At 36.8% G+C, this 57,671-nt stretch carries 39 protein-coding genes (2 of these 39 cut by a window edge); 23 read left to right on the top strand and 16 right to left on the bottom strand.

Features of this window, described 5'->3' with window-relative positions; all coding sequences use genetic code 11:
- From JL102_RS18850 to JL102_RS18830, 5 genes are all read left to right on the top strand, one after another.
- A protein-coding gene (locus tag JL102_RS18850; RefSeq protein ID WP_202246012.1) for a response regulator transcription factor crosses the window boundary here: on the top strand, positions 1–67 show its final stretch. The gene continues 617 nt to the left of window position 1, outside the view; the window shows 67 of its 684 coding nt (coding positions 618–684); its start codon lies beyond the left edge, outside the window; the stop codon is at positions 65–67.
- On the top strand, positions 64–1,407 hold the full coding sequence (locus tag JL102_RS18845; RefSeq protein ID WP_202246011.1) for a sensor histidine kinase: 1,344 nt from the start codon (positions 64–66) through the stop codon (positions 1,405–1,407). The genes JL102_RS18850 and JL102_RS18845 overlap by 4 nt, the downstream gene beginning before the upstream one ends.
- Before the next feature lie 85 nt (positions 1,408–1,492).
- Positions 1,493–2,818, top strand: coding sequence for a TolC family protein (locus tag JL102_RS18840; RefSeq protein WP_202246010.1), 1,326 nt, complete (start codon positions 1,493–1,495; stop codon positions 2,816–2,818).
- Positions 2,819–2,831: 13 nt separating this feature from the next.
- Positions 2,832–3,935, top strand: coding sequence for an efflux RND transporter periplasmic adaptor subunit (locus JL102_RS18835; protein WP_202246009.1), 1,104 nt, complete (start codon positions 2,832–2,834; stop codon positions 3,933–3,935).
- A 40-nt stretch (positions 3,936–3,975) separates the two neighbouring features.
- The gene (locus JL102_RS18830) at positions 3,976–7,083 is read left to right on the top strand and encodes an efflux RND transporter permease subunit (RefSeq protein ID WP_202246008.1); all 3,108 of its coding nucleotides are present in this window, start codon (positions 3,976–3,978) and stop codon (positions 7,081–7,083) included.
- Positions 7,084–7,151: 68 nt separating this feature from the next.
- Here the strand turns inward: JL102_RS18830 and JL102_RS18825 are convergent, their stop codons facing one another.
- From JL102_RS18825 to JL102_RS18815, 3 genes are all read right to left on the bottom strand, one after another.
- Entirely contained in the window at positions 7,152–8,315 is a 1,164-nt protein-coding gene (locus JL102_RS18825; protein ID WP_202246007.1) for a glycoside hydrolase family 88 protein, read from the bottom strand.
- Between the two features lie 18 nt (positions 8,316–8,333).
- Positions 8,334–9,650, bottom strand: coding sequence for a BNR repeat-containing protein (locus tag JL102_RS18820; RefSeq protein ID WP_202246006.1), 1,317 nt, complete (start codon positions 9,648–9,650; stop codon positions 8,334–8,336).
- 74 nt (positions 9,651–9,724) lie between these two features.
- Complete coding sequence (locus tag JL102_RS18815) at positions 9,725–11,950, bottom strand: PAS domain S-box protein (protein ID WP_202246005.1); 2,226 nt, start codon at positions 11,948–11,950, stop codon at positions 9,725–9,727.
- 388 nt (positions 11,951–12,338) lie between these two features.
- Between JL102_RS18815 and pgi the strand changes: the two genes are divergently transcribed.
- Positions 12,339–13,985, top strand: coding sequence for a glucose-6-phosphate isomerase (gene pgi / locus JL102_RS18810; protein WP_202246004.1), 1,647 nt, complete (start codon positions 12,339–12,341; stop codon positions 13,983–13,985).
- A 58-nt stretch (positions 13,986–14,043) separates the two neighbouring features.
- Here the strand turns inward: pgi and JL102_RS18805 are convergent, their stop codons facing one another.
- A complete protein-coding gene (locus tag JL102_RS18805; RefSeq protein ID WP_202246003.1) occupies positions 14,044–14,325 on the bottom strand; it encodes a hypothetical protein in 282 nt (93 codons plus the stop codon).
- Between the two features lie 481 nt (positions 14,326–14,806).
- Here JL102_RS18805 and serA point away from each other — a divergent pair, with 481 nt between their 5' ends.
- Positions 14,807–16,702: a phosphoglycerate dehydrogenase gene (gene serA, locus JL102_RS18800; RefSeq protein WP_202246002.1), complete on the top strand. Its 1,896-nt coding sequence runs from the start codon at positions 14,807–14,809 to the stop codon at positions 16,700–16,702.
- 56 nt (positions 16,703–16,758) lie between these two features.
- On the opposite strand, the gene JL102_RS18795 is transcribed toward serA, so the two are convergent.
- From JL102_RS18795 to JL102_RS18785, 3 genes are all read right to left on the bottom strand, one after another.
- Complete coding sequence (locus JL102_RS18795) at positions 16,759–17,487, bottom strand: TlpA family protein disulfide reductase (protein ID WP_202246001.1); 729 nt, start codon at positions 17,485–17,487, stop codon at positions 16,759–16,761.
- A 154-nt stretch (positions 17,488–17,641) separates the two neighbouring features.
- Positions 17,642–18,415 carry a tRNA pseudouridine synthase A gene (locus JL102_RS18790; protein ID WP_202246000.1) on the bottom strand — a complete coding sequence of 258 codons (774 nt, stop codon included), beginning with the start codon at positions 18,413–18,415 and terminating at the stop codon, positions 17,642–17,644.
- Positions 18,416–18,448: 33 nt separating this feature from the next.
- A complete protein-coding gene (locus tag JL102_RS18785; protein ID WP_202245999.1) occupies positions 18,449–19,987 on the bottom strand; it encodes an SDR family NAD(P)-dependent oxidoreductase in 1,539 nt (512 codons plus the stop codon).
- 188 nt (positions 19,988–20,175) lie between these two features.
- Between JL102_RS18785 and JL102_RS18780 the strand changes: the two genes are divergently transcribed.
- The 11 genes from JL102_RS18780 to JL102_RS18730 all read left to right on the top strand — a co-directional run bounded on the left by JL102_RS18780 (position 20,176) and on the right by JL102_RS18730 (position 43,891).
- Complete coding sequence (locus JL102_RS18780; protein WP_202245998.1) at positions 20,176–20,694, top strand: GNAT family N-acetyltransferase; 519 nt, start codon at positions 20,176–20,178, stop codon at positions 20,692–20,694.
- A gap of 430 nt (positions 20,695–21,124) precedes the next feature.
- Complete coding sequence (locus tag JL102_RS18775; protein WP_202245997.1) at positions 21,125–21,745, top strand: deoxynucleoside kinase; 621 nt, start codon at positions 21,125–21,127, stop codon at positions 21,743–21,745.
- Positions 21,746–22,170: 425 nt separating this feature from the next.
- Positions 22,171–22,551, top strand: a complete 381-nt coding sequence (locus tag JL102_RS18770) for a response regulator (RefSeq protein ID WP_202245996.1) — start codon at positions 22,171–22,173, stop codon at positions 22,549–22,551.
- A gap of 3 nt (positions 22,552–22,554) precedes the next feature.
- Positions 22,555–23,685, top strand: a complete 1,131-nt coding sequence (locus tag JL102_RS18765; protein ID WP_202245995.1) for a sugar transferase — start codon at positions 22,555–22,557, stop codon at positions 23,683–23,685.
- A gap of 26 nt (positions 23,686–23,711) precedes the next feature.
- Positions 23,712–24,887, top strand: coding sequence for a glycosyltransferase (locus JL102_RS18760; protein WP_202245994.1), 1,176 nt, complete (start codon positions 23,712–23,714; stop codon positions 24,885–24,887).
- 5 nt (positions 24,888–24,892) lie between these two features.
- Positions 24,893–25,774 carry a glycosyltransferase family 2 protein gene (locus JL102_RS18755; protein WP_202245993.1) on the top strand — a complete coding sequence of 294 codons (882 nt, stop codon included), beginning with the start codon at positions 24,893–24,895 and terminating at the stop codon, positions 25,772–25,774.
- A gap of 300 nt (positions 25,775–26,074) precedes the next feature.
- Positions 26,075–30,964 (top strand): PKD domain-containing protein, encoded by a 4,890-nt coding sequence (locus JL102_RS18750; RefSeq protein WP_202245992.1) that lies wholly within the window; start codon positions 26,075–26,077, stop codon positions 30,962–30,964.
- Positions 30,961–31,596 carry a gliding motility-associated C-terminal domain-containing protein gene (locus JL102_RS18745; RefSeq protein WP_317191651.1) on the top strand — a complete coding sequence of 212 codons (636 nt, stop codon included), beginning with the start codon at positions 30,961–30,963 and terminating at the stop codon, positions 31,594–31,596. Before JL102_RS18750 ends, JL102_RS18745 begins: the two co-directional genes overlap by 4 nt.
- 10 nt (positions 31,597–31,606) lie before the next feature.
- Positions 31,607–33,109, top strand: coding sequence for a PorP/SprF family type IX secretion system membrane protein (locus JL102_RS18740; protein ID WP_262896881.1), 1,503 nt, complete (start codon positions 31,607–31,609; stop codon positions 33,107–33,109).
- Positions 33,110–33,135: 26 nt separating this feature from the next.
- Positions 33,136–34,242 carry an acyltransferase family protein gene (locus JL102_RS18735; RefSeq protein ID WP_202245989.1) on the top strand — a complete coding sequence of 369 codons (1,107 nt, stop codon included), beginning with the start codon at positions 33,136–33,138 and terminating at the stop codon, positions 34,240–34,242.
- Positions 34,243–34,432: 190 nt separating this feature from the next.
- Entirely contained in the window at positions 34,433–43,891 is a 9,459-nt protein-coding gene (locus JL102_RS18730; RefSeq protein WP_202245988.1) for a fibronectin type III domain-containing protein, read from the top strand.
- A gap of 111 nt (positions 43,892–44,002) precedes the next feature.
- Here the strand turns inward: JL102_RS18730 and JL102_RS18725 are convergent, their stop codons facing one another.
- The 3 genes from JL102_RS18725 to JL102_RS18715 are packed head-to-tail and all read right to left on the bottom strand — an operon-like array spanning position 44,003 to position 46,203.
- Positions 44,003–44,593 carry an HAD-IB family hydrolase gene (locus tag JL102_RS18725; protein ID WP_202245987.1) on the bottom strand — a complete coding sequence of 197 codons (591 nt, stop codon included), beginning with the start codon at positions 44,591–44,593 and terminating at the stop codon, positions 44,003–44,005.
- Positions 44,590–45,321, bottom strand: coding sequence for an SDR family oxidoreductase (locus JL102_RS18720; protein ID WP_202245986.1), 732 nt, complete (start codon positions 45,319–45,321; stop codon positions 44,590–44,592). Before JL102_RS18720 ends, JL102_RS18725 begins: the two co-directional genes overlap by 4 nt.
- Before the next feature lie 9 nt (positions 45,322–45,330).
- On the bottom strand, positions 45,331–46,203 hold the full coding sequence (locus JL102_RS18715) for a decaprenyl-phosphate phosphoribosyltransferase (protein WP_237390669.1): 873 nt from the start codon (positions 46,201–46,203) through the stop codon (positions 45,331–45,333).
- Between the two features lie 400 nt (positions 46,204–46,603).
- Between JL102_RS18715 and JL102_RS18710 the strand changes: the two genes are divergently transcribed.
- The 4 genes from JL102_RS18710 (at position 46,604) to JL102_RS18695 (ending at position 50,962) form a co-directional block, all read left to right on the top strand.
- Positions 46,604–47,887, top strand: a complete 1,284-nt coding sequence (locus tag JL102_RS18710) for a hypothetical protein (protein ID WP_202245985.1) — start codon at positions 46,604–46,606, stop codon at positions 47,885–47,887.
- A 67-nt stretch (positions 47,888–47,954) separates the two neighbouring features.
- Positions 47,955–48,848: an NHL repeat-containing protein gene (locus tag JL102_RS18705; RefSeq protein WP_202245984.1), complete on the top strand. Its 894-nt coding sequence runs from the start codon at positions 47,955–47,957 to the stop codon at positions 48,846–48,848.
- Positions 48,849–48,850: 2 nt separating this feature from the next.
- Positions 48,851–49,417, top strand: coding sequence for a hypothetical protein (locus JL102_RS18700; protein ID WP_202245983.1), 567 nt, complete (start codon positions 48,851–48,853; stop codon positions 49,415–49,417).
- Positions 49,418–49,474: 57 nt separating this feature from the next.
- Positions 49,475–50,962 (top strand): right-handed parallel beta-helix repeat-containing protein, encoded by a 1,488-nt coding sequence (locus JL102_RS18695; protein ID WP_202245982.1) that lies wholly within the window; start codon positions 49,475–49,477, stop codon positions 50,960–50,962.
- Between the two features lie 28 nt (positions 50,963–50,990).
- On the opposite strand, the gene JL102_RS18690 is transcribed toward JL102_RS18695, so the two are convergent.
- The 3 genes from JL102_RS18690 to JL102_RS18680 are packed head-to-tail and all read right to left on the bottom strand — an operon-like array spanning position 50,991 to position 53,591.
- Positions 50,991–51,758, bottom strand: a complete 768-nt coding sequence (locus JL102_RS18690) for a glycosyltransferase (protein WP_202245981.1) — start codon at positions 51,756–51,758, stop codon at positions 50,991–50,993.
- Entirely contained in the window at positions 51,755–52,645 is an 891-nt protein-coding gene (locus tag JL102_RS18685) for a glycosyltransferase family 2 protein (protein WP_202245980.1), read from the bottom strand. Before JL102_RS18685 ends, JL102_RS18690 begins: the two co-directional genes overlap by 4 nt.
- Before the next feature lie 13 nt (positions 52,646–52,658).
- A complete protein-coding gene (locus JL102_RS18680) occupies positions 52,659–53,591 on the bottom strand; it encodes a glycosyltransferase family 2 protein (RefSeq protein WP_202245979.1) in 933 nt (310 codons plus the stop codon).
- Between the two features lie 178 nt (positions 53,592–53,769).
- Between JL102_RS18680 and JL102_RS18675 the strand changes: the two genes are divergently transcribed.
- Complete coding sequence (locus tag JL102_RS18675) at positions 53,770–54,651, top strand: polysaccharide pyruvyl transferase family protein (RefSeq protein WP_202245978.1); 882 nt, start codon at positions 53,770–53,772, stop codon at positions 54,649–54,651.
- Here the strand turns inward: JL102_RS18675 and JL102_RS18670 are convergent.
- The 3 genes in view from JL102_RS18670 to JL102_RS18660 are tightly spaced (at most 32 nt apart) and all read right to left on the bottom strand, a layout consistent with a single transcriptional unit that may run on beyond the window.
- A complete protein-coding gene (locus JL102_RS18670) occupies positions 54,635–55,846 on the bottom strand; it encodes a glycosyltransferase (protein ID WP_202245977.1) in 1,212 nt (403 codons plus the stop codon). The genes JL102_RS18675 and JL102_RS18670 overlap by 17 nt on opposite strands.
- Before the next feature lie 7 nt (positions 55,847–55,853).
- Positions 55,854–57,200, bottom strand: coding sequence for a flippase (locus JL102_RS18665; RefSeq protein WP_202245976.1), 1,347 nt, complete (start codon positions 57,198–57,200; stop codon positions 55,854–55,856).
- 32 nt (positions 57,201–57,232) lie between these two features.
- A protein-coding gene (locus JL102_RS18660) for a TolC family protein (protein WP_202245975.1) crosses the window boundary here: on the bottom strand, positions 57,233–57,671 show its 3' portion. Its footprint extends 257 nt past the window's final position; the window shows 439 of its 696 coding nt (coding positions 258–696); its start codon lies off the right edge, out of view; its stop codon occupies positions 57,233–57,235.

Raw genomic sequence — 57,671 nt, 5'->3', positions numbered from 1 at the left:
TCCTAATGAAAAAAAGCTCATAAAAACCATTAAAGGAAGAGGATACATGATTACTGATAGCGAATGAAAATTCAACATAAAATCATATTAATCACCTGTGCTATCTTTGGTTTCGTATTCGCATTTACCTCTATCACTACATACAAATCATTTATAAGATCATCAGAAAGCATCTTTTACAAAGATCTCTCAAGAACGGCACGTATCGCCGGCATGTTTTACTTAGAAAAAGATGAACTCAACAGGGTAAATTTCCGACCCATTCAGAACGCTTTTTATCAACTTAATCCTGAGCGAAAAATAAGCATTTATGATCAAAGCAAAACCACTGCTTTTAATACTGAAACTCAATTAGAAATTAACCCTGAGGTGCTGGAAATCATTAAAAAGAAGGCCTCTCATCAATTTTCTATTGGTGGAACTTACTATTATGGTCTGTTTTATAAAGATAATCAGGGCGACTTTGTGGTGATAGTAAGTGCGCAAAATGATTTAATAGAACAGCAAAAAAACTCTCTTCTAACCATATTGATTTCTGTCTTTTTTGCAGGCATGCTCATTATCACGGTGCTCACCTGGCAAATGGCTAAATACGCTTACAAGCCTGTCAGAAACATCATTCACCAGGTAAATACCCTAAATCTTAATTCTAAAGAACTACTACTTTCTTACTCAAAGACGAACGATGAACTGGAAAAACTCTTTGCGGCATTTAATAATTTGTTGAAAGAGATAAAAAATAGCTACTCACAGCAGAAAAACTTTGTAGATCATGCTTCTCATGAACTTAAAACACCATTAGCTTCCATTATCAACACACTAGAAGTGACTTTGCAAAGACCCAGAACTAATGATGAATACAAAGAAAATGCTGAAAATGCCTTGCATTCTGCACTAAGGTTAGAGCGCATTCTTAAAAACTTGCTTTTACTCTCTGGTATACAAAGAAATTTAAAAGATAAACATGAGGTAAGAGTAGATGAAACTATCTGGGAAATCATAGAAGATTTGTTTGCTAAATATCAGGATCGCTTTCAGGTGGAAATCAATATTTTACCTGACAAAATGCAGATCCTTTCTATTAAAGCCAATGAAACGCTACTTTATATGGCTTTATTTAATCTTATAGAAAATGCCGCTAAATTCTCTAACGATCAGGTTTTTATAAAACTATACGAGATCAACAACAAGCTAAAAATAGATATCAAAGACCAAGGTATCGGTATATCTCCTGAAGAGATAAAATTTCTTAAGCAGCCTTTTTACAGAGGTAAAAACACCGAAAAGATTGATGGCAACGGCTTGGGCTTCAGTATCGCTTACCACATATTGGAAGCTCATGAAATTTTCATAGAAATAAACAGCACTATTAAAAAAGGTACTACTATGACCTTATCCTTTTCTTAGAAAAACTCACCTGATTTTAATCTATTTTTAATGTAGCTTAAAATTTACCTTAATGTCTATCTGCTTCATTTGCACCAATTAAAAAATGAAAGCAGTGAAAAACATTATAATTACTTCTATTATCCTATTTACATCAGCCTTGTGCTATGCTCAGGAGAAAGAACTAACACTGAGCCAAGATGAAGCTGAGGCTCTTCTTTTGAAGAATAACTTGGGTCTGCTAGCAGAGCAACTCAATATAGATATAGCTGAAGCTGAAGTTATACAAACCAAAGTATGGCCCAACCCTACATTAACAATAGATGAAGTTAACCTTTGGAGCACGAGCTATCAAAAAAAAACGGGGGAAACTCTTCCATCACTATTCGGCAGCGAATCCTTTGGTAGGCAACGACAGATCAGTGCCCAGATAGTACAGCTGGTTCAACTAGCCGGAAAAAGAAAAAAGAGGATTGCCATAGAGCAGGTAAACAAAGAAATAGCTGATGCTTATCTTGAAGACTTTCTCCTGTCTCTCCGTACAGAATTCCGAGAAACTATTTTTGAATTTCAGTATAGCAAAGTTTATATAGACTTACTAGAACGACAGGTTTCATCCCTGGCTATGCTCATTAATTCTTATAAACAGCAATATGAAGAAGGAAATATAAATAAGGCTGATTTAATAAGGCTGAAGGCAACCCATATGGCTATGAAGGATGAGCTTATTGAAATTAACAAAAAGCTCAATCACCAGGAAGGCCAACTCATAGTAATGCTCAATCTGGATGATAGTACTGCATTATCTTTTACTGAGATTTTTGATGAATCTTTTAACTACGGTGTTAACCCTGAAGAGATAGAGGTTACCCGACTACAAGAGCTGGCACTAGAACATCAGCCATCTTTACTAATAGCTAGCCACCAGGTTAACAAAGCCAACAAACAGTATGCTTACGAAAAAGCGCTAAGAACACCAGACTTAACCCTTTCTGTAGGATATGACCGTGGAGGAAATATTATGCAGGACTTTGTAGGTGTAGGCTTTGCCCTAGATTTACCCATTTTTGATCGTAACAAAGGAGGCATTAAAAGAGCACAAGCCGAAATTGATCAGGCACAACTCATACAGCAAGAAGCGACTTTAAAAGTAAAAAGTGAGGTAAGGCAGAAGCTCAAAAACTTACAACAAATTGCCAGCTTCTTTGAAACCATTAACGCTTCTTATGTAAGTGACCTGGATAAATCTATGGCTGCTTACAACCAGTTTTTTAAAGATCAGACAGTAAATATGCTCAGTTATCTTGACTTTATGGAGGCTTACATAGATAACATGCACATCATATTCGAAAACCAAATGCAATATTTAACGGCTCTTGAAGAACTCAACTACATCACAGGCCTTAATCTACAGCATCGTCAAAAAAATTAAATCAAAAAGGATCATGAAGAGTCAATCAAAAAGGATTATATCATATTTTTTAATAGGTATTTGTATTGCACTAGCCTCTTGCACAGACACTACGCCAGACACCGCAGTAATAGAAGAGAAACCTTGCCTCACGGCCGAGGAAATACATCAACTAGTTCCGATTTCTTTAAAATCCGTTAACTACCAAATCACCTTAAACGGAAAGATAGATTACAACCCCAACAATGTACTACAATATGTAAGCCTTGTAGATGGAGTAATCACCAACACCTATGTTTCTCTAGGTGATAAAGTAAAAAAAGGACAAGTTTTGGCTACTATTAAAAGTACTGAGCTTAATGCTATGCAGGCTGAGCTGAAGCAACTACAAGCGCAGCTCAAAGTGGCTCAACGCGAATTACAGTCTACCGAAAGCTTTCACAAAAACGGCATATCCTCTGAAAAAGATCTGATCATGTCGCAAAGTGAGGTATCTCAAATAGAGTCTCAGATAGATAATTTAAGGACTAATCTAGAGCTATTTAGCCCAAAACCTCAAGCCGGTGTTTTCGAGATCAAAGCACCTGTTAATGGCTATATTGTAGCTAACCATATGGCATCAGGGCTGCAAATCAACGCCGGCTCAGAGCCACTTTTTACGGTATCAAACTTAGACGAAGTTTGGATTAATGCTAACGTGTATGCTAAAGACATCCCTCATGTAGAGGAAGGTATGCAAGTTACCATCACTGGTAATGCCTTTTCTGAAACCTCATTTACAGGAAAAATAAATAACATCTCTCAAGTTATAGATCCAGAAGAAAATGTAGTGAAAGCTAGAATCATCCTAAAAAATGAAGGTATGAAGCTTAAACCAGGATTAAACGTAAACATAGCAGCTCATAGAGAGCTGAATGAGAAAGCCCTTTGGTTGCCCAAAAACGCCGTAATATTTAATAATGACAGCTACCATGTGATAGTAGCCAAGGAAGGCAATCAATGTCAACTGGAAGTAAGAGGTATTACCATAAGCCACCAAGATACCAACGGGTACTTTATAGATGGAGGTTTGGAAGCTGGTGAAACAATTGTAGATCATGATGCCCTCTTATGGTATAACGCCTACGCATCTAAATAACAGATCATAATCATTAATCTGATTCCTTAAAAAAAATATTATGAAAAATTTCACCAATGGAATCGTATCCTTTGCGTTGCGCCATTCTATTATCGTATTTTTCCTCACTATACTATTAGCTATAGCCGGTATAATAAGCTACATCCACACTCCTATAGAAGCATTTCCTGATGTAACTAATACCAGAGCAAGGATTATTACCCAGTGGCCTGGCCGTAGTGCAGAGGAAATAGAGAAGTTCATTACTTTACCAATTATGAAGTCAATGAACACTATTCCTAAAAAGTCTAGTGTCCGATCTATTTCATTGTTTGGCCTATCTGTGGTTACCGTTATTTTTGATGATGAAGTAGACGATTTTTATGCTCAGCAATATGCCTCTAACCGCTTACAGGGTGTAGATATGCCTGAAGGTGCTGATGCGGAAATAGATCCGCCATATGGTGCCACCGGGGAGATTTTTAGATATATAATAGAAAGTAATCGCCCAATTAAAGAGCTTACAGCTATCCAGGAATGGACGATAGAGCGGGAACTACTAGCTGTAGCTGGCATCTCAGACGTACAAAGTTTTGGTGGTGAAGAAAAGACCTATCAAATACAAGTTGATCCTGTAGCCTTAAAGCAATATGAATTTTCTCCGCTTGATGTTTACGAAGCTATTTCAAAAAGCAACATAAACGTAGGTGGTGATATAATTGAAAAAGGAACACAAGCCTATGTGGTTCGTGGTGTGGGGCTTCTTACTTCTATCAGTGATATAGAGAATACACTTATAAATGTAAGAGGAGAAGTGCCGGTATTAGTTAAAGACATTGCCACTGTAAAGAAAACGGCTAAACCACGACTCGGCCAGGTAAGTCTTGACGATAATGAGGATGTAGTAGAAGGCATAGTGGTAATGCTTAGAGGTGAAAACCCAGCAGCCGTAATAGAAAGACTGAAAGAAAAAATAGATCAGCTCAACAATGAAATTTTACCTTCTGATGTAAAAATTAAACCCTTTATTGACAGAACAGAACTGGTAAATACTACCGTTAAAACGGTGAGTAAAAACCTCATGGAAGGTATCATTTTGGTTTCTGTGATAGTGCTTATTTTTCTATTTAATTGGAGAACCACCATTACCGTGGCATTGGTAATACCATTATCTTTTTTATTCAGCATTACTTTACTAAGAATACAAGGGTTGCCTGCTAACCTTATCTCTATGGGAGCTCTTGATTTTGGGCTTCTTCTAGAAGGTACACTGGTTATTGTAGAAACCGTTTATGTGAGGCTCGAGGAAAAATCCACTCAGTATGGATTAACAAAATTCAACAAGCTGATAAAATCAGGAACTATTAAAAGTAGCATCAGTAAAGTAGCTCCACACATTTTCTTTTCTCAGCTGATATTGATCATTGCCCTCTTCCCTATCTTCTCTTTTCAAAAGGTAGAAGGAAAAATGTTCACTCCACTGGCTTATACACTAGGTTATGCACTGCTTGGCTCTTTAATACTCAGCCTTACTTTTGTGCCTGCCATGTGTAAAGTGATGCTACAGAAGAATGTAAAACCGATCAATAACCCAGTGGTCAATTTCTTCAGAGAGAATATTTATAAACTCTTTAAGTGGACTACCAGACACATGAAGCTTACACTAGCCACATTTGCGGCCATATTCATTGCCTGTATAGTTCACTTTATGAATTATGGTACAGAGTTTATTCCTCAGCTTAATGAAGGGGCCGTATATGTAAGAGCTACTTTGCCTAACAGTGTGAGTTTAAAGGAATCTGTAAAAAAAGGGAAAGAAATTAAGAAAAAGCTTAGGGAGTTTGATGAAGTGAAATTTGTACTGAACCAAACTGGTAGACCTAACGACGGAACTGACCCAACCGGATTTTTCAATAATGAGTTTCATATAGAACTACGGCCGCAGGATGAATGGGCAAGAGATGAAACCAAAGAAGAACTGCTTAGCAGAATGAAAGACAGCCTGCAGGTTTTCCCTGGAATCAATTTTGGGTTTAGCCAACCTATTCAGGATAACGTAGAAGAATTTGTGGCAGGAGTAAAAAGCTCTTTGGTAGTAAAAATATTTGGCGATGACCTATATAAAATGGAAGATCAGGCCAATGAAGTAGCTGAAGTTTTAAAAACGGTTCATGGCATTGCAGACATAAAAGTATACAATAACATTGGCCTCCCTGAACTCAGAATTCAGCTCAATGAAGCGAAAATGGCTCAATATGGAGTGAATACAGAAGATGCTCAAACCGTAGTAGAAATGGCCATTGGAGGAAAAACAGCGTCTTATTTCTATGAAGATGAAAGAAAATTTGACATTCAGATACGTTTTGATGAAATCTACCGTAATGACGAAGTTTCTATAGGGAATATACTCATACCTACCCTAACCGACAAAGAGATACAACTGAAAGAAATAGCAGATATCAGTTTTAAAACAGGCCCTGCATTTATATATAGAGATGGTAGCAGCCGCTACACTGCGGTTGGTTTTAGTATTGAAGGCCGAGATTTGGGTAGTACTATTGCTGAGGCTCAGAAAAAAGTGAATGAGCAACTTCATTTCCCTAAAAACAACCGTTTGGAATGGGCTGGTGAGTTTGAAAGTAAGGAAAGAGCTACTAAGCAGTTAACTCTTATTGTACCTGCGGCTCTTTTACTCATTGTATTCTTACTTTACATGAATTTTGGCAATGTGAAGGATATGCTCATAGCCATATCTACCGTTACCTTCGCTTTTTTAGGCGGTTTTGTATCGCTTTGGCTTACAGGTACCATCTTCGGCATATCTGCAGGTATAGGTTTTATCATCCTCTTTGGAGTATGTACCATTGATGGTATTATACTGGTGGCCGTAATGAAAGAAAACTTACAAGCTAAAATGCCATTAAAAGAGGCTATTTCAGAAGGAGTTTACAGCCGTATCAGACCTGTAGTAATGATAGCACTAATGGGATCTCTTGGACTCCTGCCGGCTGCCTTGTCTAACGGAATGGGTTCTGAAGTACAAAAACCTCTGGCCATTATGATCTGTGGTGGGCTAATCATCTGTATGCTATTATCATTTACAGTTTTGCCACAGCTCTTCTATCTGGCTTATAGAAAAGAAGATAAATACGATAACCTTGCTGGTTGATTCGTTAAAGACTGCCTCACTTAATAGAGGCGGTCTTTTCTTTTTTCTAAGGTATTCTGAAACTTAAACTACCACTCCAAATAGCGTTTCATGGCTTCGAAGAAATAGTAATCAGCGTAAGTAAGCGGCACGTCCACCTCAGTACCCTGATCAAAATGACCAACGCTATGCTTAAGCACAAAACCTCCATTAGTACAAATCTCCGCTTTATATTCTGGAGAAGATAATGTTTCTATTATAGTTTTAGCTGCAGCTTTATACTTATCTGCACTCTCTTGATCAACATATTTAGCTAATTCTAAAAATGCAGAACCCATAACGGCTCCAGCAGAAGCATCTCTCTTGGCGTTGGGTATATTAGGAACATCATAATCCCAATAAGGAATTTTGTCTTCAGGCAAATTAGGATGGTTCAAAATAAAATTGGCGATATGTTCTGCTTGCTTCAGGTATTTCTCGTCATGAGTAAAACGATAAACTACAGTATAACCATATAACCCCCAGCTTTGCCCACGAGCCCAGGCAGAAGAATCAGCATAGCCTTGAGCGGTTCTTTTTTCTTTGACTTCTCCTGTTTGTGAGTCATAATTTAAAACATGATAAGAGCTATAGTCTGGTCTAAAGTGATTTTCCATAGTAGTATTAGCATGCGTTACCGCAATATCATAATAAGTAGAATCTCCTGTTTCTTGAGTAGCCCAAAAAAGCAGTTCCAGATTCATCATATTATCTATAATCACCAAAAAATCTTCTTTTTTGGAATCCCATGACTTTATACAAGCCGTTTTTTCGCTAAACCGAGATGAAAGTGACTTAGCACTATTCAATAATATCTCCTTGTATTCTGGTTTGGGATCTATTGTCTGCATATTACCAAAGCTGCAATACATCATAAAGCCAAGGTCATGAGTAGTAGTGTTATATTGCTCCTTTTTTAGAATTTCCAGGATCCGCTTAGTTTCCATAAGCAAGCTGTCATCCTTGGTCTGCTCATAAAGATATATTAGAGAACCTGGATAAAACCCACTACACCACCAGCCACTGCCACTGGTTTTAAATTCTCCATTTTCAAATGTCTTAGGAAAAACTCCGTCAGGTAGTTTCTTCATCATATACTTATATTGAGAAGCTCCATCTTCAAAGTTCTCACGACTCATTTCGGCTAATTTATCAGGAGTACAAGCGTTAAAAAATAAAAATACAGTAATTAAAAAAGTGAAAGTAGTTTTCATTATTGGTTGAGGTTATGATTATTTCCTATTCTTCAAATCTAGGTAAGGCTTAAAATCGAGTACATAAACCATGGACGGTTCCTGCTCAGAAAGGCCTTCTCCATCTACCTGCTCTACATTTTGAACAAAGAGACTGAGTATTTGATAATCTCTCCAAAGCTCTGAATCATATGTAGGCTCCCAATCGCCCAGACTCTTATTCCATAGATCTATCGAAAACCAGTCTCCTCTCGGAAATTCAGGGTTAATATAAACAGAAGCCTTATTACCATTGGCCTGATCTCTGTATATTAGCATCCCAAAAGGCACTCCATCATAATTACCATACAAAATCTGGGGTCTGGAAATAGGTATTTTCTTGGTTCCTCCACCACCTAAATCAAAGCCTTCTTTTCTTTTTGATACGGCTGAACAATGCCAGCTACCATCAAAATATATCACTTGATATTGTTGTATCTCGGTCTTTCTATCTTTAAAATAAGTAGCCACAATGGGATTTCCTTTTGCATCTACAGTCATCGAAGTCTGATTGATTAAACCGCTATTTTGAGGTATTTTATAAATGATTTCTGCATTTGCTTGGTTAATTGGCAATTGATAAACTTTGCCTTTAGAATCTTCCCAGGTTTTACCTCCATCTCTAGATCTCGCATAGCACATATCATGATTAGTGGCCACATCCCAGGTTTCTCTCCACACCCAAGAAAGATGAATTACTCCTTTATTATCTACGATGGCCTGCCAGTAAGCATTCCTCTCATTTTCACCATCGATAAGATTTCTTTGAAGGCCCTCCCATCTTTTTTGTTTTAAATTGTATCTTTTAAGTACTAAATTACCACTCCCAGATTCTCCATTCCTATATAAGAAAGTTAAATCACCGGAAGGCATTTTATAAAATTCTGGATAAGTAACATAGTCCTCGTCTTGCTCGGTCATGCTCATAGCTGCTCCTAGGTCTAGCGACAAGGGAGCATTACTCACGGCATAATGTAGTTGATTATTATGTTGGTCCCACGCTACATGAAGGTAACCATCGCCATCTACTATGATATTGATAGTGTTGTGAGCATCTTGTGCATTTCCAAAATACTGAGTTTTCCTGAATTCCCACTGCCTGTTGCCAAGCTTACGTTTAGCCAATACCACAGACCGATCCTCATAATAATAAGCGGCAAACTGATATTCTCCGTAAGTCACTAGCGAGTTCTTTCGAAAGATAACGGCATTAACTGAGTTCTTTGACCAGGCCTTAGATATGTTAGAATAACTGGTCTGTGAAAAAGATTGAAATGAAATACAGAAAAAGACAGTGAAAGCCAAATAAGATTTCATTTCATGAATCTAGCAAAAAAAAGAAAAATCACACCCCTTAGGAATGTGATTTTAATTATCATTTTTATAAAATCTTAGTTTACTCCACTACTACTAAGAGCTCTAGAGTCTCTAAGCTGCTGTAGTTGCTCTTTCATTATTCGTTCCTGAGTTTTCTCCAAAGTAATATCGTAAGCTACTTTTAACACTTTTACCGGCACCCCTTCATTATTCAATATTGGGCTATACATTCCTTTGATCCATACTTGTGAGCCTCCACGTCTTATTCTTTTAAATTCTCCATTAAAAGACTCTCCTGCCGCGAGTCTACTCCAAAATGCTTTGTAATCCTCTCCGTCCCTTTCTTTGGCTTCAACTAGCATACTATGGTGTTTTCCTAAAAGCTCGCTTTTTTCATACCCCATAAGGTCAAGAAAGTTTTGGTTAGCACCTTGTATAGTGCCATCCATAGTAAACTCTACCGTAGCCATGGTAGCATTAATAACCCTTAGCTGCTCGGACATTTCATTGGCTATCTTAGCCATATATTTTCCTTGATTCTTTTCTTTGGTTATATCATATGCATATTTCACTACTCTTATCGGTTCTCCATTGGTATTTAAAACCGGGCTGTATATACCTTTTATCCAAATTTCTTTACCTTTTTTACTTATTCTCTTAAACTCTCCTGTAAAAGCTTCTCCCTTTGATAATTTAGACCAGAAGCTTGCATAAGAATCGCTTGTAGAATCTTCATAGCTCACTAGCATTCTATGATGATTGCCCACCAACTCTTCTTTAGTATAACCTACCAAATTAATGAATTTTTCATTCGCATCTCTAATTACTCCTTTTAAGTCAAACTCTACAATACCTAGTGTTGTATTTACTGCTTTTATCTGTTCCGACATTTCTCCTGAAACGCGTTCCATTTCTTCTTGAGTTGCCTTTAGTTCTTCCACATGGTGTCTCAAATCTTCTTCATGAGATTTGAGCATTTCAGATTGCTCTCGACTAGATTGTAGTAATGCACGTGTTGTTTCACTATTTTTAGCAGCAGAGAGAGTTCCGGCTATATTCTCTCCCACCTTCTCTAAAAAGTCTATCTGATAATTTTCAAATTCAGAAAACGACGCTAATTCAATGACTCCATAAATCTCTTCGTTAATTTTTAGCGGAACTATGATTACTTCCGAAGGTACTGCATCCCCTACGCCTGAAGTAATATTCATATAGTCTTGAGGCACATCTTTCAAAAGGATTTTATCGCCCTCTAACCAACACTGCCCTACAAGACCTTCTTTACGGTATATTTTCCTCTTTATATATTTTTTTCTATCATAAGCATAAGATGCCTTCAATTCCATATACTGATCACTCTCTTCTTCTTCAACTACAAAAAGAGCACCTTGATTAGCCTTTAAATACCTTACAAGATTACTTACTATATCATTTGCAACTTCCTCAAGATTATCTCTATTTCTTAGCAACTCAGAAAATTTGGCAAGACCAGAGTTAATCCAATTCCTTTTTTCATCTTCTTGTTTGCCGGCATAAAGCTGATCTTTCATTTTCACTAAAGTGGAGGCAAAAGAATCATCATCGCTCACCTCCAAAGCCGTACTAAAGTCACCAGAAGCTATTGATTCCACGAAATTAGTGAGATTATTAATACGTTCATTTTCGTTTTGAAGCTTTAATTCATTCATCTCTCTTGCAACTTCTATTCGGTTTTGCACCTTATAGGTGAGTACACCCAGCAATGACACCACCAGCAAAATAGCTGCAATACATATTAAAGATAGTAACTTGAGATCTGCAACATCATTTTCTGTTTTCTCCTGTACATGGGCTATCAAACTTTCCAGATCTATCTCTAGCAAATCATAAGTCTCATTAAAAGCAGATTTAACAGTAGTTTTCTTATTACTAACCCTTTTTTCCGCTAATGACTTTAACCTATTAATGGCACTAATACTCTGATTAATAAGCTGATCTACTTTCTTATCTTCCAAACCATGGAATTTACCTAATTCACTATCCTCAGCATTCTTTGCTTGATTCAATAATTTATCTGCCTGTGAAAAACCGGCAAAAACATCTTTTTGAAGATCAACAGCCATAGTACCTGATAAATGCTCTTCTAAATGCAAGTGAGACTTAGTGATTAACCCCTCCACTTCGTCACCGAGCACCGTATAAGGCATATATTCTTCATAAGTGCGTATAATCCTCTGCTGCACAAAAAACACCATAGCTGCCACCAACACTCCGGCGAGTGCTATTGAAGAAGTGACTAATATTGAAGTTCTAATTTTCATAATTTCCTTCGTTAGTAAAAAAATGCCTCTTTTCATGATTAATCTGAAACAGCCAAGCAAAATCCAATTCTATTCAATCGCTTCGGTTACTGTTAAACCATATCAACTTCTTGTTGATGTAATAAACAGAATTTGTTTACATGATTTATAATCATATAATTTTATTATGAATTATCGTGCCATGACCAAAAAGTGCCTAAAATGACATAAGCATCATTTTCTTAGTTGCAGAAATCTTCGGGAAGGAAATTATTCCAATTTATGGATGTGCGTTTTTATTCATAAAAACCACACTTCTGAGCAACTTTCACATTTATAGTTGGTTTATATTTCATTGTTTTGGGCACTTTCATAAATTCGCCCTACTAAAGTTTTAAAATTGATTCTTATGTTTCCAAATATTACACCCACAAGAACAGAAGCCTGGAAGAAACTGGAAAAACATTTTTCAGAGATAAAACAGGTACACATGAAAGACCTTTTTAAAGAAGATGCGGAAAGGTTCAATAAGTTCAACTTGCAATTTGAAGATATCCTGTTCGACTTTTCAAAAAACAGAATTAATCAGGAAACATTTGACCTTTTAATCTCGCTTGCCAAAGAAACAAAGCTACAGGAAGCGATTGACGGCATGTTTTCAGGTGAACTTATCAATAAAACAGAAAAGCGCGCGGTACTACATACAGCCCTACGCAATAGATCTAACACGCCTATAAAAGTAGATGGTGCTGATGTGATGCCTGATGTTAATAAAGTTTTAAAGCAAATAGAAACTTTTTCTAACGCCATTATCAGTGGTGAATGGAAAGGATACTCAGGAAAAAACATCACCACCATTGTTAATATTGGAATTGGAGGTTCTGATTTAGGCCCAGTAATGGTTACAGAAGCCTTAAAACCATATAAAAAAGAGAATATAGACACTTACTTTGTATCTAACGTAGATGCTACTCACATAGCCGAAACTTTAAAAAAGGCAGATCCTGAGACCACACTATTCATGATTGCCTCCAAAACATTTACCACTCAGGAAACTATGACTAATGCTCATAGTGCCAGAGATTGGTTCTTAGAGAAAGCTAAAGATGTGGATCATGTAAAGAAACACTTTGTAGCTATTTCTACTAATGCTGAGGCTGTAGCAGAATTTGGAATAGACACACAGAATATGTTTGAGTTCTGGGATTGGGTTGGCGGAAGATACTCTTTATGGTCTGCAATAGGTTTATCAATAGCTTGCACTATTGGCTATAAAAACTTTGAAGAATTATTGGAAGGTGCCCATGCCATGGATAATCACTTAAAGTCAACACCTTTTGAGGAAAATATACCTGTAATACTGGGTTTACTAGGAATTTGGTATAACAACTTCTTCGGAGCTCAATCTAATGCTTTATTGCCGTATGATCAATACATGCATCGTTTTGCTGCCTATTTCCAGCAAGGAGATATGGAGAGTAACGGTAAGTCTGTAGATAGAAATGGAGAACCTGTAGACTATCAAACAGGTCCAATCATTTGGGGAGAACCTGGTACTAATGGTCAGCATGCATTTTATCAGCTTATCCATCAGGGTACTAAGCTTATTCCTTGCGACTTTCTGGCCCCTGCTATAAGCTATAATCCATTAGGAGATCATCACGATAAGCTCATGGCCAACTTCTTTGCTCAAACAGAGGCTTTGATGAATGGTAAAACTAAAGAAGAAGTACTTGAAGAGCTTGGCAGCCTAAGCGAAGAAGAAAAAGCCTTCTTGCCTGCATTCAAGGAATTTTCTGGAAATAGGCCTACTAACTCATTCTTGTTTAAGCAACTTACTCCTAAAACACTAGGTAGCCTTATTGCCATGTACGAACATAAAATATTCGTTCAGGGAGTAATCTGGAATATCTTCAGTTTTGACCAATGGGGTGTAGAGCTAGGCAAGCAATTGGCTAAGAAAATCTTACCTGAGCTGGAAGCTGAAGGAGAAGTAACTTCTCACGACAGCTCTACTAATGGCTTAATTAATAAGTATAAAGCCTTGAAAAAGTAATAGCTTTTAAATCAAAAAAGGCCGCTTTCTTTAAATCAGAAACGGCCTTTTCATATAACTACGTAAAATATCCCTTAAGCTTCTTTATTTCATTTTCAAGATCATTGATTCGTGAAAGGCATTCTTTCTCCTTTCTATTCATCTCTTCATTAGTGGCTTGCATCTCTTCCAATTTCTGCCTTACCTCCTCTTCCACAGAAGCGAGCTCAGTGGTTTTATTCTGAGTTTCAACCAATAATAAATTGGTTTTGGTAGCTGTAATTAATGATGCTATGGAAGCCGCCAGATTTTCTGCTGCCTGGGTAAAGTCCTTAATTATAACACAAAGTATTTCTACCATTTCATTATTGTAAATAATTGAATAACAATTAGATATTCGCCCTTCATTAAACACAATGGCTTTTCCTTTAAAGAAGTATATCTTTTGGTAGGCATAAAGAAGAAGTGTAACTACAAATAAGTAACCGCAAGAATAACTGCATGGAAAAGCACCATTTTGTGCTTCATCCTGTGTTTGAGAATTTTTAAAATTTTTCCATGTAAAATCGCCTAAATATTTATTCTGTTAAGTACACCACGAGTAAATAATCTTAGTGGTTTAAGTTAAAAATAAGGAAGAATTGGTAAATCGATTGATATTTATTAAGGCCACCGTATAGTGATAACCGATACCCTTAAGAAAGATAGAATAAGTAATCTGGAAATTATTTATGAATTATACATTTGCAAACGATTGATATTGAAACTATAATATTTTTCACCAAAACACTTTCAAAAGGTAAGTATATCCCGTTATTTCGTTCTCGAAATAAAATAAAACCATGCAAAACGGTAATAAATATTTTGTCATAGATTTCGACAGCACTTTTACTCAGGTAGAGGCATTAGATGTATTGGCAGAGATAGCTCTGGACGGAAATCCTGAGAAAGAGGAGCGCGTGCAAAAAATTAAAGATATCACCGATGAAGGTATGAGCGGAAGGCTCACTTTTAGAGAGTCTTTAGAACAAAGGGTAGAGCTTTTAGGAGCCAACAAAAAGCATTTAGCCCCATTAGTGGACGCGCTGAAAAAGCTTGTTTCAAAAAGTTTCAAGCGAAACAGAGAATTTTTAACCTCGGAATCAGAAAATATTTTTATTATCTCTAATGGTTTCCGTGATTTCATAGTTCCTATTGTAACAGAATATGGTGTAAAAGCTGAGAACGTATTTGCTAATTCATTTGTATTTGACGACAAGGGAGATATCATTGGTTTTGATAAAGACAATGTACTTTCTGTTAATAATGGAAAAGTAGAGCAACTTAAACAACTAGATCTGCACGGAGACGTTTATGTGATTGGAGACGGATACACCGACTATGAAATCAAAGCTTCCGGACTGGCTAACAAGTTTTATGCTTTCACTGAAAATGTAGAAAGAGCCAGTGTATTGGAAAAGGCAGATCATATTACTCCTAGTTTAGACGAATTTTTATACTTGAATAAATTGAATACAGCTATATCATACCCCAAAAATAGAATTAATGTACTTCTGTTGGAGAACATCCACCCAGAGGCCATTAGGCTGATGAAGGAAGAAGGCTATAATGTAGAAGTTTACCCTGCCGGCCTGGATGAAGACGAACTTTGCGAAAAAATAAAGAATGTATCCATATTAGGTATACGCTCTAAAACGCAGGTTACAGCCAGAGTACTGGAAAGTGCTAACCGATTGATAGCCGTAGGTGCTTTCTGTATTGGCACTAACCAAATAGACTTGGAGGCATGCCTTAAAAAAGGTGTGGCTGTATTTAATGCTCCCTTTAGCAATACCAGATCTGTAGTGGAGTTAGCCATAGCAGAAATTATTGTTCTGATGAGACAGCTCTTCGATCGCTCTGCTAAAATGCATGAAGGACAATGGGATAAATCCGCTAAAGGTAGTTATGAAATCAGAGGCAAGCAGTTAGGTATTATCGGTTATGGTAATATTGGCGCTCAGTTGTCAGTTTTAGCTGAATCGTTAGGGCTTATTGTTACTTATTATGATGTTACAGAAAAACTGGCTTTGGGTAATGTTCGCAAAGCTGATTCTCTAGAGGAATTACTTAATAATTCTGACATTGTAACTCTACATGTAGACGGTCGCCCTGAAAACAAAAACATGATTGGTGAACAGGAATTTGAATGGATGAAAGATGATGTTATCTTCCTTAACCTGAGCCGTGGTCATGTGGTAGATATTGCTGCTTTGAAGAAAAATATTGAGAGTGGTAAAATAGCAGGAGCAGCTATTGACGTTTTCCCTGAGGAACCTAAAAGCAATGCAGATGAGTTTATTTCAGAATTACGCTCTTTGCCTAACACTATTCTAAGCCCGCATATTGGAGGTAGTACTATAGAAGCGCAAGAAAACATTGCTCAGTTTGTTCCAAGTAAAATCATGGAATACATTAACACAGGAAGCACTTCTAACAGCGTGAACTTCCCTAACCTCCAGCTGCCATCATTAGATAATGCGCATCGCCTAATTCATATTCACCTGAATATGCCCGGCATACTGGCGAAAATCAATAAAGCACTGGCTGATCATGATATCAACATTGTAGGTCAATATCTTAAAACTAATGAAACTATTGGTTATGTAATCACCGACATTGATAAGGAGTATGATCCGCATATAATTGAAGCTTTGAAAGAAATAGAACATACTATTAAGTTTAGAGTACTTTATTAATAGCCTCCAAACTTAAAATAATTATTAAATCCCCTCTTGTTAGGGGATTTTTTGTTTTAAATCAATTCCTCAATCAACTGCTCAAACTCCTCTCCTTTGCCCAACACGGCTGCTTCTATATAGATTAGTTTTCCGTCTTTATTAATAAATATCGTGGTGGGATAATCCATAATGCCTAGTTCATCAATAAAACTGGCTGCATTAGTTACTTGGGTAAATGTAAATGGGTGCTTGGACAGGAATTTCTCAACCTCTTCAGCTTTGCTAAAAGTAATCGCCACAAAATCCATTTGCTGCTTATACTTGTTTTGCAAATTATTGAGAATAGGCATTTCCTTAACACATGGAGCACATTGAGTAAACCAAAAATTAATTAGCATGGGCTTTTCTCCTCCTGCCAACGTAATTTTATCGCCATTAAGCGTTGTAAGCTCCTTATTAGGAAAAGGTGAATCCAAATAATTAAACAAAGCCGCTTTAGACCCGCTGTATAGATACTTATGGCCTTGTTTTACAGTATACTTAAACTCCTGAATAACAGAATCTTCTTTAGTGTTTTTATCATAAAGATGAAAGGTAACAGCACTATTATCAGCATACTTGTCTTGCAGTTCTTTTCTAAAATGCTGGTATTCATTTTTGGTGAGCGTTTTTTCTGCAATGAGATCTTTATAGTAGAGTTGAGTTGTAGAGGGTTGCGCTTCCGAAGCGGCATTGTCTTCCTTTTGGTTATTGCAACCAGTAAATATTATTAGCCCAAATAAAAATACAATATACCTCATCATGATCTTTTCTTTTTATGTGATTTTGAAAAAAACTCAATCACCAAATTTCTCCAAAAATTCAATTCTTAAATAAGCCTATATATGTCACTATATCAATCTTAAGCGCCAATTGTCTCTCCACTTTCGTGAAGTATCATAAAATAAGTTACTCATCTTACTTAAACTCCACGCCCCTCAAAATCAAGCCCGAGGCCGGGGCGATATAGCTAAATGATCCATAATCAGGATCTTCCAGAGATTTTTGTAGGTCCGCCAGAGTAATCTCTCCTTTGCCTAGCAGAAATAAGGCGCCCATCATCAGTCGTACCTGATAACGCATAAAGCCCTCTCCTTTTACTCTAAATATGTAGCTTTTCTCTGGGAAGAAGTTAGCCTTATAAAGATCGTTCTCTACAATTTCAGCTTCATCAATTACTCGATCAAAAACGGTGACTTCTGAAGGTTTATAGGCATAGTTCTTAAAATTATGAGCTCCTTGAAACAGTTTGGCCCCTTGCTTCATCACATCCAGATCTAAATTCTGGATAATGTAGCTCATAAAGGGAGCAGCAAAAGGATGGTTTTTTGCTCCAAAAGAAAAAAGATACAGATATTCTTTTGTTTTGGAATGCTGTATGATGTTGAAATCTTTGTCAGTCTCCTCAATTTTGAGCGCTCTTATATCACTGGGCAAGTTTAAGTTTAACAAGTTGAAAATAGACTCAGTATCAATGGGCTCTCGGGTAAACAGTTCAAAGACTCCTACTTCTGCGGACACCATAGCGTCTGTGCGTGAGGAACCCAAAGTACGATAATTATCATGGCCTAGCACAAAATTAAGGGTCTTTTCCAGCATTCCTTGCACGGTCTTTACCTGTGGCTGCTTTTGCCAACCATGATATCGAAAGCCTAAAAATTGAAAATGAATGAGGTAATAATATTTTTTCATTACCTCAAAGGTAGGCCATCTCTCCTACTCGGTTTACCAATCTATAGGGAAATAGTCTTTTAAAAACTGTCCGCACCAGTGCTTACCAGTGTTTATACCATCAAAAAACGGATCACAAACACGTGCCGCGCCATCTACAATGTCCAGAGGAGGCTGAAAGTCATGCTTGTCCTGCTTTATTTTAGCTAGTTCTACGGGATCTTCATCTGTAACCCAACCGGTATCTACCGCATTCATAAATATACCTTCTTTCCCTAAATCTCCGGCAGCAGTGTGAGTAAGCATATTCAAAGCTGCTTTGGCCATATTGGTGTGCGGATGACGGCTTTCCTTTTTAAAACGGTAAAACTTACCTTCCATAGCAGTTACATTCACCACATACTTCTTCCCTGTATGGTCTCTTTGCATCAGATCAATCAGTCGATTACAAAGTACAAATGGCGCTATAGAATTCACGAGCTGTACTTCAAGCATTTCGTGGGTATGAACTTCGCCAAGTTTTAATCTCCAGCTATTGGTTTTTCTTAAATCAACCTGCTGTAAGTCAGCATCTAGTTTACCTTCTGGAAATACTTCTGCAGCCTCCAGAGAATTATCAAATTTATAAGGCACTTGTGAGAGCTGTGCTGAAGCTCGTATACCAATACCCGGCTCTTGACTATTCCAGGTAACAGGTAGGTGGCCCATTTTATTTTCCTTACCGCTATCTAACAGGTGATGTAACAAGTCTTCATGGTCGTGCAGAAGCATTTGAACCTCTTTCGAATGATCATGAAATCCCAAGCGTTCATTCTCCATCAGGTGAGCATAAAAACCTGCTGGTCTCCTTACAGTTTGCGCAGCATTATTGATTAATATATCTAACCGGTCATACTGCTGCTCTATGTAGCTAGCAAAGAGCTCTACACTAGGAATATGCCTTAAATCTAATCCATGAATTTTTAATCGATGTCCCCAATCAGAAAAATCTGTTTCTTTAGCAAACCTTATGGCAGAGTCTGCAGGAAAACGAGTGGTAGCAATAACCGTGGCACCTGCCCTAAGCATCATTAAAGTAGCCTGATAACCAATCTTTAAACGAGAACCTGTAATTAAGGCCACCTGACCTGTAAGATCAGCCGTTTGAAATCTCTTGGCATAATTTAAATCTCCACATTCCTGACACATAGAGTCATAAAAATGATGAAGTACTGTATATTCCTTCTTACACACGTAGCAGTTTCTAGGCGAACTCATGGTTCTACCTTCTTTTTGCTCATGCCCTTCCAGAAGTTTAGGTGCGGTAAAAACTACCGCTTCTCTTGCACTTCTAATTCCAGTGGTAGACCTTGCTTCTTTATCTTGCTGCCTTACCACCTCCTTCTGAGCTTTTCTTTTTACCCTGTTACGCTTTCTAATCTCATCTCTATCCGGCCTAGATAATTTACCTGCTAGCGTAATTAATTCTACTTTTTTATCTTCAGGTAAAAGCACAAGCTTCTCTCTGTCTGACACTAACAGTTTCAAAGTGTCAATACATTGCTCAATATCAATTTCTTTTATTGTCTTGTCAGACTCAAAATTCGGATCCATAATCATTCAAAATAACGCACGAATATAAGCTTTCCTTTATTGCAAAGGTCCTCTTATTAGTCTAATATTTTCTATTCACAGCTCTAACATTATATGTATCATAAAAAATACCGATGTAACTTTACAAAATCGTAAAAATTCTAATACTTTTATCCCTTGCTATTTAGCAATGATTTCTTAAAAAATGTATGAACGACGTAAAGTTTATTAAGTGTACTTTAAATGAATTGGATCAACTGTTAGACATATCCAAGGCCACTTACTTTGAGGCTTTTTTAGCAGGAGAATCATCAGAAAATGTAAAAGAGTATGTAAAAAATGCTTTTAGTGAAGAACGCCTGTGGAAAGAGCTGAACAACCCTTTTTCTGAATTCTACCTGGCAGAACATGACGGAGAGGTAATAGGCTATCTCAAATTAAATCACAAAGATGCTCAGCAGAGATATAAGGAGAAAAATAGCATAGAGCTACAACGAATATACACCCTAGGTAAAGTACTTGGCAAAGGCTTTGGACAAGTACTACTCAATCAGGCCATAAAAATAGCACGAGAGCAACATAGTCAGTTTCTATGGTTGGGCGTATGGGATCAAAACCCAAGAGCTATTCATTTCTATGAAAAAAATGGATTTGATAAAATGGGAAAAATGGATTTCTTTATGGGGGATGAAAAATATACAGATGTAGTAATGTTGTTAGAGCTTTAAAAAAGTAACTTCTCAACCAACAGCATTATTACAATATTTAAAACCTCTCACTACACAAAAAAATTGCAAATAATAAAATAGAGTTTGTAGTGCTAATGATCATATCGCCCATTCCCGCTTTTGGACATGATCACAATAGCCGGCCCAAGCTAAGGTATGTCAAACCATCATTTCAGATACTACCAGAAAAAGAAATGATAAACCATAAATTATTTAATAGTTAAATATTACCTCAAGAAATAATGAAGGTTTAATTTCACTTTTAACAACACATACATGACTAAAATATAGCTTTGCTGGCAGTAAATCTTATATAAAAGTTTTGTTTAGGTTATTTAAAAAGACCGGCCAGTCCGGTCTTTTTTCTGCTTGCAATTTTTAGTTAGAAAAGGATATAATACTTTTGCACCCCTTTCTAATATAAATTACGATGCACATAGCTATTTGCGGAAATATAGGCTGTGGAAAAACCACACTCGCTAAAATGCTTTCCAAACATTATAACTGGCAAGCAGAATTGGAATCTGTAGACAATAACCCCTATTTATCAGATTTTTATGAAGATATGCCTCGATGGGCCTTTCATCTGCAAATTTATTTCCTCAATAGCCGTTTCAACCAAATCAAGAGAATTCGACGAAGTAATAAAACTACTATTCAGGACAGAACTATATATGAGGACGCTTATATATTTGCGGCCAACCTCTATAAGTCGAACTACCTGAATGACCGCGACTACCAGAACTATCTGGCTCTCTTTGAATCTATGATTGAGCATGTACAAGCTCCTGATTTACTTATTTACCTAAAAGCAGATATCCCCAAACTTGTAAGTCAAATAGAAAAACGAGGCAGGGATTATGAAAATGCCATTCGTCTAGATTATTTAAAAAACCTTAATCAACATTACAAGGAGTGGATAGATAAATATAAGGATGGCAAACTATTAGTTATAGACGTGAACAATATCGATTACGTGGCAAACACTGAAGATTTTGCCCATATTGTAAATAAAATAGATGTTGAACTTCATGGCCTTTTCAGCCAATAGCACATATAATTTCATAAGAAATAGAATGAAACATTACATTATAAAAATACTAAAAAGCTAATTTTAATTTTTTAATTCTATCTAATATAATTTTTATCTAAAAATGGTTACCCTTGTATTACAAAGCGAATGAAAAGGGAGATGCATTCATGTAATGTATTCTAAAAAATTTAACTTATCTTAAGTCCGGTTGGTTAAATTTTTAAGCTTCGTTTTGCTGTGAAAATACTGACTTCTATACCTATATTTGAATTATATAGATAAAATAAGTTCTTATTTAAAGGAAATTAAAATTATTTAAGAAATAAGAAAACAAGTCTGATTTATCTGTGGTTGGTCATAATATCAGTTACTGAAGTGGACAAATAAAATTCAGTACTATTTAAAAAAAACTTACTATGGCCGGTGGAAAACTAGTTGGCTCAATGAAAAAAAAGATACTTATTATTGACGACGATGAGGCAATGAGATGGCTCATCAAGAAAATGCTTGAAAAAGAGTTTGAGGTAGATGCCTTTAGTCATGTTGGCAATGCTTTAAAGCACATGAACATGTATGGCAAACCTGATGTTATCATAACCGATATTCATTTACCTGTAATAGACGGTAAAGATTTTTTAACTAATTTAAAGACTAACGGTTTATATACAGGAATACCTATTATAGTTATCTCTTCAAGACAAGATGTGGTAACTAAGGAGCAGTGTTTAAAAGCTGGTGCTGATGATTATTTGGTAAAACCATTTAATCCAGAGCACTTAATTGAGAGCATTACTAATGTTATGAACAATAAAAAGCAAGCATAAATTATGAGTGAAAATCGAGTAATGGATTTTCAGGCTTCAACTAACAACAACCTAAGCCATGAGATCAATGCCTCTAATAAGGCAAAAATCTTATTTATAGGAGCCTGGGATGACCTTTGTCTTGACTTAAGACTAGAAGGGTATCCGATTGACAACATGGAATCTTCCATGGAGGCATATAACTGGCTAAAGAATAGCACGCCAGATCAGTTGCCTAGTGTTTTGATTGTTAATTCAAATATTGACATTCAGACTCTTGAGCCGTTTGAGCAAATAAAATCAACCGTGCTGAAAGATGTTCCTATGATATTTTTGGCTGAGCGCTTTGATGAAAGCGAAAGAGATCAGGCTATAAAAATCGGAGCAGAAGATTATTATACCGATAACATCAGTGCTAAAGAATTAAGCCACCGTATAGACTTTCTATCAAGACTGAAAGAGCTTTCACAGGAAAGCACTCACGAAGTAGGTAGAGAGCAAATACCTCTCCTTCATAATAATGATACATTTAAGATGTGGTCTATGAAGAGAGCTTTTGACATAGCCATATCTGGTACTGCTTTGCTATTGATTAGCCCCGTTTTGTTAATTATAGCTATAGCTATTAAATTAGATTCAAAAGGGCCTATCTTTTATATATCTAAAAGAGCAGGCAAAGGCTATCAGATTTTCAACTTCTATAAATTTAGAAGTATGAGACAAGATGCTGACCACCTCGTCCAAGAAATGATGCACTTAAATCAGTATGCTGCTGCATCTGATAACGGAGGTGTATTTTTCAAAGTAAAGAATGACCCAAGAATCACTAAATTAGGTGGTTTTCTTAGAAGAACTAGTCTTGATGAGATCCCTCAACTCATCAATGTACTAAAAGGGGATATGTCTTTAGTAGGAAACAGACCTCTCCCTCTATATGAGGCTGAAAAACTTACTCAAGACCAATGGGCCCTAAGATTTCTTGCTCCAGCGGGAATCACCGGATTATGGCAGATTACCAAAAGAGGTAAGGAAGATATGTCTGAAGAAGAAAGAGTTTCTTTAGATATGGAATACGCTAATAAAAATTCTTTCTGGTATGATTTAAAAATCATGCTAAAAACACCTGCTGCTCTGTTACAAAAGGAAAACGTTTAAATTTTTACGAACTAACTTTAAGAACTTTGTATTTAATTTACAACTCTATTGAAGTAGCCTTACTTTTAATATTTGGCTATGCTTCTGTCTATAGTTTCTTTTTTTCAACTGCCGGATTGTTTTACAAAGCCCCCAAGCTAGCCAAAGCGGACAAAAAGAACAGGTTTGCCGTTCTAATCCCTGGTTATAAGGAGGATGGTGTAATAGTACAAGTAGCCCAGGAAGCACTAAAGCAAACCTATGATCATAATTACTATGACATAGTAATTATTGCTGACTCATTTAAAGATGAGACATTAGCTAAATTAAGGCAATTACCAATAAAAGTAATAGAAGTATCCTTCGAAAAAAGTACTAAGGTAAAAGCCCTAAATAAGGCAATGGAATTACTTGGGGATGAATATGATAACGCTATCATTTTAGATGCTGATAACGTTATGTCTGAGAACTTTATTGAAGGTGCAAACTTCCTGCATCAGCAAGGTTATAAGGCCATTCAAGGAAGAAGGGCTGCAAAGAATCAAAATAACACCTTGTCATACTTAGACGGCCTAAGTGAAGAAATAAATAACCATGTATTTTGTAAGGGAAGTACAGCTTTAGGACTCTCCTCTTCTCTTAAAGGCTCAGGCATGTCATTCGACTACCAGCTGGTAAAAACTCATCTGGCGCGCATGAGTTCCATAGGCGGATTTGACAGAGACTTGGAAGTACAATTAATCCTTAATGGTTTTAAAGTAAAATATGCTTCAAATATCTTCGTACTAGATGAAAAAGTGGAGAAACCTGAAGTATTCGAAAACCAAAGAAAACGTTGGATTTCAAGCCAATTTTATTACCTAAAAAGATATTTTGGAAGCGGATTTGCATCAATGTTTTCAGGAAATCTAACTCACTTTAATAGTGCCATATTAAGAAATATTCAGTTACCCAGATTAATTAACCTGGGTTTAACCACTATATTATTCATTGCCGCCCTAGCACTATATATATTAGATTTCCCTGTACACATATATCTATGGATTACAATTTTCACCTTGCTTGCTACAAGCATACTAATGGCGATACCTAGAAGCTATTTTAACAAATCCTTATTAATCTCTATAGTTTCACTTCCTCTTATATTCTGGAAGATGCTATTAATACTTTTTAAATTAAAAGGGGCTAATAAGAAATTTATACATACGCCACACACCTCTTAAACCTAATGACACAGCCTTTAATATCCATTATTGCTTTAAATTATAATCAGCTAAAGGTTACTTGTGAGTTCTTGGAGTCTACCAAGCAACTAAAATACAGTAACTACGAGATTATTGTAGTTGATAACCACTCACTGGAAAACCCTGAAGCATACATAAAGCAACATTACCCCGAAGTGACCGTGGTAAGAAATGAAAAAAATTTAGGCTTCTCTGGAGGAAATAATAGTGGCATAAAAATAGCCAAAGGTGATTATTACTTTGTAGTGAATAATGATACTGAAGTAACTCCTGATTTACTAGATCATCTGCTAGAACCTTTTTTAGCAGATGAATCTATAGGTATTGTTTGTCCAAAAATCATGTATTTTGATAAGCCGGATTTAATACAATATGCGGGATATACTAAAATAAATTCTTTCACTGGCAGAAATAAAGCCATAGGCCAAAAAGAAAAAGATCAGGGCCAACATGATACCCCTGGTTATACTAACTATGCCCATGGAGCCGCTATGTTAGTAAAAAAAGAGGTAGTAGATAAAGTAGGCATGCTCCCAGATGAATTCTTTCTTTATTATGAGGAGCTTGACTGGTCTAATAGAGCTGTAAAAGCAGGTTTCAAAGTTTTTTACAACCCTAAAGGAGTTATATTTCATAAAGAATCTATTTCAGTAGGAAAAGAAAGTCCTTTAAAAGCTTACTACCACAATAGGAATCGTGTACTTTTTATGAAAAGAGCCAATAACATGGCTCAATTCAGCATATTTATGCTATTCTTTGTTTTTGTAGTTACCCCCAAACAGACATTAAAGTACACAGTACACTCTCAATGGGCACACTTAAGAAATTACTATAAAGCACTCTTTTGGAATATAAAAAACCTTTAGAATAATGACTTAATAGGTCTGGTTTTATTTCAAACACCTCCTTCCATATTTCTGCAAGGCACAATTAACCATTATATCGGCTTCAAGCTATTGGTTCATTCAATTATTTTTTTGTATATTTCAAATTATGCATGAATATGAGTAATTGGTTTTCAATTGATTATTAAAATTGACTGAAATTGCAGAGGAACGGTATTCCTGAAAACTAAGGACACAGATGTTTTGACGATACATTGACCCTAAGCACTGATGATATATAGAGACAAGTTGATTTGTCTTATACTTATATGCTTTATCTTCTTGGTATTTAATAGCCATGGCCAGGTACTTACCCCCAGAAGAATGCCTGGAGGCTTGGGCTATCTAGAATACCTCCCTCCCAACTATGACCAAAATAACAACCTCTATCCTCTGATGATTTTTCTCCATGGCCATGGAGAAAGAGGAGATGGTTCTCCTGGTCAGCTGGAAAGAATAAAAAGGAATGGAACCCCTAGCCTCATTAATAATGGAGAAGAGATTTGTTTTGAAGTAAACGGCATCACTGAATGCTTTATTGTTCTTTGCCCACAAACTTCCAGACATGGTTGGCAGGGTTTTGAAACCATACCATTTGTTGACTGGGCTATAGATAACTACAGGGTTGACCCTGATAGAGTATATTTAACTGGCCTAAGTATGGGAGGGCAAGGAGCATGGCAAGTGTCTTATTCAGAAGAAAATCATCCGAACCGATTTGCAGCTATTGCTCCTGCCCCAGGTCGTGGAGGATATCAGGAGACATCCTACTTAGCCGAAATTCACCTACCTGTATGGGGCTTTCATGGTGAAGCAGACAATCAAATGCCACTACATCAAGGCCGCACCCCTATTAATGGAATGATAAGGTTCAATGCCAACCCAGAACCTATATTTACTGTTTATCCCGGAGTGGGACACGCTGGCTGTTGGAATAGAGCATACCGCTCTGATAACGCCCTACATACGCCTAATTTGTATCAATGGCTGCTTTTACAATCTAGAGGAGCCGCTCCTGAAGTTCCGCCATCCATTTCTGTCAATGATACATACAATATTACACTCCCAGAAAATCAAATCGAAATCACCGCAAATGCCTCAGATGCAGATGGTACCATAGAAAGTTATCAATGGGCTATTCTTTCTGCACCTAACTCACCTAGCATCAGTGGTGCCACATCTGCTACCGTAACTATAGACAATTTGATAGAAGGAACGTACAGCTTAGAAATAACTGTGGTAGATAATGATAATCTCACAGCCTCTCGCCAGGTAATAATTAATGTTTTACCTGAACCCACTAACTTACCCCCTACTGCCAACGCAGGCCCCAACCAAGAGATCACTTTACCTCAAAATTCTGTTTCAATTAATGCCAGCGGATCAGATACAGATGGTGAAATCGTCGCATACCGTTGGAGTCAAGAATCGGGACCTAATACAGCCGATATCTCTGATGCTAACGCTGAAGACATAACTCTTCTTAATCTAACTGAAGGGACTTACAGCTTTATGTTAACAGTAACCGATAATGATGGGGCTACTGGTAGAGATGCTTTAACCGTCACCGTTTTTCCTTCCCCATCCAACTCTCCACCTACTGCCAATGCGGGAAGCAATAGTACTATTACTCTACCTACCAATTCGATCACGATTAATGGTAGCGCAGAAGATGAAGACGGCACAATAGTATCCTATACATGGACTCAGAATTCGGGACCTAATTCACCCAGTAATTCAGGTCTGAATCAAAGCAGTTTAGCACTCACAGGCCTCGTAGAGGGGGTATATACTTTCTCATTAACAGTAGAAGATGATGATGGCGACACCGACACGGATCAAATAACTATAACCGTACTACCAATACCCCCCAATTCTCCTCCTAATGCCGATGCAGGTCCTGACCGAGAGATTACCCTACCTACTTCTTCCATCACTATTTCTGGGCTAGGGTCAGATTCTGATGGCAGCATCACCAATTATCTTTGGGAACAAGTTCAAGGGCCTAGCACCTCAAGTATTGATGACAATTCTGCACCAGAGATTAATGTCACTAACCTAGCTGAAGGAGTATATACCTTCTCCCTCACTGTTACTGATGATGATGGAGATGAATCATCTGATGAAATGGTCTTGACAGTTCTACCTATTCCCCCTAATGATCCTCCTACCGCTATAGCTCCTGATGACCTGTCAATAACCCTTCCTGATAATACTGTAGAAATAACTGGTGCCGGTTTGGATACAGATGGAACCATTGTTAGCTACTCATGGCAAAAAGTACAAGGGCCGAGCGCTGTTACTTTTTCAAGCAATAACACCGCTACTACTACTATTAGTGGACTTATTGAAGGCACATATCTAATTTCACTTACAGTAATTGATGACGACGGCGAATCAGACACTGATGAGGTAACCATCACTGTATTTCCTGAAGCCAACAATGCGCCCATAGCTATTATTAATAATGGCAACACCGAAAGCATTACCCTTCCCATAGACAATATTATATTAACGGGTAGTGGAGTTGACTCCGATGGCAGCATTGTAGCTTACCTGTGGGAGCAGATAAGTGGCCCTAGCGACATTGCTATGATGCCTTCTGATCAATCATCTATCAACATAGAAAATTTAGCTGAAGGTATATACGTAATAAGTTTTACTGTCACAGACGATGATAATGCTACAAACAGTACTCAAATTACTATTACAGTAAACCCTGAGCCTATCAATATCCCTCCAACAGCAGATGCCGGCTCAGATATCATTCTTACTTTGCCTGACAACAGCACTACCATTATTGGATCCGCTTCTGACTCTGACGGTACTATTGTTAGTTATCATTGGGATTTTATTAGTGGGCCTCTGGATGCTGGATATGAAGAGGTAAATCAAGAAAATTTGGATCTAGAAGGACTAGTAGAAGGTATATATACTTTTTCACTAACTGTACAAGATGATCAGGGCGCTTTTGCTACAGATGAAGTCAGTGTAATAGTAAACTCACCGAATTTACCTCCGGTAGTTTCAGCAGGGCCAGATAGAACCATAACTCTACCCACGTCCTCTTTAACATTAAATGGCTCAGCCAACGATCCTGATGGACAAATCACTTTTTATTTATGGGAACAGGAAAGCGGACCGAATGTAGCCACCACAACTGATGTCTTAAAGCCTGAAATCACTTTGCATAATTTGGTGGCAGGTATTTATATTTTCTCTTTATATGTGGAAGACAATGAAGAAGCTTCAAATACTGATCACATAAGAATCACAGTAAGGCCAGAACCACCTAATAACCCTCCTATTGCTGATGCAGGAATAGACCGGACTATCACGCTTCCTACATCATCAATTACTCTTACTGGTAACGGTACGGATAGCGATGGAACCATTGTTAATTATCAATGGAGCCAAAAAGCCGGCCCTTCTACAGCAGAGGGAACTAATATTAATCAAGCCATTGCAACTTTTAGTGATTTGCAAGAAGGATTATATGTTTTCAATTTCAAAGTAACGGATGATAAAGGAGATAAGGGAACTGATGATGTGAAAGTAACCGTAAGATCTTATCCCGGCAATCAATTTCCTACGGTCAATTTAGGCAATGAACGAACTATTACACTACCCGTAAATAGTATCAATTTAACTGCTAATGCCACCGACCCTGATGGCACCATACAGTCTTATTCCTGGACTAAGGTTAGTGGTCCTGTTTCTGGTAACATTCTAAACCCTAATCAATCCAATACCACTGTTCAAGATCTTTCTGAAGGTATATATGTATTCAGTTGCCAAGTGACCGATAATGATAATGCAAGTGCCTCTGACAATATAAAAGTTATTGTAAGACCCGTTCCCGCCAACAAACCTCCAATAGCTGATGCTGGAGAAAACAAAGTGATTACATTACCAACCAATGAGGCAGAGCTAATTGGCGAAGGACTTGATGCTGATGGTAGCATTGCGAGTTATACTTGGATTCAAAAAAGTGGCCCTAATGTAGCTACAATAACTGACAACACTAATTCGACTATAGAAATAAGCAATTTAATTGAGGGTATATACATTTTTCGACTTACCATTCAAGATGATGATGGCAGCACTGCCTTTGATGAGGTAAATATTACAGTAGAGCCTCTTCCTGCAAATCAGCCACCTATTGTAAGCGCTGGTGAAAATCAAACCATTTATCAACCCACCTCCGAAACCACTTTTATAGGAAGTGCTTTGGATGAAGACGGAACAATTAACAACTATACTTGGACTCAAATTAGTGGCCCTAATACCGCTGATCTATCTGGTGTGGGGGCAACTACTCTTTCTGCCGATAATCTCATATTAGGCACCTATGTTTTCAGGCTTACGGCCACTGATAACACCGGTTTACAAGGCTTTGACGAGGTAAATGTCCGTGTTAACCCTGAAAATCCAAACCTATCCCCTATTGCTGATGCTGGCGAAGATATCACCTTGAGACTTCCAGACAATAGTGTCGAAATAACCGGTGCCGGCTATGATACTGATGGAATGATTACAGACTATTTATGGACAATGGTTTCCGCTCCATCTACAGCAACTATTATAGGCGCGAATACCACCAACATAAAAATTGAGAATTTAATAGAAGGAACCTATGTCTTAAGACTCACTGTTACTGATGACGAAGGCGACCGGGATTTTGACGAAGTACAAATCACGGTACTGCCCGTACTTCCAAATCGTGGACCAATTGTAGATGCAGGAACCAACCAAAGTTTGGTATTACCAGGAGTAGCCACTTTATCCGCTACCGCATCGGACCCTGATGGAACGATTGTATCTTACGAATGGACACAAAGAACAGGACCTTCATTAGCTACGATCCAATCTCCATTTTTATCAGAGACTATCATAGATCAACTTGAAAACGGCACATATGTTTTTAGGTGCACGGTTACAGATAATGACAGGCATAGTGCTTTCGATGAGGTAACTTTACTGGTTTCAGACAATTATGCCCCTGTAGCATTTGCAGGAAATGATCAGCAAATAGTATTGCCTGAAAACGAAACCTACTTAACTGGAGGAGGCAGTGATAGAGATGGCAAAATCATGTCCAGAAGATGGACTCAGGTATCGGGTCCCTCTAATGTTATGATCAATTCTCCTGAAGATTCAACCATACAATAGGTGTATATACTTTCTCCTATGAAGTAACAGATGATAAAGGCGCGGTAGATTCAGATGAAGTAACTATAAGCGTAGTTAACTCCAATGGTTTTATTCCTCCGGTTGCCTATGCTGGTGAAGATATTACCATTACCTCCCCCACTAGCTCGGTAGTGTTAAACGGCTCAGGTACGGATGAAGACGGCACCATAAGTAGGTATGAGTGGGAGCAAATTTCAGGAGATAATACCACCACCTCAGAACTAAATTTTGCTCAATTGATGGTGGGAGGACTGCATGAGGGCGAATATCAGTTTAAGTTTACCGTAACTGATAATCAGGGGCTTACTGATACTGACACAATAAAAATTACCGTACTACCACTAAGTATAGAAGATGTAAATATACCCAGGCTGTTTAGTCCAAATGGAGATGGTATTAATGACTACTGGGAAATAGTCAACATTCAGGCTTTAGGAGAAGTTGACCTACGAATATATGACTCAAAAGGTAATGAGATTTACCATTCAAAGAACTACACTAACGATTGGGGAGGCACTTCAAACGGAAGGTTATTACCCTCAGGGCCTTATTTCTATGAGATATCGACCAGGTCAGGAAGCAGAAGAGGAGGAGTACGCATAATTTATTAACAAGAAAAAGATGAGGAGCAAAGGTTATCTGTCTATTATATTAACCCTATTTCTGTTTATGCCCCATACAGGGCAAACACAAGAGCTATCTTCTTTCAGGCAAAACTTCTTCAACCCTGCTGTATATAACCCTGCCTTTACAGGTATCAGCGGATACAATCAGTTATTTGTTACTTACAAAAAGCAATGGATGAACATTGAAGGTGCCCCCGAAACAATAGGGCTCAACTTCCAGCTTCCAACGAAAAAAAATTGGTTTTTTGGTGCGGAATTTTACTCTCAGGAGATTGTAGCGGTACGCTCCAGCTCAGCCTTGCTGTCCTTTGGTTATAAACTTAATATGACCACAGAGCAGTCATTGCGATTTGCCATTTCAGGTGGCTTAGGGCAAAACATGCTCAACCTGACCACAGATGAACTCAATACCACTGATCCTGCCATTATTTCAGCTTATGATAACAATTATTACCTAAATGGTAAATTTGGAATTGTCTATAAATATAACAGACTACAAATAGGGTTCTCAATGCCTAAAATTTTTGATTCAGATCAGTTTAACTATTCTGAGTTTAATGAAATAGAAATAAGCGCAATTGACAACAGAATCTATTCTATTAGTTATGACTTCAAGCTTTCTTCTAAATTCTCTTTTAAACCACTAATATTATACAGAGATTATAAATATGAGGAAAATCAACTTGAAGGAGCCGGAATTATATACTATGAACAAAAAATATGGGCAGGAGCTTCTTATCGTAACAGTCTCGGTATAATACTTGGTATGAACTTAAGCGATCTTATAAGCTTTAGCTATGATTATTCGTTCTCCCCTTTTAAAATGAGTAACGCAGATCTATCATCAGGGTCTCATGAGTTACAATTAGCTTTCCGCTTTGGGAAAAATAAGAATCCAAAGAAACCGCTTATCTCAGAAAACACACATAAAGATGAGTCGATACAACAACCTCTTCTAACTACCAACACAAACAGTGAAAATAATGAAGAAAGTCAAACAGAGATACCTTCAGAGCCTAGTAAGAATATAGTCAAAAATACAGTTACAGCTGAGCAAAAAGAATCCCCCACTCCTATAGTAACCATTGATGAAAAGCAGAAGGAAACGCCTGAAATAGAAAATGAAACTGCGGATCTGAGCTCTTCAGAGGAAGAAAAAGCTGAAAATTCAGAAATTGAGGAGGTCATAGATAGAGCAGACATAGAATCTCCTAAATTTGATAACGGTTTTTCTGGCAGAAACTCATACTCACTTTCAATGACAGAAGGATATTATGTGGTCATAGGAGTTTTTAAATATCTTAACAATGCAATGAAAGTGGCGAAAAAAAGTATGGATCACGGACACGTAGCTGACATAGGAATTTACGATAAAAAAAACCTATACTACGTTTTTGTGTTTTATGATAAAAAAGATCAGGAATTGGCAAAAGAGGTACGCTCGGCATTTAGAAAAAAAAGAGGATTTCATGATGCCTGGATATTAAAAATCAAATAAAGCCAATATTTCAATTATTACCTTATATGAGTAAATTTTACATTCCTTCACTCGATGGTTTGAGAGCCATTGCAGTATTACTAGTTATCACCTTCCATTTTAGTAAAGTTAGCTTCATTGATTTCGATTTTGAAATTGGCTGGGTAGGAGTTCAGATTTTCTTTGTACTATCCGGATATTTGATCACCAGAATTTTACTAGAAGAAAAAAGAAAAAATTTTGGTTCCTACATTAAAACATTCTATTGGAAAAGGCTTCTAAGGATCTTCCCTCTTTATTTTGGCTATTTAATAGCTATACTAATGCTCTTCTTGGCTACTGGCCAGCCAGATGACTTACCGCAGAATGCGCCATACCTATTCACTTACACCTATAATTTCTTCATTATCTCACCAGAATGGACTGTAAATAGGTTATTCGTGCACTTATGGTCACTTTCTGTAGAGGAGCAATTTTACCTTATTTGGCCATTTGTAGTATTCTTCTTATCAGAAAGGAATTTCAAAAAAGTTATTGCATGTATGCTCGTTGGCATTCCATTATTAAGGTTAGTTATAGCGATATCTTTCGCTGATATAGCTCCCACAGAGGATCGCCTAGGTAATATTGTATATTGGTTTAGCCTGAGTCACTTCGATGCCTTTGCACTAGGAGGTTTTATAAACTTCTTAGGAAAACAATATTTAGGTGCACACAAAAAACAATGGATTTGGGGTTCTTTAGCCCTTTGCGTAGTTCTAGGTCTTATCAACTTATTCACCGCCTATCCATTAAACACCAATAGTTATTCTAGCTTAGGTTACCTCATCCACGGATTACTTAACTACCAACATGTATGGTCTTACACCATATTGAACATTTTCTTTGCAGCAATAATCTGGCAACTGACTACGTCTCAAAAAAAATCATTACTAACCTCCCGTCCTCTATTGCTAATAGGGAAAGTATCATACGGAATGTATCTTTTTCATTTTCCCGTGATAATGGCTATTGATAAAGGTTTAGGCAAACCCTTTGTAAATGGTATTGTTACTTTGTTATTATGTCTTACAGTAACTTTTATCGTTTCAATAATCAGTTATTATGCGTATGAAAGACAATTCTTAAAATTGAAAAATATAAAGTCTTTTTGAGAACTTTTCATGAAAAAAAATGTTATGTTTCTTAACGTAGCAATATGGAATAAGGTAATTTCGCAAATTACACATAGAAAATAATACAACTTAAATTTAAAAACACAGATGTAATGAATCATGGATAATAACCTGTTATTTATGACATTTTTTATTGCAAAACACAATTGAGTCTAACGCCTCGCCTAATATGATAAAATTTTACTCCTTTATTTTAGTTGCACTATTTTGCTTAGGATATAATAGTAATTCAAGTGCCTTTACTGAAGATTATTGTGAAGAAAATAGTCACTACACTGACACCTCTTTAAGTAGTTATGAAGAGTGCTCAGAAGAGTTAGATGACTACTGCGTTGATGAGGTATTGCCTTATGCAGATGAATTTACACCATATAATTACACTGCTTCTCTATCATGGAATACAGATGCATTTGAATCCTATCAATATGCGCCCGCTGACAATATGCATTTTAGGCTACTCAGGCCTAATGGATATACTGATGATGGATCTAAAAAATATCCTTTGATCTTATTTTTCCATGGATCAGGAGAAAGAGGAACTGATAACGAAAAGCAACTATACTTTGGAGGGCCGAAGTATAAAAGTTCTGTAGATAACAACACCTTTCCTGGGTTCTTATTATATCCTCAGCACAATTCTTCAGGAGCAAACTGGGGCGAGAGTAACGTGTATAGAGCCAAAGTGATTGTTGAAAAGCTAATTTCTGATTATAACGTAGACCCTAACCGCATTTACATACACGGGATTTCTGCTGGAGCACGGGCTGCATGGATGTTTGGAGCGCAATATCCTGAGCTAACCGCAGGAATTTGCGCTTTATCAGGTATAACATCTTACCCTCCAGAAGAGTACAAATTCATTCCTGCTTGGGAGTCTCAAGGAGGAAAAGACAATGATCCTACCCCTTATCATGGTAACAAAACAGTTAGTGATATAAGAAGTGTAGGAGGCAACATAAGATATAGCTATTTTCCTGACAAGGGACATAATAACTGGGGGCTGGTCTATTCAAAATCAGATTTCTTCCCTTGGTTTTTGCAGTTTTCTAAATTATCCATAACAGTACTCTATGGTCAAAACTCATTTTGTAACGAAGGAGAAATTGATGTAAACATTGGTATAACCTCTGGATTTTCAGATTATCAGTGGGCCAAGGATAACACCAGTGATACTCCAATAGCCACCGGTGTGAATGAAATTAATGTAGTGGAACCGGGTCTTTACTACGTGAGATTCAAAAGAAATAGCACTTCTGGGTGGACTGAGTGGTCTGAACCTGTTAATATTAATGGCGATAAAGCCCCTTCCCCTACTCCAACCATCAATAATAACGAGCGAAGCTTACACCTTCCTTCATTAGATGGCAGCCAAAACGTGACCTTATATGGACCGGCAGACAAAGCTTTTTATCAATGGAAAAGAAATGGCGTTAATATTAGCGGAGCTACAAACCAAAACTACACCACTAGTGTTGGTGGTGTTTATTCATTAGTAACTAGAGAACCTAGTCAATCTGGCTTTGAAGCTGATGGAGAAACTCCTACTGAATATAGAGCTGAGCCCACTGCATGTTATAGTAATCCGTCAAACGAACTTCATATAGTTACCTCAAATGGACTTGGATCACCGGCAAGACCATCCAACTTCTTTGCTAATACCATCTCTTCCAGCAGTATAAAAATCAACTGGGATGACAACTCTTCAAATGAAACAGGCTTTGAGCTTTACAGGTCTACCACTTCAGGCAGTAGTTATACGCTCATAGGCATACTGTCTGCAAACAATCAGGCTAACCCTGTTTCTTATACAGATACAAATCTTAAGCCTAACACCACTTACTATTATCAAATGCGTGCTGTTAATAATGAAGGTGCATCAGGCTACACTGCTGAAACTTCGGCTATAACTATTATTGACACCGAGCCGCCTTCTGCTCCTGTTTTATCTGTCACTTCATTTACTGAAAGTAGCGTGGGTTTATCATGGACTCCTTCTACTGATAACAACGGGGTAACTCAATATGAAGTGTATAGAAATGGCTCATTAACGGGTACCACTTCGTCTACTCGATATACTAGCTCCGGCTTGCAGACTAAAACCAATTACACTTTTAAGGTGAGGGCTAAGGATTATGCCGGCAATATATCCCCTTTTAGTAATCAAGTTCAAGCAGCCACTATTAATGATGGTTTAAACTATGACTATTATGAATTCTCGTCCAATATTAATTCAGTAAATGATATCACTGATGATAATTATGTTTCCAGCGGTAATATTGCTAATGTCAGCTTCTCACCGGCAACCAGCAACAACAATTTCGCTCTAATTTTCAATGGATACATTCAAATTCCTGTTGCAGGTAATTACATTTTCTACACCGAATCTGATGACGGCTCTGATTTATTTATTGATGGCAACATCGTAGTTAATAATGATGGTGGCCATGGTTGTAAAGAAGTTAATGGTTCTGTAACCCTGAGTGCAGGAAGTCATGCATTCAAAGTTAGATACTTTCAAAATGGAAGTGGAAAGTGTCTCAATGTAAGATGGTCTGGGCCGGGGTTATCCAAATCTATAATTCCAGATGAAGCATTTGAAGATGACTTTACGTTCCCTACCCCTCCTACCAATCCTTCTTCTCTAACGGCAACAGCTACAGGTTACAACTCTATTGATATTACTTGGGAGGATAACAGTAGCACAGAGTCTGCCTTTGAAATTTATAGATCATTAAGCTCGAATGGCACCTACACGGTAGTGTATACTGCTGAAGCTAATCAAACATCATGGACTGACACTGGATTAGAAGGTAACACTGCCTATTTCTATAAAATAAAGGCCATAAACAGTAACTCAAGTTCTGAGTTTGCAGGCCCGGCAAGTGCTACTACTGACAACTACCCAGCAGCTCCATCTGCCCCTGAGAACCTTGCAGCAGTGGCTGTCTCAAATAATAGGATCAATCTTACTTGGGATAGCAACTCCACTGGAGAAACAGGCTTCGAAGTTTACAGAACTACCTCAACATCAGGCCTGAATTACACTCTAATTGCTACCACCGAAGCCAATGCCACTTCATATAGTGACAACCAACTTTTCGGAAACAATACTTACTATTATAAGATAAGAGCCATTGGGCCGGGATCTAGCTCAAATTACTCTAATCAAGCGAGTGCTACAACTGCTAACAGCGCCCCTATATTGTCTACTATCTTAAATAGATCCGTTCAATATGGCACTTCAATTATTTTGAATATTGAAGCAAATGACCCTGATGGTGATGCTCTTACTTTTACTTTTACCAATCCATTGCCTTCATTTGCTTCTTTTGATGACAATGGTTATGGTGTAGGAGAGCTTACACTTGCTCCTCAAGAATCTGATCAAGGAGTGTACAATTTGGAATTAACCGTTAGTGATGGTTTGAATTCTGACAATCAAACATTTACAATAACCGTTAATAACAATAACAATCCGGTCATTACTGCTATAGACAATGTCACAATGGATGCAGGGTACATTCAAACTGTTCCCGTAGTAGCTACAGATGTAGAAGATACAGCTATTGAGCTTACTCTCATTGATAAACCTAGCTGGGCCTCTATTGTAAGTAATGGAGACGGAACAGGAACTATTACCTTATCTCCATCAATAATGACCTCTGGTAGTTATATATTGAGAGTAGCAGCATCAGATACCGACGGCGGAATAACCGAAAGAGACTTCAACGTAACCATCAACCCCGTTAATCCATATTTTTCACTAAACATTAACTTTACGGCTTCCAATGAACCTATAGATTCATGGAACAATGTGAGTTTTAACAATGCTTTGGAGGAGAATCTGGTAACAGCGGCTGGAACCGCTACGGATATTGATATCGCATACACAACTCAATTCCCGCAAGGAAGGGATACAGACCCTAATCTAACAAATGGTATTTATGAAAATGCAGTAATACAGTCATTTATACAAAGAAAAAATGGCGAAACATTTACCATGGAATTGAGAAACCTTAACCCATCCCTCTTATATGACTTTTCATTCTATTCAGGCGCTTCTTCATCATATATAGCTAGCTCGAATGTAAGTGATCCTAATTGGGCTGTTAGATATTCAATCAATGGTGTGAACAGAACATTGTCAATACCTGATAACACCACTCAAACGGCTAATTTCACTGGAATAAAGCCAACAACAGATGGAGTTATTGTAATGACTGTAACAAGAACCACAGGTACTTGGATAACCATGAATGCCATGGTAGTAAATGCTTATTATAATGATGGAACACCTCCTACTGCACCTTCAGATTTATCATTAACGGCGCTATCGAGTAATAGTGTCAAAATAGATTGGATTGACCAATCAACTAATGAAACTAAATTTGAAATTTTAAGAGCAAGCAATGAAAGTGGCCCATACTCGGTTATTGGCACCACCTCTATTAACAGTAATACCTATACTGATTCCGGCTTATCTGGTAGCAGCACTTATTACTACAAAGTGAGGGCTGTAAACCCAAGTGGTACTGCTGAAACAAATTTCGGCATAATAACCACTTTAAATTCAGCTCCTACATTGGCAGACTTATCTGATATTGTGATTAAAGCAAATCAAACAAGAACCGTTAATATCTCTGCTGTTGATCAAGAGGGCAATCCGATTACACTTTCTTCTGAAGGGCTACCAGATTTCGTTAATTTTCAAGATAACGGAGATGGCACCGGTGAGTTATTTTTCACTCCTGAGATCACTGATTTAGGATTTTATGGTAATTCTGAAGTAACTGCAACTGACAACTTCAATGCTAGCAACACGTCATCGTTTTTCATTACTGTAGTTGATCCTCAGTTTGAACAACAGGTTTATATCAACATTAATAATGCAAACAACGCTACGTTGCCCTGGAACAACTTATCAGCTAACCCTTCATCTGGCACATCTTACAATAACCTTAAAAATGCAGAAAATCAAAATTCAGGATTTGGTATTTCTGTAGGATCCGGATGGTCAGGAAGCAACAATAACGGAGTTGTAAGTGAAGATAATAGTCTTATGTTTGAAGACAACGTATTCCGAACAGCATGGTATACCTCTAGCACGGCTAGTGTTAAGTTAACCGGTCTTGATGCTTCTAAAAGTTACAATGTAAATATTCTTGCCAGTATAAACACATATAATGATCACTCTGGCAATTATACTATTTCAGGAACAACTAAGAAGTTCAATGCCTCCTACAATAATAAGAGTACCGTCTCTTTTGAAGGCTTAAGTCCTTCAGTAGCGGGTGAAATTACCATTACTGCAGCAAAAGCAACAGGATCAACGGCAGCTCTTCTAAATGCCCTAATTATTAAAGAATTTGATGGAACAAACCTGATCACCCCAGGAAATTTCACAGCTAATGCTACTAGTAGAACAGATATAAAACTTTCATGGGAAGACAACAGTGTTAACGAAACAGGGTTTGAGATATACAGAGCAAATCAGTGGGGAGGCACTTTTCAATTAATTACTTCCACCTCTGCCAATGTCACAGAATATACAGACTCTGGACTTACCGCCAATACTCCTTATGTTTACAAAATAAGAGCTGTAAATACTTCTATAGCCAGTGGATACAGCCCTGAAGCAGGAGCTATCACTTATGATCATTACATTCTGTTGAACTTTAACACCAATCTAAATGGTTATTTACAGGCTCCTAGCCCTTGGAATAACACCAATGCGCTACCTGAAGCTGGTGTTACCATCAATAATTTAACAGATGACTCAGGTGATAACACTACTGTGGACTTTATTATTGGAGAAAATGAGGCAAGCAGTAACAAAACTGGAGTAGTTACAGGAGACAACAGTGGTATATACCCTGATGCAGTGCTACAGGGGTACTATTACTTTGAACCTTATACCATACCTACTCCATTCACTTTCGCCCAAATGAATAGTGATTATGTATTTGACTTTACTTTCATTGGCTCTGAAGATGGCACCTACACCACCCCTCAAGCAACTGGAATTGCAGAATACACTATCAATGAAACAACGGTTATTCTTTTAGCCAATAGCAACTCACAAAACACGGTTACTATTAATTCAGTAAAACCTGATGCAGATGGTTCTATTACTGTATATGCTAAATGTTCGGATCAAAATAATGCGACCTGGGGATTTTTGAATGGAATGGTTATTGGAGCTCATACTTCATTAGAAATTGCTCTAGATGAAACACCTCCTAGCATACCTAAAGATTTACTAGCTTCCAATATCGATAATAACAATTTTGATCTTTCATGGACTCCTTCTACTGATAATGTGGGAATCAAACATTATGAAGTATATCAAAATGGAGAATTAATTAACACAACACCTGAGATATCTCTCAATATTGCAGAATTATCCCCTAGCTTTGAATACGTATATTCCGTAAGAGCTGTAGATAAAAATGGCAACAAATCTGACTTTTCTGAATCCTTAGAAGTAAACACATTATCTTCAGGTGCCGAGATAGTTTATTACCCCGTTGCCGCAGCTGATATAACGGTATTATCCAATTGGGGAACAGAGACAGATGGATCTGGTACGAACCCTTCCAGTTTCAGCGCTGCCAACCAGCATTTTATGATCAATAAAAATGTATCTCTGAACTCATCTTTAACAATTACAGGTGAAGGTTCTAAAATGATGGTTGACGAAAACGTAATCTTAGATATTAATGCAGCACTTGCTGCTGCTTTAGAAGCATCTGCAAACAGTACGATCAATATCAACACGGATACAGCTCCTAAACTAGGGAAACTTGACCGTAGTTCTACGGTAGTATTCAGCGGATCTAGCAATACAATACCAATTGCAAACTATGGTAACATATCTTTAAACAGTACTAGCTCCACTAAAAATCTGATGGAAGGAGACATTAATGTTTATGGTAATCTGTCTATTGCTGAAGATGTTATACTAAATGGGGCAGCTCCTAACTCTACAGTTATCAGCATAAAAGGAGATCTGAATCTTGTAGGCGCACATGAACCTCAAGATGAAAGTCAACTGATCACTTATAGATTCAACAATAAGCGCCCTCAAGTACTTAGTACTGACCAAGCCAACTTATCTCTTTATAAGATAATAGTTTCTGACAGCTCACAGCTAACCATTAACAGTGACAGTCCTAACTTTGACATACACCTTGGAGCTTCTAGTGGTGGTGGTTTAAGTATATCTGCCGGAGCGTCGCTTAACCTTAATGATGGTAACTTATACATTCAAGGAAGTGGAAGTATCAACCCGAATAATGAGCTTGGTACCATTAGTACATCCGGAGGATTACTCAATATAACTACCAATTCTGCAGAGAATTCGAATTTATATTTTAACCCTACAGCCAATACCCTTAGCACCCTTAAGGTTGATAAGTCAGGCAGTGGAACTGTAAATGCTAAAAGCACATTGCAAGTTAGAGACCTTTTACATGTAGTAAACGGAAGGCTTAACACCAACGGCAATTTAATATTACTTTCTACTAATGAAACAACAGCTAATGTAGGGCCTATTATAGGTTCAGGATTTATTAGTGGAAGTGTAGAAGCCCAAAGGTACATACCTGGTTATACCTCCAGAATATGGAGATATTTGACCAGCTCAGTGCAAGGCACCTCTGTAGCAGATCTACAGGAATTCGTGAGAGTAACCGGAGATTTTGAAGGTAGTAATAATAGAAGACAAGATGCTTCATTATACAGATTTACCAATGGTGCTTGGGAAGATTTCCCCACCACTACCAACTCTGAGCTTTTCGAAGTGGGCAGAGGATATACCTTCTATAATTACGCAGGAAGAGCCAACTTAACATTAAAATTTAAAGGGCCTCTAGTACAAGGTTCTTTCAACTATGCTATTCAGGGAGGTACTGAATCAATAGATGATGGATGGAACCTGCTTGGCAACCCTTACATGTCTACCATACAATGGGGCTCCGAAGGTTGGACAAGATCAGATGTTGGTATTTCGGTAGCCATTAAAGACAACATTAATGGAGACTTTATATATTGGGACACTGAAGGATTAGGAGACAGTAGTTTTGCAGGAAGGATAGCCTCAGGGCAATCTTTCTGGGTGCAGGCGAGTAGCGCTAATGCTACTCTTTCTATCAATGAAAATGCTAAGAGCTTTGAAGCTTCTGAATTCCACCGTGAAGGCATGGTCTTGAACAATTACCTGATTGTGAAACTATCCAGCACCAACAGAACGGACAAAGCTTATATCAAATTTAACTCTAATGATGTAGATGAATATCAACCTTTGCGTGAAGCAATGAAGCAAACCAATCAGTTTTTAAATTTATCATCATTATCATCTGATGGCTTAAAACTAGCCATAAACAAAATGAGTAGTGATTTCTGTGATAAGCATGTACAACTAGACATGGCAGGTATTACCAACGGTCAATATACGCTTAATTTTGAAGAGTTAAATACTTTTGAAAATTATAACATTAGCCTTTTAGATAGGTACAATTCCAGCTCCACTCCTATCTTAAGCGAGGATACTGAATATACTTTTGCTGTAACTACAGATGAAGCAAGTAGAGATAGTAAGAGGTTTGTATTGATCTTTGAAAGACCTGAAATCAGTACAACTACAGACTTTAGCTTTGCATCCGGAACGACTCAATGCAGCAATAACGATTTGGATATCAACATTCAATCAGCTCAAATAGGCGTGATCTATTCCGTATGGAGAGGTAGCGAACTTCTAGCTGAGAGTAGTGCTGCTGAATCAAATAGTGCTACAGTCACCGTGCCTAGTGATTTGTTAGTGTCGGGAAATAACTCTTTCTCTATAAAGGCTAATTTCCCTAACTGCGAATACGTAACTATTACAGATGAAGCTACCATTAATTTAACCCCTACCCCTAGCTTGGTAGTAGAGTCAGAAATAACAACTTGTTCTGACTCAGATATCACCCTAACAGCAAGGGGTTTAGAAAGTAAAGGAACCTACAGATGGTTTAATGATGAATCTTCAGATACCCCAATTCACGAAAGTGCTGAAGGGTCATACACATATACCTCAAATACCAATCACATTTTATATGTAGAAAGTGTAAATGAGTATGGATGTACAAGCGATAGAAAACCAATAAAGATCAATGTAGAACAAATAGAAAAACCAGAAATTATTGTCAATGGACAAGCATTAAAACTAGCAGAAATGACCAGTGGCAACATTCAATGGTATATAAATGATAATGCTATTGCTGGAGCTAAATCGCATTTATATACTCCAAAAGTTTCTGGAAGCTATAAGGTGAAAGTCAGCGGCGAAGCTTGTAGCAAGGTTTCAGATTCATTTGATTATTATGTAACAGGTGTAAACAACACACTATCTGATGTCTTGAGCATATACCCTAACCCTGCGAGTAAATCACTATTTATTGAGCAATTAATTCCTACAAAGGCGCATATGCAAATTATAAATATGATTGGAGAAACAATCTTAGAGAAAGAAGTAGACGCAAGTACGGGTGTGCAGGAAGTAAGTGTAGAAAACTTGAAACCGGCCTTATACTTGGTAAAAATAACCTTAGACAATAAGACCTATAATTACAGGTTTGTAAAACAATAAATCACGCAGGAGAATAACTTCTACTTGAAATAACAAGAAAGGCTACTTCATCAGAAGTAGCCTTTCTTGTTTCTTAGATCTTATTGTTTTGACAATCAATACTCACCTGAATCAAAAATATTTATAAAAGCATTGGGTAGCTAGTTGTAGCATTTCCTTATCACCAGAGCTATCCCCATATGCATAAATATTTTCAAAATCACTTAATTGAATATTCTCTTGTATTCTCTTTACCTTCTCTGGACCGTAACAATTTTTACCATCAATTTTTCCTGTAATCCTACCTTCTAAAACATCTAACTGGGTACCCAGTACCTTTATATCATACTTTTCAGCCCAATGTTCTATCCATAGCGGAGATGATGCCGAAACAATATACATGGGCACACCCGTTTCTCTATAATCAATAATTGAAGAAAGAGCCTTTTCCCTAATTAGTTGTGGTATTCTCTTTTCTCCATACTCTTTACCTAAAGCAATGAATTGTTCCAAAGAAATACCCCCAAAAAAATGGCTTAAATACTCCTCTTTCGCCTTCCAATTAGGTATTAGACCTAGCTTTAGCCCAGTCATAGAAGGAAGTAACCTCAACATACCCTTTACAAACCGGCCTTTACCCAATGAAAATTGTGTAAAATCCAGAAGTGTATCTTTGGTAGTTAATGTACCATCAAAATCAAAAAGCACCAGATCTTTACTCACAGTTTTAGCTTTTTGAAAATAGGCTCAGGAATACTACTAATTATCATCATTATATACCTCCATTTACCTAGTACATAAACGATGTTTCTCTTCTTCTGAGCAGCCTTAGCTATTTTTTGGGCTGCATTTTCAGGAGATGCAGTTAGCAACTTTGGTAAATTCATGCCTGCAGTCATCTTTGTGTCCATAAAACCGGGTAGTACTGTGAGCACATGCACACCATCTTTATACAAACTATTTCTCAAGCCTGACAAGTATGCAGTAAAGCCCGCCTTAGCACTTCCGTACATATAATTACTTTGTCTTCCTCTCACCCCAGCTACCGAACTGACTCCTACTATCACCCCTTCTCTCTTTTTAGCAAAATTTTCGGCAATTATATTTAAAATAGACACAGCTCCTACATAGTTACTATTTATTATCTGCTGAGCTTCAGCCCATGATGTCTTAGCTAAATCATTATCTCCAAGATACCCAAAAAGACAGTAGACGACACTTATTGAATCAGGTAATCCTGAAAAAAAAGATCTATGGCTAGAGGTATCAGTCGCATCAAACTTCACTACCTGCACCTCCCCTTCATATCGTATTTTTAAATCACTTTGAATAACCTCAAGATTAGCGATATTCCTAGAGGCTAAAATTACTTCATCTTGCTTTGCAATATGAGTTTTAGCTAATTCATAGGCTATATCGGAAGTGCCTCCCAATATTAGAACTGTCTGCATAAAGGTATTTTAGAAATAGATAATAAATAAGAAACTCACCAGCCAGCATACAATATTGATCAGAGTGAATTTATCTTTATAAAGAATTTGAGTAGGTGAACCACTTTGGCCTTCCACTAATGTAATTTGTAAATACCTCAAAATACCGGTAATTACAAATATACTTGTAAAGTATAACCAGTCAGAAGAAAAATACTCTGGCACATCGTCCGAAAGTGTGTACATTACATATGCTACCACTATCACGGCCGAAAGCATAGAAATACCTGAATGTATAAATTGCAAATTATACTTCTTGGCATTCACTCGGCTCATTCTGCCCTCGCCCTGCTCAGTGACTATTACATCATCCAGCCTTTTGGCTAAAGCCAGAAATAAGGCCAATAAAAAGATCATGATTATGAGCCAATGACTCACCAACACATTTGCCACCACAGCTCCGGCTAGAGTTCTTAGTACGAAGCCAACAGCAATAAGTATAATATCAAGAATAGAAATGCGTTTTAAGCCTTGAGAATAACCGAAGTTAATAATCAAATAACTCATTAGAATAATGAAAAAGGATATATTCACTAAATAAGCAATGCATAACCCAAAAATAAGTAAGCCTAGCATTACCGTGAGCGCCGCCCCCTCAGCCACTTCACCAGAGGCTAATGGACGATACCTTTTTACAGGATGATTTCTATCCTCTTGAATATCATTGTAGTCATTAAATATATATATTGCACTCGCAACAGAACTAAAGGCCACAAAAGCGGTTATTAACAATGAAAAATTATATACATCAAATAAAACCCCTGCGAAAAAAGCAGGAATAAATATGAATAAATTTTTAACCCATTGACCAGCTCTTAACAACTTAATAAACACCAACATCATCTAATTTTTTAGCCCAAAAGGCACCACCTTAATATATTTATATTGTCGCTTAAATATATGGCTTTAACAAATCTTTTCTATGATTCTACAACAAAAACTTAAAGAAAGGCACATTGTCTATTTGAGAATTTTTATAATTCTTGCATTCAGCAGCTTACCATTATTGATTAACCTACCGTACCGGGTAAACATCTTCCTTACATGGGAAGGTGCCTACAGAATGTACTTAGGGCAAATTCCGTTTAAAGACTTTGGAATGCCGCTCGGTTTTGGGTTTTGGCTTATACCAGCTATCTTTTTTAAGATCTTTGGCCCTTACATGCACACCCTAATTATAGCCCAGGCTTTTTTAAATGTTTTATCGTTACTTGCTATATCATCAATATTCAAAATGCTAAAGATGAGCGAAGCTAAGGTATTTCTATCAATCTTAGTAATGTGCCTCACTTTTGTTCTTATAAATTTTTGGCCTTGGTATAATCATACGGTATTTATATTTGAAATTTTTGCTATTTTCTTTATCATAAGGTACACCACTACGAAAGACAGTTTTTGGCAATTAATAGTAGCAGCCTTTTTTACCTGCCTAAGTATATTTACTAAGCAAGATGGTGGAGGACTAGCATTAATCATTATATCTGTCATCGTGCTTTATTACTCATTCATTAATAAAAGATTAGATACACCTTTAATATTCTTTGGCGCTTTCGCCGCATGGCTATTACTATTCATAGTGCCATTTCTACAATATGATTTTTCTTACTGGTTTAACTATGGGCAATCGCCTCACTATTCTAGAATAAACATTTTCATACTATTGGGTGATATTTTCGGAGAATCAGTTTGGGAGAAATTCTTTTTATTAGCATGCTTAGCTGCTATATTTTTCAGGTTCAACAACATCAAAGAATTTATACAAAATCAAACAGAAGTCATATTCTCTCTACTTACTATTGGCTTGCTTTTTCAAGCATTAATCATACAAACAACTAGTTTCAGCCCTGTCACGGTCAACTACTATTTTACTACATTCGGCGTGGCTTATCTTTTACATAGCCTTCCTGCAAGGTATAACTTTTCTCAAGTAGGATTATTCCTGTTTTTCTGTGTTTTCATTTTCATCTGGAGATCAGAAAATTATTGGAAATATGGCTCTGGAGCAATAAAGAAAGTATTACCAAAAAGCTGGACAGAATTACCTGAAGATGCGGTAGCTAAAGGCAATTGGATGGCGGAATCTGATACAGTAAAGGTAGAACCCACTATTTGGCAACTATCTAAATATAAATCATTAAAGCATATAAAATTACCCCAAAAGACCATTGAGGGCTTAGAAGAAACCGAAAAACTAGATGCTTTCAAAAAAGGTGATATGAAAGTTCTCAATATGAGCAATCTCACCTTCCTAGCCTACGAATGGGATTATGATTTAGAATCTGGCCCTAATTATCCATTATGGTATCATAAAGATGTAGCGCTTTTTGATAGAGAAGTAGATATGCTCTGCGAAAAAGTAGCTAATAAACAATACGACCTTATTATATTCGAAGATATGCCTACAGTAGATAGCTTTTTCCCTTATGCTGTTAGAGAATGTATGATGAATAACTATAAAATAGACTTAACCTTCCCTGCTCCTACTGGCTATGGAACAGACCATGTTGAAGTTTATACTTTAAAATAGTGTTCTTGTTGTTTTTTATCAATTAATGGCTTTACATTATAGTTTCAACCAAAATTGAAACAAACTTTTGAAGCTATTAACATCCTTAAGCACTATCATACTGCTTTCTGTGCACCTAACCAGTGCACAGAATCCTCATTTCAAAACACTGGGGAAGCTTTCTAAAACATTACAAAGCTCCTCAGGCATTGAGGTTTCCAAATCAAACACTATATGGACTATTAATGACCATGGTTTGCCTGTAGTATATGGAATTGATACTACTGGCCAAATCATAAAAGCTATCCATCTAAATCATTCTGTCATTGACTGGGAGGACTTGGCACTCGATCAAAAAGGCAATCTTTTTGTAGGCGATTTTGGGAACAACCATAATAAACGAAAAAACCTTAGAATCTATAGAATAGATAATATTGACAGCGTCACTAAAAATATTGTAACCGCCAAAATCATCCGATTTAGGTTATCAGATCAAAAAGAATTCCCACCTCCTGAAAATAAAATGAGTTTTGATATTGAAGCCATGATTGCTTATCAAGACTCTTTATACCTATTCAGTAAAAGTAGAGAGAAACCGTTTAAAGGTAACGTAAAGCTTTACGTTCTACCGGCTAACAATTACGAAACAGAGGTAGAAGCTAAACTTATAGACTCCCTATCTCTAGGTGATGGTCCTATGTTCGAAAACTGGATCACGGGAGCAGCCTTAAGTAGAGACCAAAAAAAGCTGATATTGTTAAGTCATGGAAAATTCTGGCTCTTCACCTGCTTTGAAGGAAACAATTTTTTCAAAGGAAAAGTAAAAGAGGTAAATATGCAAAACTTCAGTCAGAAGGAGGCAGTAGCATTTAAAGATGCTAACACTTTGATCATTACAGACGAACTTTTTCAGGGACTTTTAGGTGGAAACTTATACGAGTATGATATCTCCAATATTTTAACCACTTTAAACTGCAAATAAATTTGAAAAGATTACTTTATTCACTATTAATTTTGGCCATAATAATAGCAGGAGCTGCTTACTTTTATGTATACCACATACTACCAAAAGAGATGGCTAAAGCATTAACCTCCGACCAAAAAACATGGGTCCCAGGTCCTCTAAATAAAGTTGCCACAGAAAAAAAAGAAGAAATTAATGCTGCCATTGACAAACTACCACAGGAGCTTCATGAGCTAGATTTAACGTTTGATCAGCTTCTTAAAATTGTAGATGAAGTAGATCCTGATCAAGTAAAAAATGTCATTGCTGAACTAAACGAAAAGAAAATTAGTAATGTAGAGCAAGCATTTGATGTAATAAAAACGAACATATCTATCAAAAGTGTGAATATAGAATTATTTAGAGATTATTTTACACACAGAATTAAGTCAAAACAAATTCAGAAAGGGTTACAATATTTGAATCAAAACGATTACTTAACAACTATTAGTGTACCTGTAGCAAAGCAAACTATAAAAAATATCTTGCTAGAGAAACAAGAAAAAATAGAAGCAGAGCTACAGAAGATTAATAGTGCGCCTAACTAAAAGATAAAATTTAAAATTCGGCTCTTAAAAGCATACGCCGTAACCAAAGTTAACGTTATGTTATCAATCAAAAACAAAACTAACCAACTCGTGTCTGTAGCATTTATTTTATTCATTTCCAGTCTCTTCTCCTGCCGATCGGATGATGGGTTACCTCGTTATCAGTTTGAAAAAGGCTCACCCGGCTGCACTAACGTACTAGCAAATAATTATAATCCAGAGGCTTCTATTAATGATGGTAGCTGTGCTCCTACTGACTGTTCCACTTGCGATTTTTTTATTTCAGGTTCCGTCTACGGCTTTGACGGTGATAAGAAAGGTGTTAAACCCGGAAACGTCATATGCTTAGATGCAGCTGTTACCTACGAAAAACCAATTAGCCTCTCTAATATTCACGGTACTGCAGCTAACCCAGTGATAATAACTAACTGCGGAGGACAGGCTATAGTAGACTTGCCGGGTAAAGACTATGCTATTTATATTGGTAAAAGTAGCCATTTCAGAGTTACAGGCACAGGCTCCAATGATCATGCTTTTGGAATAAAACTGAGTAATACTAAAACGCAGGGAATTTCAATTAGTGATCTTAGTACTAACTTTGAAGTTGACCACATGGAAATTCATGATATAGGCTTTGCCGGCATTATGGCTAAAACTGACCCTTATTGTGATCCTGCTACACAAAAAGGCAATTTTACGATGAGAGATGTCAAGTTCCATGACAATTATATTCATGAAACCGGAGGTGAAGGTATGTATATCGGCAACTCATTTTTCGCTAATGGAAAAAAAACAAGCCAATGTGGTGTTGTTTACCCACATGAAATTAAAGGATTAGAAGTAGCACGAAACAGAATTATTAATTCTGGCTGGGAATCAATACAAGTAGGTTGTGCCACGCAAGGTGCCAGCATTCATGACAATCATATAGAGCACTACGGTAGAGAAAATAAAGGATCTCAAAACAACGCGATACAAATAGGTGAAGGTACAGGCGGATTATGCTTTAATAATTATATAGCAGATGGCCCAGGTAACGGAATAATAGTGCTTGGCTTGGGAGATAATGTGGTTTTCAATAATGTGATTGTAAGTCCAGGACAAAATGGGATTTTTTGTGACGAACGTTATACTACAGGTTCAGGGTTTAGCTTCATTAACAATACAATAGTAAACCCTAAGGTGGATGGGATTAAAATTTATGCTGATAAAGTTGATATGAACCATATCATCAATAATATTATTGTAAACCCAGGGGCATTTGACCAGTATGAAAAAGACAATACTTCAAAAAAAGGTAATGACTCTTATATTCACAAATTAAGTGATAAAGTGAAAATTGATCTGAGAAATAATTATTTCACAAGAGATATAAACTCGGTGCTATTCAATGAAGGCTCTATTGATTTTGAGTTAACAGCGGACTCTCCTCTTATTGGAGTAGGAACAGATGTCTCTGAATTTGGAATAAACTTCGACTTCAAGGGTAATAAAAGACCCCAAGGTACTGGTTTTGAGCCCGGGGCCATAGAAACAGGGTATTAACCCCAGATAGGCTAAAGTTCAATTTTGATTAAAAAAGATAATCAAAATTGAACTTTACATGCCTATAAATATCTCTAACAAAAGAAATAACGGGATTTTTACTTCTTCTCAATGAATTTCTTTGCATCGTACTTGGCTCATCCTCACTATTGCCATGATGAAACAAGCTCTTATGATCTTTATAAAAAATTCCCTTTCCTTTATTCTTTAAAAACGACATCATCATTCTATATTCTGTCTGCTCAGGATTACGTCCTTCAGCGTACCTACCAAACTTCTCAAAAAATGAGGTCCTTTTTAAATGAGGATGATCACTATAGTAAAAGAACTTACCATATCCAGGGTAAAGTACCTTGAAGCTCATTGTAGCAAAACCATCCTTAAAATCTTCTAGGTATGGATATGCCCCATAAGCATAATACCTTACTACGTCTAAACTATTATCATCCTCCATATATTGAAGTGTACTAGCTAACTTCTCCGGAAATGAATCTTTAGGATAAAAATCCTCCTGCACATATAAAGTATATGGAGTCTTTATAAGATCCTGCCCTTTATTAATATTGTTTCCCAAACCCTTATTTTGAGTGGTTGTAATATATTCAAAGCCATATATATTTTTAAGGTCATTTATTCTATTCTGATGCTCTTGTTTACTATTATCATCAGACACCACAATTTGACCAAAACTAACCCCATAATCCTTGAAGCTTTTAAGTAATCTTTCTAAAGATTTACTCCTGTTATAGTGAGTAATTAATAGACCAACATTTTCAAAGTTGTATCCTGGTTTCATTCGTATATTAAAAAGTTTTTGTCAAAATTTTTGCTTAGAGGAACCTTTCCCCATCCCGCCTCAAGATTAGCCACCAGTTTATTATTGGCTATATTATCATCGGAAACTTTTCTGTTTCCAGATTCATAGTTATAGTAGTTCTCTGGGTCTTCGTCGCAGTTAATGGATTTTTCTAAAGTAGAGTTGCTGAGGTATCTGAGGAAATTTTCTATTTGTATGTTATGGTATTCTAGTCCGAAAGCCTTAGCCCTATTAATCAAATCATGATCTTCATGGCCAATAGGCAAAAACGTTTCATCATACCCTCCTAATTTAAAAAAGTTAACTCGTGACATAACAATTCTGCCTTCAGTGCCCCAAAATGGTTTCTTTTTAAAATGAAGCAACACATTTTCTCCGTGTTTGTTTATCATATAGTTAATATAATACGCAAAATCTTTTCCAGTAAAATTATCTCCATCCAAATTACATAGGATTTCTCCCTTACCTACCTTATGAGCCAGATTTTTGGCAATAGAAGCATGGAAGTTTTTGGGCTCCGTGGTATGGTAATACGATAAAATACCTTGATCAATATATTTCTGCATATTATTCTTAACCCATTCGTCCAACCCGTCTTGAGAGTTATAATTAATCAAAACAAATTCCACATTAGGGTATTTAATATTGTCTTCTATATTCTTCTTCAGCGTTTCTTTCAAATGAAAGAGTCTGTTCATACAAGTTATGCAAAAAGTTATAGAATAAAACTTTTGATCTTCATTATATATTTCTGTTGGTAATTTTTCCTTATTATATTTTCTTACAAATTTATCTCTAAAAAGCCTGAGCTTTCTTTCCGCAAAATTCATCCATTTCTTTTTGACGGAAGCCTTATCTATTGCCATACTTTTTTAATTTCTATTTTGAAGATTTACTTTTCTTTAAACCTAATTTTGATTTTAAAGCGGATTTATATTCCTCCGTCGTTAATTCATTATTCTCAGAAGTTTTCGTATCATGAGGCACTGGTTTTTTGAAGTATTCACTTAACCTCACCGCTTCTCTCAACATTCTTTTCTGAATTGAATTGAATAAACCTCCATCTTTCTCAAAATTCCGTTCTTTGGTCCAAACACGACTTCGCCCATCTCTTACCATCATAACCTTACCGTGCTTCATAAGATCCAGGCACATTCTTCCATCCTCTCCCCTTATGTTTCTAGTTACAAAACCTTCTTGCAATCCAAATTTCTTCAAGTACCCCATACTCATACCATAAGCATTCAAATAAGGTCTTTTTACATGTCTTATCTCTGTAATAACACTTTTACCCAGTTCGTAAAATGAAAACTTCCATCTTGGAACTATTTCATCACCCAAAAATGAGTGCTTACCATACACCACTACAACACCAGGCTTTTTCAAGTATTTCATCATAACATCTACCCACAAAGGAGGATAAAGGCAATCAGCATCTGCTAATAGCACGTATTCACCTTTAGCCTTCTGCTGCCCTAGCTCACGAGAAATACCACAACCCTGAATTGCTTGAAACACATTTTGTACCTCTAGCTGATCTAACATCTCCTGTGTACGATCTGTTGAATTATTATTAACAACTAAGATGTCAAATGGTGTCTGTGACTTAGAACGACTCAAAGAATCAAGACATCTTACAATGTTTACTTCTTCATTCCAAGCAGCAATGCATACCGTTACCTGTGGTTTATCACTCACAACCTTACGCAAGCGTTCTTTCAGCTGTAATAAGAATTCTTCGGAATACTTATCTACGCTGTTCACATTCAAAATTTCCTTATTTATCCAATTTGGATTATTAATTCTAAACATTGATTAGATATAGATGTTATTTCAAATATATTTAAAAATAGACTTAAGCTAAATTTATATTATTAATAAATCACTTTACGGATTAAATGTTTAAAATATATTCATTTACTTCATAAACTAACCAAAAATCTCCAAACCTAACTTAGTGAGTATTAAAACCAACCATCCTTAATTTATTATGAAATTAACTTATTATGAATCGGCAAATTTTGGCGATGCATTAAACCCAAGAATATTTAAACATTACTTACCAGATTTTTTTGATCAGAATTCAGACATTCAATTTTTGGGAATCGGTTCTATTTTAGGTTTCGGAGAAACCCAAACAGCTCCAAAAAAGGTTGTATTTAGCAGTGGTTATGCCTATGGTAGCATACCTACTTTAGATGACACCTACGACATCTTTTGTGTAAGAGGTCCAAAAACCTGCGAAGCTTTGAACATTGATAAAAGCTTAGCAGTAGTAGATGGTGCTATGCTCCTAAGAAATATGGAAGTCAATAATGAGGAGAAGAAATATAAATTCTCATTTATGCCACATTGGGAAAGTGAATTGAAGTTTGACTGGCGTAAAATAGCTGAGCAAAGTGGTATTAATTACATAAGCCCAACTGAAGATCCTGAAACTGTTCTAAAAAAAATAAAGCAATCTGAAGTAGTAATAGCTGAAGCAATGCATGCTGCCATAGTAGCTGACGCTCTTCGGGTACCCTGGATACCTGTAAGATCATATAAAGGCATTAACAACTTCAAGTGGACAGACTGGTGTTCTTCATTAGAAATGAACTATAGCCCTTTCCAAGTGGGTTCTTATTACCATAACACTGATTTTATGAGAGAAGTAATAAGAGGTAAAATGAAAGTTAAAATTCCTAACGGATTATTGTCTGGAGTTTTATCTTCTTACGAAGTTTACCAAAGTGCATTTTTGATAAACAAATTAGTTGATAAAATGGAACATATAAAAACGTTAGAACCACAATTAAGTAGATCTAACATCTTAGACTCCAAAGTAGAGCAACTACTAGAAAAATTCGAATTACTTAAGAAGAAGTATTAACTTCTTCTACATACTGTCGGAGAGACTGGGCCCTACTAGACCAAGAGTTACTTTCTGCATAGCGAATTCTTTTTTCTCTGAGATCTTCGCTATCATGAAGTATCTCTTGCGATATGGCCTTAACAAAGCCTTCAGGAGAAGCTTCAATAGATATGACATCTTCAAAACTCCGAATGTCCTCCGAAAATGGCGTAGACACTACTGGTAAACCCGCGGCTAGATATTCATTAATTTTGAGAGGATAGATACTATTTGTGAGTTTATTACATTTAAATGGAATAATGGCGCATTTTGCATAATGAAGGTAATGAGGTAATTCCTCGATAGGCTTACTCCCCGTAAACAAAACATTACCATGCTTAGTTAACCTTGCCAGCTGCTTATCATTCCAAGAAACAAACCCTACTATAACCAGTATTTTATCTTGAAAAGATTCAGCAATCTTGTTAATTATATCATCATCATTTCTTACATCTAAATGACCTGTAAAAACTATTAGATCCTTCTCGATACCTTTGTACTCAGCCGGTAAATTATAGCTGGAAGTGGATTTCCGCCTAAATAAGTCAATATTCGCTGCATTAGGCAAATATCTCATTATCCGGGCATATTTTTCGTTATTACTGGTAAGCATCTTTGAAGTTCCAAAACTGATATGAGACTTTTCAAAAGCAATTTTTTCTAGTCTTGGGCCGTGTTTACTAACATATGCAGATTGAGAGATATCATCCAAAGTATAATATGCGTTAACTTTAGGCTCCAAAGATTTGGGAAATTGAGGTGTGTAAAAAGGATTAAAAAAGTTTAAATATAAATATTCATTAATATTAAATTTCGCAAACACCTTCTTCAACCTTCTCATAAAGAGCCAGTTATTGAAACGAGCAAGCCGATCATACCATTTACCTGCCGGTAAAAAGTTAATAGGCAACATGAGAGGCATAGTTATAACAATCAGATTTTCATTTACCCAGCTACGCGTGTAGTTAATGCCAAAGAATGCCTTAATACGCCTCTTTACAATAGGACTACTAAAGTTTTTCAATGCAAACGCCCATGTAACAGGGTTATCAATTAAAAACACTCTTTGATGCTTTGAAAACTCTTTAGCCAAAGATGTAGTAGTAGATGAATAAGGAGCATCACTGCGTGTTAGGGCTAAAATAACGATATCTCTATTATCTTGTTTCTGCATTTTCTAATTAAAATATTGATTTAGCCTTGGCATATCCTACTTTATAAAAAGCCAAGCTGTAGCCAAATATCCTTTTCCACTTTACATTAAGCTTATTATGGATGTAGTATTGATTGTAGATCAATGTAAGTAAAAATGTAGTAAGAGTGGCCAAGGCAGCTCCAATCAGACCAAATTGTTTAATGAAAAAGTAGTTCAGTATTGTATTTACAATAGCATTTCCAAACACAAAATAGAAGTTATAATGAGGCTTTCCTAGAGCGCTCAAAGTAATTCCAAACTGTCGGTTAAAGGGAACAATCAGTCCATAAAGCATAGTTATTCGTAAAATTGGCACCGTTTCTTCAAACCCCTCTCCTGCTATAATTAAAACCACATAATCAGCAAAAATTACAACCAGCGATACTACAGGTAACATAATCGCAAAAATATACCCTGTTGATTTCTCATATAGATGGCGTGCTGCCCCCTCACCTTCATTTTTTATTCTTTGCACCAGTTTTGGAAAAGCAATGGAGGTTAGCGTAGTAGTAGGCACTTCAAACAAATTGCCCAAACGTATGGCTGGATTATAAAATCCTGTAGCAAGGGGCGATATCATTTTGGCCAGCATCCATGAATCTATATTTCTTAAGAAGTTAGAGCTAACGTTAGTACCAAAAGTATATTTACCATAATTCCATAATTTCGCCAACCATTCTTTCGATATATTCTTATCAAAAGAGAAGTATTGTTTCCCAAAATATACACCAAAAGCCAAAGCTACCGCTATACTTACTAACTGCACATAACTTAGGTCTACCACATCATATTTATACCCAAAAAGATATGAAAGTATAAATGAGAACATGATTAACTGCCTAAAGAAATTAGAATAGAAGCTACCTTTAAAATCAAAATTGGCCTGCTGTATGCAGTTCATGTGAGATAACGGAATGTTAATTACATAAGTAATTGCATAGATAATGAACATCTGCTTCAATTCCGGGGCTGACCAAAAATCGCTCAGCCAAAATGCGAAAACGAGGATTACCACTACCTGAAGTAAACTAATGCAGATATTGAGAAATAGTGATGCAGAAATCACTTTGGTATACTCATTCCCCGTAAGGGTAGATGAGTATTGTATTAAAGGATTACCTATGAACCCGCCTTTTATCAACTCCATGAAGGTACATATAGTCATGAACAGCGTATATGTACCAAGCTCATCTACTGTTAGAGCTCTTACTAATACGAGAAAGTTAACAAAACCAAATATCAAATTACTGGAGCGCCCGAGTAGCGTATAAGTACCAGATCTTACCCAGTAAGATTTTCTACTTGTCTTAAATAGATCTAAAAGTTTCTTCACAAAATTGCCCTTTTCACTTTATCATTTATCTGTTATAGAACCTCTTCTAATTTAAGGCCTATCAGTGACTCTAATTCTATTTTAGCTAAATTATAGGCATTTCGAGCATTAATTTCTTTTCTTTTCTGATCATTAAATGAGCGTAGAGTACTACTATAATTCTCCAAGCTTTCTTCACCATTTTTAAATCTTTGCTCGGTAAGCTGGAAACTGGCTTCAATATCTTGAGTAGCACTAGCCTCTATCTCATAAATCTCTTTATTAGTCTTGTAGTTTTCATAGCTACTTAAAACAGAAGCTCTTACCTGAATCATCTTACTTTTTATTTGATCATCAGTAATTTTATACATCTCTCTAGCCTGCTTTACTGCCAACGGCCTTGTAGCAAACATTCCTAAAGGAAAACTTACCGAAAAGTTATATCGAGGGTAAAAATTATTTCTCTCGCTATCTTTATCAAGTGTAAACTCA

The organism is Fulvivirga sediminis (genome assembly GCF_016757215.1).
Lineage (GTDB): Bacteria > Bacteroidota > Bacteroidia > Cytophagales > Cyclobacteriaceae > Fulvivirga > Fulvivirga sediminis.
The sequence above is the reverse complement of the archived record's forward strand: the minus strand, read 5'-3'. Positions and strand labels throughout refer to the sequence as shown.

What these genes read in the sequence shown, in the direction of transcription:
- JL102_RS18720 (WP_202245986.1), bottom strand. Translation starts at nt 45,321, where the DNA reads ATGCAGACAGTTCTAATATTGGGAGGCACTTCCGATATAGCCTATGAA.
- JL102_RS18695 (WP_202245982.1), top strand. Translation starts at nt 49,475, where the DNA reads ATGTTATCAATCAAAAACAAAACTAACCAACTCGTGTCTGTAGCATTT.
- JL102_RS18775 (WP_202245997.1), top strand. Translation starts at nt 21,125, where the DNA reads ATGCACATAGCTATTTGCGGAAATATAGGCTGTGGAAAAACCACACTC.
- JL102_RS18680 (WP_202245979.1), bottom strand. Translation starts at nt 53,591, where the DNA reads ATGTTTAGAATTAATAATCCAAATTGGATAAATAAGGAAATTTTGAAT.
- JL102_RS18735 (WP_202245989.1), top strand. Translation starts at nt 33,136, where the DNA reads ATGAGTAAATTTTACATTCCTTCACTCGATGGTTTGAGAGCCATTGCA.
- JL102_RS18770 (WP_202245996.1), top strand. Translation starts at nt 22,171, where the DNA reads ATGAAAAAAAAGATACTTATTATTGACGACGATGAGGCAATGAGATGG.
- JL102_RS18790 (WP_202246000.1), bottom strand. Translation starts at nt 18,415, where the DNA reads ATGAAAAAATATTATTACCTCATTCATTTTCAATTTTTAGGCTTTCGA.
- JL102_RS18840 (WP_202246010.1), top strand. Translation starts at nt 1,493, where the DNA reads ATGAAAGCAGTGAAAAACATTATAATTACTTCTATTATCCTATTTACA.
- JL102_RS18755 (WP_202245993.1), top strand. Translation starts at nt 24,893, where the DNA reads ATGACACAGCCTTTAATATCCATTATTGCTTTAAATTATAATCAGCTA.
- JL102_RS18730 (WP_202245988.1), top strand. Translation starts at nt 34,433, where the DNA reads ATGATAAAATTTTACTCCTTTATTTTAGTTGCACTATTTTGCTTAGGA.
- JL102_RS18740 (WP_262896881.1), top strand. Translation starts at nt 31,607, where the DNA reads ATGAGGAGCAAAGGTTATCTGTCTATTATATTAACCCTATTTCTGTTT.
- JL102_RS18795 (WP_202246001.1), bottom strand. Translation starts at nt 17,487, where the DNA reads ATGATGAGGTATATTGTATTTTTATTTGGGCTAATAATATTTACTGGT.
- JL102_RS18765 (WP_202245995.1), top strand. Translation starts at nt 22,555, where the DNA reads ATGAGTGAAAATCGAGTAATGGATTTTCAGGCTTCAACTAACAACAAC.
- JL102_RS18845 (WP_202246011.1), top strand. Translation starts at nt 64, where the DNA reads ATGAAAATTCAACATAAAATCATATTAATCACCTGTGCTATCTTTGGT.
- JL102_RS18715 (WP_237390669.1), bottom strand. Translation starts at nt 46,203, where the DNA reads ATGATGTTGGTGTTTATTAAGTTGTTAAGAGCTGGTCAATGGGTTAAA.
- JL102_RS18675 (WP_202245978.1), top strand. Translation starts at nt 53,770, where the DNA reads ATGAAATTAACTTATTATGAATCGGCAAATTTTGGCGATGCATTAAAC.
- JL102_RS18805 (WP_202246003.1), bottom strand. Translation starts at nt 14,325, where the DNA reads ATGGTAGAAATACTTTGTGTTATAATTAAGGACTTTACCCAGGCAGCA.
- serA (WP_202246002.1), top strand. Translation starts at nt 14,807, where the DNA reads ATGCAAAACGGTAATAAATATTTTGTCATAGATTTCGACAGCACTTTT.
- JL102_RS18820 (WP_202246006.1), bottom strand. Translation starts at nt 9,650, where the DNA reads ATGAAATCTTATTTGGCTTTCACTGTCTTTTTCTGTATTTCATTTCAA.
- JL102_RS18690 (WP_202245981.1), bottom strand. Translation starts at nt 51,758, where the DNA reads ATGAAACCAGGATACAACTTTGAAAATGTTGGTCTATTAATTACTCAC.
- JL102_RS18835 (WP_202246009.1), top strand. Translation starts at nt 2,832, where the DNA reads ATGAAGAGTCAATCAAAAAGGATTATATCATATTTTTTAATAGGTATT.
- JL102_RS18670 (WP_202245977.1), bottom strand. Translation starts at nt 55,846, where the DNA reads ATGCAGAAACAAGATAATAGAGATATCGTTATTTTAGCCCTAACACGC.
- JL102_RS18780 (WP_202245998.1), top strand. Translation starts at nt 20,176, where the DNA reads ATGAACGACGTAAAGTTTATTAAGTGTACTTTAAATGAATTGGATCAA.
- JL102_RS18785 (WP_202245999.1), bottom strand. Translation starts at nt 19,987, where the DNA reads ATGGATCCGAATTTTGAGTCTGACAAGACAATAAAAGAAATTGATATT.
- JL102_RS18710 (WP_202245985.1), top strand. Translation starts at nt 46,604, where the DNA reads ATGAGCGAAGCTAAGGTATTTCTATCAATCTTAGTAATGTGCCTCACT.
- JL102_RS18685 (WP_202245980.1), bottom strand. Translation starts at nt 52,645, where the DNA reads ATGGCAATAGATAAGGCTTCCGTCAAAAAGAAATGGATGAATTTTGCG.
- JL102_RS18825 (WP_202246007.1), bottom strand. Translation starts at nt 8,315, where the DNA reads ATGAAAACTACTTTCACTTTTTTAATTACTGTATTTTTATTTTTTAAC.
- JL102_RS18830 (WP_202246008.1), top strand. Translation starts at nt 3,976, where the DNA reads ATGAAAAATTTCACCAATGGAATCGTATCCTTTGCGTTGCGCCATTCT.
- JL102_RS18815 (WP_202246005.1), bottom strand. Translation starts at nt 11,950, where the DNA reads ATGAAAATTAGAACTTCAATATTAGTCACTTCTTCAATAGCACTCGCC.
- pgi (WP_202246004.1), top strand. Translation starts at nt 12,339, where the DNA reads ATGTTTCCAAATATTACACCCACAAGAACAGAAGCCTGGAAGAAACTG.